Below are 57,671 nucleotides of genomic sequence, written 5' to 3'. Positions count from 1 at the left end.
TCCCGGAACGCGCGTGCGGGCTGGCATCCTGGGCGACGTCTCCGCCATCCGCACCCGCCCCCCTCTTCCAGGAGCTCCGGCCCGTGAGCAGCATCCCGGTTCCCGCCCCGCCGTACGGGCGACCGCCGTTGCGCACCGTCCAGGTGCTCGGCGGCGCCGGCGCGGGCAGCAGCGCGCATGTCCGGTCGCTGGCCGGCGGGCTGGCGGCCCGCGGGGTACGGGTGACGGTGTGCGCGCCCGTCGCGGCCGAAGGGGAGTACGACTTCACCGGCGCGGGCGCCCAATTCGAGCCCTCGGCGGTGAACGCCCTGCGGGTGGCCTGCGCCGGAGCCGACATCGTGCACGCGCACGGCCTGCAGGCCGGCATGCGGGCCGCGCTCGCACTGCGCGGGCGGCGGGTACCGCTGGTGGTGACCTGGCACGCCGGGCCGGTGCCCGACCCCGGCCCGCTGGGCGGGCTGACCCGGCTGCTGGAACGGCGGGTGGCGCGCGCGGCGGCAGTGGTGCTGGGCGCCTCCTCCGACCAGGTGGACCTGGCCCGGCTGCGGGGCGCCCGGGACGCCCGGCTGGCGCCGGTGACCGTGCCCCTGCCCGGCGCCCGGTCCACGGCAGGCGACCCGGGCAAGGTGCGGGCGGAATTGGGGGCGGTGGAGCGCCCCTTGGTGATCGCCGTGGGCAGCCTGGTGCCGCACCGCGGCTATTCGGTGCTGCTGGACGCGGCCCGGGCCTGGCTGGAGCTGGACCCCGTACCGCTGGTGGTGATCGCGGGGGAGGGGCGGCTGCGGGCCGAACTCACCCGGCGGATCGAGCTGGAAGGCCTGCCCGTACGGCTGCTGGGGCGGCGCCCGGACGTGCCGGAGCTGCTGGCGGCGGCCGACGTGGCGGTGCTGCCCAGCCGTTGGGAGGCGCGGTCCCTGCTGGCGCAGGAGGCGCTGCGGGCCGGGGTCGCGCTGGTGGCGACGGCGGTGGGCGGTGTGCCGGAACTGGTCGGGGACGCGGGCGTGCTGGTGCCGTACGGGGATGCGGCCGGCCTGTCCGAGGCGGTCGCGGCGCTCCTCGCCGATCCGGCGCGGCGCACCGCCTTGGCCCAGGCGGGCCCGGTCCAGGCGGCGACCTGGCCGACGGAGGACGACACGGTCGCCCAGGTCCTGGCCGTCTACGACGAACTGATGGAACGCGCCCGCTCCTAGCGCCGCGCCCGTCAGGGGCGCGGGGAACTGCGCGGCCAGCCACAGCCGGCCCGCAGGCCCGGGCACGACGGGGCAGCCCCGAACCGGGGGCGGGGAGCCCGGCCCCGGTTACGGGGTGTGGCGGCGGGCCCGTAGGGCGAGGCTGAGGGAGAGGACCGTCTCCGGGTCGTCCAGGTCGGTGCCCAGCAGCTCCGAGATCCGGGCCAGCCGGTTGTACAGGGTCTGGCGGTTCAGGTGGAGTTCGCGGGCCGTCTCCGCCTTGCGGCCGGCGTGCGCCAGGTACGTCTCCAGGGTCGGCAGCAGCGGCGGGCGCGAGGCGGTGTCGTGCAGCCGGAGCGGGCCGATCGCCCGGTCCACGAAGGCCGCCAGGTCCGGGTGTTCGCGCAGCCGCCACAGCAGCAGGTCGATGTCGAGGCGGCGGGCGTCGTACCAGGGCCGGGCCGGGAGGCCCTGCGCGGCGGTGGCCGTCTCCGCGGCATGGCGCAGGCCCGAGGAGGCCGCCGCCCAGCCGCCCGCGACCCCGACCACCACGGCTGGCGGGGCACCGGCCCGGTCCAGCCCGGCCCGTTCGACACCGGCCCGCAGCGCCGCCGCGACCCGGTCGGCCACCGCCGTGCGCTCGCCCTCCGTACGCAGGCCGACCAGCAGCGGAACCCGGCCCTCGACCGGCCGGACGCCGAGCAGCACCGGCACGCCTACCGAGGCCAGTTCCTCCAGGACGGCCCGGGCGAGGACGGCCCAGTTCCCGGCCGGGCCCAGGTCGGAGGAGAGCCGCATGACCACCGGCAGCAGCGGGCCGGAGCCCGGCTTGAAGCCGAGCACCCGGGCCTGCGCGGGCGCGTCCTCGGCCGAGATCCGGCCCTCCGCCAGGTCGGTCAGGAAGTCGCCGCGCCCGCGCGCCGCGAGCTCCTCCTCCTGGCGGGCCTGCATCAGGACCACCGCCAGCACGCCCGCCGTGCGTTCCGCCGCCATCCGGTGGACCGGCAGCAGCGGCCCGGCCACGCCGACCAGCACCAGCCGGGCCCGCACCGCCGCGGTGCCGGGCCCGCCGCCCGGTACGTCGATCGGTACGGAGTTCCCGGACGGTTCCGCCTCGCGGCCCCGCAGCCCCTCCCACACCTGGAGGGGGTCCGCCGCCGCATCCCCGGACGCGCTGCCCGCCGCGTACAGGAGCTGGCCGTCGGGGGTCTCCAGGAAGACCGGGTTGCCGGTGAAGTCCGCGAGGATGCCCAGGACCTGGGGGATCCCGCCGCCGCCCAGCAGGGCCTGGGTGCAGCGCCGGTGGACCTCCTCGGCGCGCTGCAGCAGCGCGTAGTGCCCGTTGACGATCTCGGTGTGGACCTCTTCCGTCACGGTGACGAAGGCGACCTCGCGGTGCAGCTGGACCAGGGGGAGGCCGGCCGCCCGGGCCGTCTCCACGATCGTCGCCGGGAGGCGGGTGAAGCGGGGGCCGAGCTCGACCACCAGCGCGGCGATGCCCCGGTCGGCGAGCCGGCGGACGAAGGCGCGCTGCTCGGCCGGGCGGGTGCCGAGCCCCAGGCCGGTGGTGAGCAGCAGTTCGCCGCCCTTGAGCAGGGAGGCGATGTTCGGGACCTCGCCGGCGTGCACCCAGCGCACGGTCCGGCCGAGCCGGTCGGCGCAGGCCACGACCTCGGGGAGGCCGCCGCGCAGTCCCGGCAGTTCCAGTGCCCGCTGAACGGTGATCCCGCCCTGGTTGTCCATATCGCGGACCGTACCGGGCGGTGTCTCGGCGGACATCATCTTGTGGCGTGCGTCACGTCGCGTCACGTCGTTGCGTGCCGCGCGCTACAGCGGTCTGATGTTGTGGTTGAAGCGGAAGACGTTGTCCGGGTCGTACGCGCCCTTCACCGAGGCCAGCCGCCGGATGTTCTCCGAGCCCAGGCCCGCCACCACCCGGTCCCGGCCCTCGTCGCCGGTGAAGTTGAGGTAGACCGCGCCGGTGGACCAGGGCTGGGAGTCGGAGCGGACCTCCTTGACCCAGCTCCGGCACCGCTCGTCGTCCGCCGGGTCCTCCCAGATCGCGAACGGGTGCACGGTCCAGGCCGCGTCCCGGTACGGCACCGGGTAGTCGGCCGGGCCCTCGGCGATCGCCCCGCCCTGCGCCCAGACCAGGTGCTGGGTGTTTGTCGGCACCGGCATCAGGTCGCCGCGCGCGCAGAAGAGGTCCACGAACGCGTCCGGCAGCCCGGTCAGGTACTCCGCCGACCAGTAGTTCCGCATCCCCGGCGGGTCGTCGATCATGCACTGCAGATCGGCGTACGGGATGGCGGTGACGATCTCCGACTCGTGCGGCAGGGCCAGCAGCGGCCGGGCCAGCCGGCGCATCTCCTCCTCGGGGCCCGCGTAGGTCAGCAGCACCGCGCACATCCGGGTGCCCACCAGCTGCGGCGGCAGGAACTCCTCGGGCGGCCCGGTCAGGTAGAGCATGGCGCCGCTCGCCTCCCGCGGCCCGCCCTCGATGACATCGCGGTAGGTGCGGAGCACCTGCGGCCCGTATTCCGGCAGGTACAGCAGGAACGCGATGGACATGTCCGGCAGGTCGTGCAGGCGCAGGGTGATCGAGGTGGCCACGCCGAAGTTCCCGCCGCCCCCGTGCAGGGCCCAGAACAGCTCGGGATGGTCCTCGGCCGTCGCCGTCACGCAGGCGCCTTCGGCGGTGACCAGGTCCACCCCCAGCAGGTTGTCCACCGCCAGCCCGAACTTCCGGTCCAGCCAGCCCGAGCCGCCGCCCAGGACGAACCCGCCCACCCCGGTGGTGGAGGCCCGGCCGCCGGTGGTCGCCAGCGCGTACGGCTGGCAGGCCCGGTCCAGATGGCTCATCGTGGCCCCGCCGCCGACCCGGACCGCCTTCGCCGCCGGATGCACCGTCACCTCGTGCATCCGCCGCAGATCCACCACCACCGCCCCGTCGGCCACCGCGGAGCCCGCCACGCTGTGTCCGCCGCCGCGCACGGCGACCGGCAGGTCCAGCTCCCGGGCGAACCGCACCGCCGTGACCACGTCCGCCTCGCTCTCGCACTGGGCGATCACGGCCGGCCGCCGGTCGATCATGGCGTTGAACACCGTCCGGGCCTCGTCGTACCCCGGATCCCCGGGGGCGAAGACGTCACCCGACAGATCCTCGCGGAGCGCGGTCAGGGCCGTGCCCGCCTTGCCGGAGGCAGCCATGACGTGCCCCCTTCCCGGACGAGGGTGCGGAACCCTTCCAGGCTAGGCGGGCACGTCCCGGCGCGCGCTCCGTACGGGCGGGGACGGACCAGGCCGGACGAGGCCCCGCGGGTCAGCCCCCGTACGCGCCGCTGGCCGTCAGCCGCAGCGCGGTGTCGATCAGCGGAACGTGGCTGAAGGCCTGCGGGAAGTTCCCCACCTGGCGCTGGAGCCGCGGATCCCACTCCTCCGCCAGCAGCCCGAGGTCGTTGCGGAGCGACAGCAGCTTCTCGAAGAGCCGGCGGGCCTCGTCGACCCGGCCGATCATCGCGAGGTCGTCCGCCATCCAGAACGAGCACGCGAGAAAGGCCCCCTCGTCGCCCTCGAGGCCGTCCACGCCGGCCTCCTCGCCCGCCGTCGGATAGCGCAGGATGAAGCCGTCCGGGGTGGACAGCTCCCGCTGGATCGCCTCGATGGTGCCGATGACCCGCTTGTCGTCCGGCGGCAGGAAGCCCATCTGCGGAATGAGCAGCAGCGAGGCGTCCAGCTCCTTCGAGCCGTAGGACTGCGTGAAGGTGTTCCGCTCCTTGTCGTAGCCCTTTTCACAGACGTCCCGGTGGATTTCGTCGCGCAGCTCCCGCCAGCGCTCCAGCGGCCCGTCCGCGTCCCCGCTCTCGATCAGCTTGATCGTCCGGTCCACCGCGACCCAGGCCATCACCTTGGAGTGCACGAAGTGCCGGCGCGGGCCGCGCACCTCCCAGATGCCCTCGTCCGGCTGGTCCCAGTGGGTCTCCAGGTAGCGGATCAGCTTCAGCTGGAGCAGCGAGGCGTAGTCGCTGCGGGCCAGCCCGGTCATATGGCCCAGGTGCAGGGCCTCGGTGACCTCGCCGTACACGTCCAGCTGGAGCTGGTGGGCCGCGCCGTTGCCGACCCGGACCGGCTGGGAGTTCTCGTACCCCGGGAGCCAGTCCAGCTCCGTCTCGCCGAGTTCCCGCTCGCCCGCGATCCCGTACATGATCTGGAGGTTCTCCGGGTCGCCGGCGACCGCGCGGAGCAGCCACTCGCGCCAGGCGCGGGCCTCCTCCCGGTAGCCGGTGCGCAGCAGCGAGGACAGGGTGATCGCGGCGTCCCGCAGCCAGGTGTAGCGGTAGTCCCAGTTCCGTACGCCGCCGATCTCCTCCGGCAGCGAGGTGGTCGGCGCGGCGACGATGCCGCCCGTGGGCCCGTACGTCAGGGCCTTGAGTGTGATCAGGGAGCGGACCACCGCCTCCCGGTAGGGCCCGTGATACGTGCAGTGCTCGACCCAGTCGCGCCAGAAGTCGGTGGTGGCGGTGAGGGCCGCCTCGGCGTCCGGGGTTTCCGGCGGCTCCTTGTGGGAGGGCTGCCAGCTGATGCAGAAGGCGATCCGGTCGCCCGGCCCCACGGTGAAGTCGGAGTAGGTGGTCAGGTCCTTGCCGTAGGTCTGCGCGTCGGTGTCCAGCCAGACCGAGTCGGGTCCGGCGACGGCGACGATGCGGCCGTCCACCTTGTGCACCCAGGGCGTGATCCGGCCGTAGCTGAACCGCATGCGCAGGGCGGACCGCATCGGCACCCGGCCGCTGACCCCCTCCACGATCCGGATCAGCTGCGGGGCGTGGTCCTCACGCGGTGGCATGAAGTCGATGACCCGGACCGTGCCGCGTGGTGTGTCCCATTCGGACTCCAGCACCAGCGAGTCGCCGCGATAGCGGCGGCGGTCGGCGTGCGGAGCCTCGGCACCGGCGGAAACGGCCGGCCCGATGCGCCAGAAGCCGTGATCCTCGGTCCCCAGGATTCCCGCGAAAACGGCATGGGAGTCGAAACGGGGCAGACACAGCCAGTCCGCCGAGCCGTCCCGGCAGACCAGTGCGGCGGTCTGCATGTCCCCGATCAGTGCGTAATCCTCGATGCGCCCGGACACGTTGCATCTCCAGTCGAACGGCCACGTCCGCCCCGAAGGGCGCTTGCATTTCTGGGTCCCGCCGGCGGGCTGGGGTCGTGCCGTGAGCCGGCCTGCTCGGCGGCGATGTGAGCGTTATCCGAGCAGGATATGACGGCACCCTAGTGATCTCCTTAAGTCCTGGAAGAATAAGGCTCGTCCGATCGGGTGAGGGCCCACGGGCACGGCCCGCGACGCCGCCCGGCGACCGTCCCGGCACCCCTCCCGGGGCGTGGCTCGGAGGCGGAGGGTCCAGGTCGCTGATAGGCTGGTACCCCGTGGACCGGTGGTCTGCCTGTGTGAATCAGGGGCCCCGCAACCGCAGTCAGTCGGCAGGTTCGGCGCCCCCGGAAACGGGAGAAGTCGCCGGACGCACCTCACCTCGCGACCACGGGAGCCCCCTCTTGGCGACGCCGCCCGCTGCTTTTCGAAACAGCACAGCCATGACGACCAAGCACATCTTCGTCACCGGGGGTGTCGCATCGTCCCTCGGCAAGGGCCTCACGGCCTCCAGCCTGGGTGCGCTGCTGAAGGCGCGCGGTCTTCGGGTCACGATGCAGAAGCTCGACCCGTACCTGAACGTCGACCCGGGCACGATGAACCCCTTCCAGCACGGCGAGGTGTTCGTCACCAACGACGGCGCCGAGACCGACCTGGACATCGGCCACTACGAGCGCTTCCTCGACGTCGACCTCGACGGTTCGGCCAATGTCACCACCGGCCAGGTGTACTCCACCGTCATCGCCAAGGAGCGGCGCGGCGAGTACCTCGGTGACACCGTGCAGGTCATCCCGCACATCACCAACGAGATCAAGCACCGGATCCGGCGCATGGCGACCGAGGACGTCGACGTCGTCATCACCGAAGTCGGCGGCACGGTCGGCGATATCGAATCGTTGCCTTTCCTGGAGACGGTCCGTCAGGTCCGCCACGAGGTCGGCCGCGACAACGTCTTCGTCGTGCACATCTCGCTGCTGCCCTACATCGGCCCGTCCGGCGAGCTGAAGACCAAGCCGACCCAGCACTCCGTCGCCGCGCTGCGCAACATCGGCATCCAGCCCGACGCGATCGTGCTGCGCGCCGACCGGGACGTCCCCACCTCCATCAAGCGCAAGATTTCGCTGATGTGCGACGTGGACGAGGCGGCCGTGGTCGCGGCCATCGACGCCAAGTCGATCTACGACATCCCGAAGGTGCTGCACACCGAGGGCCTGGACGCGTATGTCGTGCGCAAGCTCGACCTGCCGTTCCGCGATGTGGACTGGACGGTCTGGGAGGACCTGCTGGACCGGGTCCACAACCCCGACCACGAGGTCACCGTCGCCCTCGTCGGCAAGTACATCGACCTGCCCGACGCCTATCTGTCGGTGACCGAGGCGCTGCGCGCCGGCGGTTTCGCCAACAAGGCCCGCGTCAAGATCAAGTGGGTCACCTCCGACGACTGCAAGACCCCGGCGGGCGCTGCCGCGCAGCTGGGCGATGTGGACGCGGTCTGCGTCCCCGGCGGGTTCGGCGACCGCGGTGTGAACGGCAAGGTCGGCGCGATCACCTTCGCCCGCGAGAACAAGATCCCGCTGCTCGGCCTCTGCCTGGGCCTGCAGTGCGTGGTCATCGAGGCCGCGCGCAACCTGGCGGGCATCGAGGACGCGAACTCCACCGAGTTCGACGCCTCCACCCCGCACCCGGTGATCTCCACGATGGAGGAGCAGCTGGCCTTCGTCGAGGGCGCGGGCGACCTGGGCGGCACCATGCGTCTGGGCATGTACCCGGCGAAGCTCGCCGAGGGCTCCATCGTGCGCGAGGTCTACGGCGACCAGGCGTACGTGGACGAGCGCCACCGGCACCGCTACGAGGTCAACAACTCCTACCGCGGCGAGCTGGAGAAGAAGGCCGGCATCGTCTTCTCCGGCACCTCCCCGGACAACAAGCTGGTCGAGTACGTCGAGTACCCGCGCGAGGTGCACCCCTACCTGGTGGCCACCCAGGCCCACCCGGAGCTCCGCTCCCGCCCGACCCGGCCGCACCCGCTCTTCGCGGGCCTGGTGAAGGCCGCGGTGGCGCGCCAGCAGCAGGGCTGACCGGCCTGGAGCTCGGTACCGTAGGCGGCCGGGGTGCGGATCATCCGTACCCCGGCTGTCGCGTTTCAACGGGAGGGTTCGGCCATGCAGATCAAGGACGCCGCGGAGAACTGGGAGGTCGTCTCGGCCGAGCGGCCCTTCCAGGGGCGCAAGACCGCGGTCGCCTCGGACGAGGTGCGCATGCCGGACGGGTCGGCGGCCCGCCGGGACTACCAGGTGCACCCCGGTTCGGTGTGCGTGCTCGCCCTGGACGAGCAGGACCGGGTCCTGGTGCTGCGCCAGTACCGGCACCCGGTGCGGCACCGGCTGTGGGAGCTGCCGGCCGGGCTGCTCGACGTACCGGGGGAGAACCCGCTGCACGCGGCCCAGCGCGAGCTCTATGAAGAGGCGCACATCAAGGCCGAGGACTGGCGGGTGCTCGTCGACTTCTTCCCCTCGCCCGGCGGCTCGGACGAGGCGGTGCGCGTCTTCCTGGCGCGGGACCTCGCCGAGGCGGAGGGGGAGCGGTACGAGGTCTCCGAGGAGGAGGCCGATATGGAGCTGGCCCGGCTGCCGCTGCCGGAGCTGGTGCGGGGGGTGCTGGCCGGGGAGCTCGGCAACGCCGCGCTGGTGACCGGGGTGCTGGCGCTGTCCGCCGCGCTGTCCGACGCGCCGTCTGTCGGGGGACTGGACGCGCTCCGGCCGGCCCAGGCCCCTTGGCCGGCCCGGCCCTACCCGGCGTAACGGCCGGCCGGCCGGACGGCGATTCACAGGGCGAAGCTCCGGTATGAAAATCTGCTGATCCGATCAGGTGACTGCACGCCACGCTCTACACAGACCGTCGCTCTCCGTGAACTACGCTCGGGATCTCCGCAGGGTCGGGCACGGAAAGGAGCGGGCTGTGACGGAATTCGTCGGGCGGCGACGCGAGCTCAAGGAGCTGCGCGAGGACATCGCCCGGACCGGGCTCGACACCCTCTCCGGCCGCAAGGACAAGTCCCCCCGCGCCCGGGTGCTGCTGATCGCCGGACGGCCCGGATCCGGACGGACCGCGCTCGCCGAGCAGTTCGTACGGGAGGTCGCCGGCCAGTACCCCGACGGGGTGCTCCGGGCCCGCCTCACCGCGCCCGGCGGCACGGCGGTGAGCACCGAGCGCACCGTACGGGACCTGCTGGAGGGGCTCGGGCGGCGCACCCCGCCGGGCGCCGGGGCCGATGAGCTCGGGGCCGCCCTGAACGAGGCCCTCGCCGGGCGGAAGGCGATCGTCCTGCTCGACGACGCCCGGGACGCCCTCCAGGTGGACCCGCTCCTTCCCGACGTCCGCGAATGCCTGGTCGTGGTCACCTCCGAAGGGCCGCTGACCGGCATTCCGGATGTCCGCCCCTGCACCCTCGGCGGGCTGGACACCCCCGCCGCCATCGCCCTGCTCAGCCGGCGGATCGGGGACATCCGGGTCACCGTCGACCCGCGTGCCGCCGAGACGCTCGCCGAGGTGTGCGGCGGCCAGCCCGCCGCGCTGGTGCTGGTCGGCGGCTGGCTCGCCGCCCGCCCCAAGGCCTCGGTCTCCGACCTCGCCAAACAGCTCCACGACACCCCCGTCGGCTCCGGCGGGCCGCTGGCCCGCGCATTCCGCTTGGTCTACGGGTCACTGCCGCAGCCGGCCCAGCGCACCCTGCGGCTGCTGCCGCTCGCCCCCGCCGGCCTGGTGGACTCGCACACCGCCTCCGCCCTGGCCGGCTGCTCGGTCGCCGCGGCCCAGGCCACGCTGGAGGACTTCGCCGGGCTGGGCCTGGTCCGGCCGGACACCGACGGCCTGTTCCTGCTGCCCGGCTGCCTCAGCCCCCTGCTGCGCCCGCTGCTGGAGACCAAGGAGCGCGCGGCCGAGGTGCAGCTGGCCCGGGCCCGGATGCTGGAGCGGACCGTACGGCTGCTGCACTCCTGCCTGGCCATGGCCGAGACCGACGAGGAACAGGTCCGGGAGCTGCTGGACGGGCTGCCCCGCGCCCTCCGCTTCCCCGACGTCCGGGCGTCCGCCCGCTGGCTGGACTCCCGGCTGCCGGCCCTGACCGCCTCCGCCCAGCTGGCCGTCGCGGACGGCGAGCTGGACACCCTGGCACGCCGGCTGATCGCCGCGCTGGTCCGGGCACTGGCCGCACACCGCGGCACCGATGCCGCCGCCCCGGAGCTGTACGGGCTGCACCGGCTGGTCCTGGACGTGGCCGAGCGGCGCCGGCTGCACCGCGAGAAGGCCGCGGCCCTGCTGAACCTGGCCGACCTGGACGCCGAGACCGGCCGGACCACCGAGGCGCTGGAGCGGTACCGGGCCGCACTGGACGCGGGCCGGGCCGCGAATGACCCGTACGCGACCGGCCGGGCGATGGAATCCGTAGGCGGTGCGCACCTGGAGCTGGGGGACTGGCACCGGGCCGCCGACTGGTTCGGCCGGGCCCTGTCCCAGTCGCTCGCCCGGGGGGAGCGGTCCGACGAGGCGCGGCTGTACGGCCGGCTCGGCAATGTGCACACCCTGGCGGGGCGGTACGGGGACGCGCTGCGCAGCTGGCGGGCGGCGGCGGCCGGGTACCGGAAACTCGCCGATGTGCCGGGACAGGCAAAGGCGTTGAGCGAGATGGCCCGGGTCCAGGAGTACGCCGGGCGGCCCGAGGAATCGCTGCACACCTGCCGGGAGGCGGTGGAGCTGGCCCGCCGGGCCGGGGACCTGCGGTTGCAGGCGGCTCTGCAGGTCCGGCTGGCCGACACCCTGGACCGGCTGGGAGACCCGGCAGCGGCCCGGCTGCACCGCGGCGCAGCAGATCGTTTGCTGGCAGAGGAGCCCAGCCAGGCCGTTACCTACGAAATCCGCAGCAGTTCTGGCGAAGATTAATAGTTTGCAAGGCTAGACACGCGTTAATCCTTCATTAAACTGGGTTCACCACGTCATCCCGTGGTGCATCCCGTTGCGCTCTCTTGTGAACGGGTATGTATGGCATTGCCCCGTTATCCCCTGAGCCAAGGACGCGTGATCGACGTGAAGGTCGGTATCCCCCGCGAGGTCAAGAACAACGAGTTCCGGGTGGCCATCACCCCCGCCGGCGTGCACGAGCTCGTCCGCAACGGCCACCAGGTCTTCATCGAGCAGAACGCCGGTGTGGGTTCCTCGATCACCGATGCCGAGTACGTCTCCGCCGGCGCCGAGATCCTCGGTACCGCGGACGAGGTCTGGGCCACCGCCGACCTGCTGCTCAAGGTCAAGGAGCCCATCGCCGAGGAGTACCACCGCCTCCGCAAGGACCAGACCCTCTTCACCTACCTGCACCTGGCGGCCTCCCGCGAGTGCACGGACGCCCTGCTGGAGTCCGGCACCACCGCCATCGCGTACGAGACGGTCGAGCTCGCCAACCGCGCGCTCCCGCTGCTCGCCCCGATGTCCGAGGTCGCGGGCCGGCTGGCCCCGCAGGTCGGCGCCTACCACCTGATGCGCTCGGCCGGCGGCCGTGGCGTGCTCCCGGGCGGTGTCCCCGGCACCCACGCCGGCGAGTGCGTGGTCATCGGCGGCGGCGTCTCCGGCTGGAACGCGGCGCAGATCGCCATCGGCATGGGCTTCCACGTGACCCTGCTCGACCGCGACATCAACAAGCTCCGCGAGGCCGACAAGATCTTCGGCACGAAGATCAAGACGATCGTTTCCAACGCCTTCGAGCTGGAGAAGGCCGTCGTCGAGGCCGACCTCGTCATCGGCGCGGTGCTGATCCCGGGTGCGAAGGCCCCGAAGCTGGTCACCAACGAGCTCGTCGCCAAGATGAAGCCCGGAAGTGTCCTTGTCGACATTGCGATCGACCAGGGCGGCTGCTTCGAGGACTCCCGCGCGACCACCCACGCCGAGCCGACCTTCCAGGTCCACAACTCGGTCTTCTACTGCGTCGCCAACATGCCGGGTGCGGTGCCGAACACCTCCACCTACGCGCTGACCAACGCGACCCTGCCCTACATCGTGCAGCTCGCGAACCTGGGCTGGGTCGAGGCGCTGCGCCGTGACCCCGCGCTGGGGCTGGGCCTCAACACCCATGACGGCCAGGTCGTTTACGGCCCGGTCGCCGAGGCCCACGGCCTCGAGACGGTCGAGCTGCACACGCTGCTCGGCTGATCGGACGGCATTCCGTCAACGACTGACGTCAATCTCACGTATCCGGCCGGACCTTGCCCGCAAGGTCCGGCCGGACGCGCGTGGTGGCGGCCCGAACGGGCCGCTCAACTCGCCTCGAACGTAACCCTTTAACCGTTTCGCGCACCCGCGAAACTTCGCAGCGACGGCTCGTACGCTCTTGACAGAGCGGTGTTCGGTTGCCGACACATCGTGCCGGGTCCGGCGGATTGTGTTGCTGCGGAGCGCTGACACGCCATAGAGTCCACAACCGTCGGCATGGTGCCACGCTGACCTATCGATAAGTGTCCTGGTCACGTCCAAGGAGGTAAGACGACTTGTGAATGAGTCGACATTTGCTCCCGGGGGTGGTCATGCAGGGTCATCGGTGCCGGCTCAGAGCCCGGCCGGGCTCGAAGCTGTCGGCTCCGTCGCAGTCCGCACCTTCGCAAACCACCAGCACATGACGACGCCCCCGAAGAGCATGGACGGCCTAGACGTGAACTCCATGGCCGGCGACCTGAGCGGCCGAGGGCCCACCGGTTTCGCCGACTACAACAACGAGGTGCCCGACGGGCACTTCTACGACCCCGACGCCGAGTACGAGCCGGACCCCGAGTACGCGGCCACGCTCGCCCCCGACGCTGCCCGGCAGCGCCGCGAGCGGATCGGCCCGACCGGACGGCCGCTGCCGTACTTCCCGATCCCGGGTCCGCTGACCGACCACGGTCCGGCGAAGATCATCGCGATGTGCAACCAGAAGGGCGGCGTCGGCAAGACCACGTCGACCATCAACCTGGGTGCGGCGCTTGCCGAGTACGGCCGCCGGGTGCTGCTCGTCGACTTCGATCCGCAGGGCGCGCTGTCGGTCGGCCTCGGCGTGAACCCGATGGAACTCGACCTGACGGTCTACAACCTGCTCATGGAGCGGGGCATGTCGGCCGACGAGGTGCTGCTCAAGACGGCGGTCCCGAACATGGACCTGCTGCCGAGCAACATCGACCTCTCCGCTGCGGAAGTGCAGTTGGTGAGCGAGGTCGCGCGCGAGTCCACGTTGCAGCGGGCGCTGAAGCCGCTGCTGGCCGACTACGACTACATCGTGATCGACTGTCAGCCCTCGCTGGGCCTGCTGACCGTGAACGCCCTGACGGCGGCTCACAAGGTCATCGTGCCGCTGGAATGCGAGTTCTTCGCGCTGCGCGGTGTCGCGCTGTTGACGGAGACCATCGAGAAGGTCCAGGAACGCCTCAACCCGGAGCTGGAGCTCGACGGCATCCTGGCGACGATGTACGACTCCCGCACGGTGCACAGCCGTGAGGTGCTGGCGCGAGTCGTCGAGGCTTTCGACGACCACGTCTACCACACGGTCATCGGCCGGACGGTGCGGTTCCCGGAGACCACGGTCGCGGGCGAGCCGATCACGACGTACGCGTCCAACTCCGTCGGCGCCGCCGCCTACCGCCAGCTGGCCAGGGAGGTGCTCGCCCGGTGTCACGCCGAGTGAGTCTGCCCGGAGCCGACGAACTGTTCCGTACGACCGGGGGGATGGCGCTCCAGTCGTCCTCACCGCGCCGAGGCGCGGAGGACGCGCCGGAGCAACCCCCGACTTCGCCGGCGGCAGCGGACCCGGTGGCGCCGGCTGCTCCTCCGCCACCGGCGGCTGCGGTGCCGGTGGACCCGGTGGTGGGTGCTCAGCGCCGGCCGCAGGAAGGTTCCGGCCCGGCGGCGGGGGGCGCGCCCCGGCGCGGCAAGGGGCGCGGAGCCAACCGCCGCCCCAGCGGCCGTGAGCGTCACGACGAGAAGATCACGGTGTACGTCTCCGCCGAGGAGCTGATGGACCTGGAGCACGCGCGCCTGGTGCTCCGCGGCGAGCACGGCCTGGCAGTGGACCGCGGCCGAATCGTCCGCGAGGCGGTCGCGGTCGTCCTCGCGGACCTGGAATCCCGCGGCGACGCCAGCATCCTGGTCCGCCGCCTCCGAGGCCGCTAACCCCCACCCCCGCCGGCCCTACCGCGCCCCGTCCCCGGCGCCCCGCCCGGTTCGCCGCGCAGCCGCCCAGGCCGCCTGCCGAGCCCTCGGTCCCGGACGCCCCGCTCCCGGCCCGACTGCCTGCCGGTTTTCTGGGCCCCACCCGGCCCGCTGGCGCTGGCCGCCTGCCGAGCCGCCCCGCTCCCGGCTACCGGACCCGACTGCCCAGTCGGCCCCGGCGGCCTGCCGGCCTTCCGGCACCGGAGCCCCGCCCGGCTGCCTGCAGGGTTCCTGGGCCCACCCGGCCCGCTGGCGCTGGCCCGCCTGCCGGCCCCCGACTGCCCAGTCGGCCCTGGCCGTCTGCTGGATTCCAGGCCCTGGAGCTCCGCCCGACGCGCTGCCCCGGCAACCTGCTGGGTTCCCGGCACCGGCCGCCCCGCTACCGTCCCGTCGGCCCCGACTGCCCAGCCGGCCCTGGCGGCCTGCCTGTCTTCAGGTCCCGGAGCCGCGGTCGGTTCGCCGCCCGGCCGCCTGCCGGGTTCCCGACGGCGGAGCCCTTCCTGGCCCGCTGGCGCTGGCCGCCTGCCATCCCCGACTGCCCAACCGGCCCTGGCCGCCTGCCGGGGGCCCGGCCCAGGAGCAACGGGCCGGGGCCCACACGGCCCGCCGCCCCGGCAGCCTGCGGGGTTCCCGGTCGGCCGCGTAGCTGCCCCGCTGGGCTCGCCTGGTCTGCGCCGCGCCATATGGGGCGGAGCCCCCGGTCGGTCCCGCGGTCTTATGCGGACCCCTGCCGGGCCCGCCTGCGGGCGGCAGCCCGCCCTGCCTGCTCGGGCAGCGGCCTGCCGGCCCCCCCGCCGGGCCTGCCCGGTCTGCGGCCACTGCCGTTGCGCCCGGGCCGCTCCTCGGCTCCGTCCAGCCCCGCCGGGGGCCGTAGGCCGCCTGGGTTCGCCCCGCCGGTCGGTGTGTCCGGTTGGGTGGGGTTGGGCCGGTAGTCTGCCCGGGTGTATGGCGCCTGGTCGGGCGCCGCTCGCCGTTTCGCCCGCTCCCGCACTCTGGACCCGTGATGCCCCCGAAGGACCCCGTAAGCCCCGCCGCCCGGCGCCGCCTGGGCCGCGGCCCGGGGGTGCCGGAGGCTGCGCCGGACCGGCTGGAGGATCTCCCCGACCCCGCCCCTTCCCGAAACCGGGGGGAGTCCCCCGGACCCCCCGCTGCCGGGGGCGAGGCCCCCGAACATCCCGACGCTGCCCGGAGCGAAGGCGCCGCCGTGCCGGCGCCGGACGCTGCCCGGGGCGAGAGTGCCGCTGTGCCCCCGGCCCCTGCCGTGCAGGGCGAGGGCGGCGTGCCGGCTCCGCCCGTCGGGCCGGGCGCAGCCCGCGGCGAGGGCGCTGCTGCGCCCACTGGCGCGGGCGCCGCAACCGCCGGGCCTGGCGCGGCCCGCGGCGAGGGTGCCGCTGAGCCCCCGGCCCCTGCCGTACAGGGCGAGGGTGCCGGTACGGCTACCGCGCCTGCCGCGCCTGCCGCGCCTGCTGGGCCTGCTGGGCCCGGTGCGCCCGCCGAGCCTGGCGCAGCCCGTGGCGAGGGCGCTGGGGCGGCTGCCGCAACCGCCGGGCCGGCTGCGCCCGCCGGGCCCGGTGAGGTCGGGGATGGGCGGTTTACGGTTAGGTTGGTCAACTTTGAGGGGCCGTTCGATCTGTTGCTGCAGCTCATCTCGCGGCACAAGCTCGATGTCACCGAGGTCGCCCTCTCCAAGGTCACCGACGAGTTCATGGCGCACATCCGCGCCATGGGCCCCGACTGGGACCTCGACCAGACCACCGAGTTCCTCGTCGTCGCCGCCACCCTGCTCGACCTGAAGGCCGCCCGGCTGCTCCCCGCCGCCGAGGTCGAGGACGAGGCCGACCTCGCCCTCCTCGAGGCCCGGGACTTGCTCTTCGCCCGGCTGCTCCAGTACCGCGCGTACAAACGGATCGCCGAGATCTTCGAGGAGCGGGCCGAGGCCGAGGGCCGGCGGTACCCCCGGACCGTGGGGCTGGAGCCCCACCACGCCGACCTGCTGCCCGAGGTCGTCATCAGCATCGGCGCCGAGGGGTTCGCGCGGCTCGCCGTCAAGGCCATGCAGCCCAAGGCCAAGCCCCAGGTGTACGTGGACCACATCCACGCCCCCCTGGTCAGCGTCCGCGAGCAGGCCGAGGTGGTCGTACGGATGCTCCGCGCCCGCGGCGAGGCGACCTTCGCCGAGCTGACCGAGGACGCGCCGGACACCCTCACCGTGGTGGCGCGGTTCCTCGCCCTGCTGGAGCTCTACCGGGAGAAGGCCGTGGTCCTCGACCAGGAGGAGGCCCTGCAGGCGCTCACGGTGCGCTGGAGCGGCATGGACGGCGCCGCAGCTGCGGACGCGGTGACCGGCGAGTTCGACGAGTTCGATGTGGAGGTGGCTCTGTGACGGCGGACGGGTTGAAACCGGCCCTCGAGGCCGTTCTGATGGTGGTGGACGAGCCCGCCACCGAGGCGCACCTCGCCAAGGTGCTCGACCGGAGCCCCCGCGAGGTCGCGGCGGCGCTCCGCGAGCTCGCGGACGAGTACGACGTCCAGCGCCGGGGCTTCGAGCTGCGGCTTGTCGCCGGCGGCTGGCGGTACTACACGCGCGCGGAGTACGCCCCGGCGGTGGAGGCCTTCGTCCTGGACGGGCAGCAGGCCCGGCTCACCCAGGCCGCACTGGAGACCCTCGCGGTGGTGGCGTACCGCCAGCCGGTGAGCCGCAGCCGGGTCTCCGCGGTGCGCGGAGTGAACTGCGACGGCGTGATGCGGACCCTCCTCCAGCGCGGTCTGGTGGAGGAGGCGGGGACGGAACCCGAAACAGGTGCGATCCTGTACAGGACGACGAACTACTTTCTGGAGCGGATGGGCCTGCGAGGCCTGGACGAGCTCCCGGAGCTCGCGCCCTTCCTCCCCGAGGCGGACGCGATCGAAGCCGAGACGCAAGAAGGTGTGCCGTCGTTCGATCCGGACGCACCGGACACTGATGTAGACGACGACAAGACGACGGACATTTGATGCGAAGCAACGGCAACGGCGGCGGCAACAGGAACAGCGGCGGCGGCGGTGGTGGCGGACGCGGTGGCTCCCGCGGCGCCGGCTCCGGCTCCGGCGGTGGTGGCTACCGCGGCGGGAACTCCTCCGGTGGAGGCGGCTACCGCGGTGGCGGCAGCTCCGGCGGCGGCGGTGGCTACCGCGGCGGCTCCTCCTCCGGCGGCGGCTACCAGGGCGGCGGCTCCGGCTCGCGCGACCGGGACCGCGACCGCGACCAGGCGCCCCAGCGCCCCCGCAACCCCCGTCCCGAGGAGCGTCGCTACGACGTGGGCCCCGAGGGCGAGCGCAGTGGCCGCTCCGGCCCCAAGGCCGGCGGCGGCGGTGCCCGTGGGGCAGCCGCGCGCGGCGGCGCCAAGGGCGGTCCGAAGACCTCCAAGACCCCCGGCATCGGCGGGGCCGGCGGCCCGCGCCGCGGCCCGGGCAGCCGCAGCGGCCAGTCCCGTCCCCGCGAGCTGGACGCGCGGATCGAGGAGCGGGTGCGCGACCGGTACGCCGACAAGCCCGTGATCAAGACCCCGAAGACCTTCCCGGGCGCCGAGCAGGAGGGTGAGCGCCTGCAGAAGGTGCTCGCCCGGGCCGGCATGGGCTCGCGCCGCGCGTGCGAGGAGCTCATCGAGCAGGCCCGCGTCGAGGTCAACGGCGAGATCGTGCTGGAGCAGGGCAAGCGCGTCCAGCCGAAGGACGAGATCAAGGTGGACGGCCTGACCGTCGCCACCCAGTCGTACCTGTTCTTCGCGCTGAACAAGCCGGCCGGCGTGGTCTCCACCATGGAGGACCCGGACGGCCGCCAGTGCCTGGGCGACTACGTCACCAACCGCGAGACGCGGCTCTTCCACGTCGGCCGGCTCGACACCGAGACCGAGGGCATCATCCTCCTCACCAACCACGGTGAGCTGGCCCACCGCCTCACGCACCCGAAGTACGGCGTGAAGAAGACCTACGTCGCCGCGATCACCGGCCCGCTGCCGCGGGACATCGGCAAGCGCCTCAAGGACGGCATCGAGCTGGAGGACGGCTACGCCCGTGCCGACCACTTCCGCGTCGTCGACCAGGTCGGCAAGAACTACCTGGTCGAGGTGACCCTCCACGAGGGCCGCAAGCACATCGTGCGCCGGATGCTGGCCGAGGCCGGCTTCCCGGTCGAGAAGCTGGTCCGGACCTCCTTCGGCCCGATCGAGCTCGGCGACCAGAAGTCGGGCTGGCTGCGCCGCCTGACCAACACCGAGGTCGGCATGCTGATGGGCGAGGTCGGCCTGTAGTGCCGTAGCTCTTCCCCTGCCGGATCCCGCGAAGCCCGCGGCGCCCTCGAGGCGCCGCGGGCTTCTGCCTTGTCCGGGGCTGCGTTCTCTGTTTATAGTCTTCCTGACCATAAAGGGGGTGCCGGCTAGGGCTGGTGGACCTGGGCCCACGGGGGTGGACCAGGAACCGCCAACGCCCTGCCGGTGCGCCGAGCTGCTTCCGGAGTGCCGATGAACCCCGTGCCCGCGTACGACCCCGCCGCCTTCGAGCCGTTCGCGGTGACCGTCGACCTGGCCGTGTTCACCGTGCGCGGCGGCGCCCTGCACGTGCTGCTGATCCGGCGCGGGCAGCAGCCGTACGAAGGAGCCTGGGCGCTGCCCGGCGGCTTCGTGCTGCCCCGGGAGTCCGCCGAGGCCGCGGCCCGGCGGGAGCTCGCCGAGGAGACCGGGCTGGCGGACGCCGTGGTGGCCGGGCTGCACCTGGAGCAGCTGCGCACCTACAGCGAGCCGGACCGGGACCCGAGGATGCGGGTGGTCTCGGTGGCCTTCACCGCGCTGGTGCCGGACATGCCGGAGCCGGCCGCGGAGGGCGGCGGGGACGCGGCACAGGCCCGCTGGGTGCCGGTGGGCGAGGCCGCGGACCTGGCCTTCGACCACGCCGTGATCCTGGCGGATGCCCGCTCCCGGATCGGCGCCAAGCTCGAGTACACCTGCCTGGCCACCGCCTTCTGCCCGCCCGAGTTCACCCTGGGCGAGCTCCAGGCCGTCTACGAGACCGTCTGGTCCACCCCGCTCGACCGGCCGAACTTCCGCCGCAAGGTGCTCGCCACGCCGGGCTTCGTCGAGCCCGTGCCGGGCGCGGCCCGGCTGACCGGCGGCCGGGGCAAGCCCGCCGCGCTCTACAAGGCCGGCTCTGCCACCGCCCTCCACCCACCGCTGCTCCGCCCGGAAGGAAACCCGAGATGACCACCCCGACCAAGCGCGCCGCGACCGGCGCCCTCATCGGCCTGGCGCTGGGCGACGCGCTCGGCTTCCCGACCGAGTTCCACGACGTCCCGTCGATCCTGGCCAAGTGCGGCCCCTGGCGGGAGATGCGGCTGCCGCGCCCGGCGATCGTCACCGACGACACGCAGATGACCCTGGCCCTGGCACGGGGCATCCGGACGGCTCTGGACCACGGCCGGATCGCTCCGCTCCGGCTGGCCGGGCCGGTTCGGGAGGAGTTCGTCGACTGGTACCACTCCCCGGAGAACAACCGGGCGCCCGGCAACACCTGCCTGCGGGCGTGCAGTCTGCTGAACGACCCGGAGCGGGACTGGCGGGACGCCAGCCAGACCGGCTCCAAGGGGTGCGGGGCGAACATGCGGGTGGTGCCGGTGGGCCTGGTGCCGGGCTGGACCGAGGACGAGCGGGCGGGCGCGGCCCAGCTCCAGTCGGCGCTGACCCACGGTCACCCGACGGCGCTGGCGGCCTCCGACCTCACGGCGCACGCCGTGTTCCTGCTCGCGCAGGGCGTGGAGGTGACCGGCCTGGTCGGCCGGCTGCGCTCGTACGCCCTGCGGCAGCGCACCCGCTACCACGAGCTGTGGCTGGGCGACCTGTGGATGCACACCGCCTCCGACGCCTCCCCGGAGTCCTTTATCGCCCGCGGCTGGGACGACTGCCTGGCCGTCCTGGACCGGCTGGCGGCGGCCCTGCGCGCCCCGGCCCCGGAACTGGACCCCTGCCTGGCCACGGGCGAGGGCTGGATCGCCGAGGAAGCCCTGGCCACCGCCCTGCACTGCTTCCTGCTCTTCCCGCAGGACCCGCTGACGGCACTGCGCCGGGCCGCCTGCACGGCGGGCGACTCGGACTCGATCGCCTGCCTGACCGGCGCCTTCGCCGGAGCCCACCTGGGCGCGGACATCTGGCCCCGCGACTGGGAGGGCCGCATCGAGTACCGGGACGAACTCCTGGCGTTCGGCGCGCTCTGGGACGCCTGAGCCCGGCCGGTCAGAGCGCCGAGCTGCGGCGGGTGCGGAGGAGGAAGTCCGCCACGCGGGCGTGGTCCGGGGTTTCGGGGAGGGGGGTGAGGGTGAGGGCCGCTTCGGTTTCGGTGGTCAGGCGGGTCATCCAGGCGTCGACCTCCTGCCAGCTGCGTTCGCCGCGCCGGACGGCCAGCAGGGCCTCGCGGTGCGGGCCCGCGTCGATCGTCAGACGGCCGGTGCGGAGCAGGTCGCGGCAGGAGATCAGCAGGCGGAGCAGGTGCATCGCGTGCTTCCAGCGCGGGGCGCCGTGGATGCGGACGTCGGCTTCCAGCTTGCCGCGCTGAGCGAGGGCGTAGCGGGTGAAGGAGATGTGGGCGCGGCGGGAGAGGAACGCCTCGCGGAGGGAGAGGAGTTCCTCGCCCACCGGGGTCAGCCGGTCCACCAGCGGGGAGTGCAGGCACTCCAGGATGTTCGGGTTGGCCTTCAGGGCCAGCTCGAGGAAGCGTTCCAGCTCCCAGGAGAACTGTTCCGGCAGGGGGCCCTCGACATGGGTGGGGGGCTTCTCGAAGCTCCAGAACAGCGGCGTCGGGGCGAGGTAGACACCGCGCCGGTCGGTGTCGCTCGCCTCCGTCGCCAGTCCGAACGCCCGCGAACCCATCACGCATGCGTAGACCGTGTGGTCCGTTATGAGCGTCTGATCGTTCATCGGGGGAGCGTAGGCCGAGGGGCGCGGGCTACGCGAGCGTGATTTTGTCGCCCGAGACCGTGATCTTGCGCGCCGGCAGCGGCCGGGTGGCCGGGCCGTGCGCCACGGCGCCGTCCGTCACCTTGAACTTGCTGCCGTGGCAGGGGCAGTCGATGGTGCCGTTCGCGACCTTGGCGACCGTGCAGCCCTGGTGCGTGCAGATCGCCGAGAAGGCCTTGAAGGTGCCCGCCTCGGGCTGGGTGACGACCACCTTCTCCTCCTTGAAGATGGTGCCGCCGCCCACCGGGACATCCGCCGTCGTGGTCAGCGGCATCCCGCCGGACGGGGGCGCCGCGGGCTCGGTGCCGAGTGCGGGCTGCTTCGCCTCGCCGCAGGCGGTGAGCGCACCGCCCGCCAGGGCGGCGGCGCCCGCCGCGAGAACCGTGCGGCGGGCCGTGCGCGTGGGGTCGCTCATCGGGATCTCCTCGGTCGTGTCCGAAGTGGCGTGTCCGGAGGTGGCGTGTCCGGAAGTGGCGAGGAGCATCCTGGCCTGGGGCGGGCCGCGGGGGACTCCGGCGCGCCGGGGCGGCCGGCCGCCGGCTCAGTCGCCCGGGTTCCAGGGGGCCAGCACCGCCGGGCTGCCCGGCGTACGGACGACCTCCCAGATCCGGGCCACGGCCGCCCGGTCGACCGGGCCGTGCAGGTGCGGGTAGCGGGCGCCGGATTCACCCTCCCGGCTGACCTCCGAGGTCAGGGCCCGCTCGTCGAGCTCCACGGCGAGCAGGGTGCCCGGCGTGTCGCGGTAGTGGGCGTCCGCGATCGCGAGGACGGTCGGGCGGTCCGCCGAACAGTGCACGAATCCCTCGGAGTCGAGGGAGGGCGGAGCGTAGGGCAGGTCCGGTTCCGCGGACCAGTCGGCGAGGGAAACGACATGGAAGATCATGCCGCTTGTTGTAGCGCACCCTGCCCCGGCGATCTCCGCCAAGTAGCGACATGAGGCGGTTTGGGGGAAATTGTCCGTGTCTCGAGCCGGGCAGGCCCCGGTGCCGCCCGGCCCCTCTTCGAAAGGCATGACCATGGCGGGAAATGACCTCGGCTCCCTTCTCGGAGGCCTCCTCGGCGGCGGCCAGAGCGGCGGAGGCGGCGGGGGCAACATCCTCGGTGCGCTGCTCGGCCAGCTGATGGGCGGCGCAGGCGGAGGAGCCGGCGGCGCCGCCGGTGCGCAGGCGGCGGCCGGGAACGGGAACCCGCTCGGCGGACTGCTGGACATGCTGAACAGGTCCGGCCTCGTCGACCAGGCCCAGTCCTGGGTCGGCACCGGCGAGAACCAGCCGGTCAGCGGCGCGCAGATCAAGGAGGCGCTGCCCGGCGACACCCTGCAGAAGGTCGCCGAAGAGGCCGGCGTCAGCCCCGACCAGGCCGCCGACCAGATCGCCCAGACCCTGCCGCAGGCCGTGGACAAGCTGACCCCCGACGGCCAGGTGCCCAGCGGTTCGCTCGAGGACATCATCCGGCAGCAGAAGCTCTGAGCCCCCGGACACCCCCCAGTCACCGGTGCCGATGACGTCACCGGGAACCGAGGACCCGGCCTCCGTCCCGAAGGGCGGGCGCCGGGTCCTTCCGGTCGTACGGGATGACTACCCTGAGTGGCATCCAGAGCACCGCCGCCCGGCGTGTGCCACCACCACCGAGGAGCGCCCCGAGTGAGAACCGCCGTCGTCATCGGAACCGGCCTGATCGGTACCTCCGCGGCGCTCGCCCTGGCCGGCCGGGGGATCACCGTCCACCTGGAGGACCACGACCCGTCCCAGGCCCGCACCGCCGCCGCACTCGGCGCCGGCACCGACGCACCGCCCGCCGGCCCGGTCGACCTCGCCGTCATCGCCGTGCCCCCGGCCCATGTGGCCGCCACCCTGGCCGAGGCCATCGGCCGCGGCCTGGCCCGCGCCTACGTGGACGTGGCCAGCGTCAAGGGCGGACCGCGGCGGGAGCTCGAAGCGCAGGGCGTGGACGTCTCCGCCTACATCGGTACACATCCGATGGCCGGCAAGGAGCAGTCCGGCCCGCTGGCCGCGACGGCCGACCTCTTCGAGGGCCGGCCCTGGGTGCTCACCCCCACCCGCGACACCGGCCACGAGGTGCTCAACCTCGCCCTGGAACTGGTCGCGCTGTGCCGGGCGGTCCCGGTGGTGATGGACGCCGACGCGCACGACAAGGCCGTCGCGCTGGTCTCGCACACCCCGCAGCTGGTGTCCTCCATGGTCGCGGCCCGGCTGGAGGAGGCCGACGAAACCGCCGTCCGGCTCTGCGGGCAGGGCATCAGGGACGTCACCCGGATCGCCGCCTCCGACCCCCGGATGTGGGTGGAGATCCTCTCCGCCAACCCGGGCCCGGTCGCCGACGTGCTGTCCGGCATCGCCGCCGACCTGGAGGAGACCGTGCAGGCGCTGCGCGGCCTGCAGTCGGCGGACGAGGCCAAGCGGCAGGACGGCGCGGCCGGCATCGAGGACGTGCTGCGCCGCGGCAACGCCGGCCGCGACCGGGTCCCCGGCAAGCACGGTGCCGCGCCCGCCGTGTACGAGACGGTGGCCGTGTTCATCAGCGACAAGCCGGGCGAGCTGGCCCGGATCTTCGCGGACGCCGGCCGGGCCGGGGTCAATGTCGAGGACGTCCGGATCGAGCACGCCACCGGCCAGCAGGCCGGCCTGGTGCAGCTGATGGTCGAGCCCCGGGCGGTGCCCGTGCTCACCGCCGAGCTGCGCGAACGGGGCTGGGCGCTGCGGCAGCAGTAGGGCCGCAGGAGCCGCCGCAGCGGGGCGGTCGCGGAGGCGGGGCCGACCACCGCTGCCGCCCGGTAACCTTGGAGAGGGGCGCTTTGGCGCGCCCGGACAACGTACGCGCAATCAGGAAGGTGCCCGCCCCGTGGAAACCGCCGCTCCGTCTGCTGTGATCGTCGCCATCGACGGTCCGTCCGGCACGGGCAAGTCCAGCACCTCCAAGGCCGTGGCCGCCAAGCTCGGGCTGCGCTACCTGGACACCGGGGCCCAGTACCGGGCGATCACCTGGTGGATGATCGGCAACGGGGTGGACGTCGACGACCCGCACGCCGTGGCGGTCGCCGCGGGCAAGCCGACCATCGTGTCCGGCACCGACCCGGCCGCGCCCACCATCACCGTGGACGGCCTCGACGCCTCCGGCCCCATCCGCACCCAGGAGGTCACCTCCAAGGTGAGCGCCGTGAGTGCCGTACCCGAAGTCCGCACCCTCATCACCGAGCTCCAGCGCACCATCGCCGCCGGGACGGACGGCGGGATCGTGGTCGAGGGCCGGGACATCGGCACCACCGTGCTGCCCGACGCCGACCTGAAGATCTTCCTGACCGCCTCCCCGGAGGCCCGCGCGGCCCGCCGCAGCGGCGAGCTCAAGGGCAAGGAGGCCGCCGACCTGGCGGCCACTCGGGAAGCCCTCGTCAAGCGGGACGCCGCCGACTCCGGCCGGAAGACCTCCCCGCTGGCCAAGGCCGGGGACGCCGTCGAGGTCGACACCACCGAGCTCACCCTGGACCAGGTCATCGAGTGCGTGGTGACCCTCGTCGAGGAGAAGCGGGCGGAGAAGCAGGCGGCGGCCGGATGACCGAAACGCCCTCCCTCAAGGGTGCGGCGATCGGGCGGCGGATCGGCATCGGGCTCATGTACGGGCTGTGGAAGCCCCGCGTGCTCGGCGCCTGGAAGGTGCCGGCCGCCGGGCCGGTCATACTTGCGGTGAACCACTCCCACAACATCGACGGCCCCATGCTCATGGGGACCGCGCCCCGGCCCGTGCACTTCCTGATCAAAAAGGAAGCGTTCGTGGGACCGCTCGGCCCCTTCCTCGAAGGGATCGGGCAGGTCAAGGTCGACCGGACCGGCACCGACCGGACCGCCGTCACCCGCGCCCTCGGCGTGCTGGCGGACGGCGGGGTCCTCGGGATATTTCCCGAGGGCACCCGGGGCGAGGGCGACTTCGCCTCGCTGCGGGCCGGCCTCGCCTACTTCGCCGTACGCTCCGGGGCCGCCATCGTCCCGGTCGCCGTACTGGGCAGCAGCGAACGCCCCGGCCGGCTGGTCAGGGCGCTGCCGCCGCTCAAGAGCCGTATGGACATCGTCTTCGGCGATGCCTTCCAGGCCGGGGACGGCAGCGGGCGACGGACCCGCACCGCCCTGGACGAGGCCACCGTACGGATCCAGGACCGTCTGACCGCCCACCTGGCGGACGCCAGGCGCCTCACCGGGCGCTAGGCCAGACTTGAACCAGTAGTGGACCGGCGCAGCCGCGCGGGTGCCACCGATCACCACGAACGACGAGGAACGGACTTCATGAACGACCAGCACGACCACGGAGCGCTTGGCGACGCCGAGTACGCGGAGTTCATGGAGCTCGCGGCGGAAGAGGGCTTCGACATCGAGGACGTCGAGGGCGCCATCGAGGAGGCGGGCCACGGCCCGCTCCCCGTCCTCGCCGTCGTCGGCCGGCCGAACGTCGGCAAGTCGACCCTGGTGAACCGGATCATCGGCCGTCGTGAGGCGGTCGTCGAGGACAAGCCCGGCGTCACCCGGGACCGCGTGACCTACGAGGCCGAATGGGCCGGCCGCCGCTTCAAGGTGGTCGACACCGGCGGCTGGGAGCAGGACGTCCTCGGGATCGACGCCTCCGTCGCCGCCCAGGCCGAGTTCGCCATCGAGGCCGCCGACGCCGTGGTCTTCGTGGTGGACGCCAAGGTCGGCGCCACCGACACCGACGAGGCCGTCGTCCGGCTGCTGCGCCGGGCCGGCAAGCCGGTCGTGCTGTGCGCCAACAAGGTCGACGGCCAGTCCGGCGAGTCCGACGCCTCCATGCTGTGGTCTCTGGGCCTCGGCGAGCCCTTCCCGGTCTCGGCGCTGCACGGCCGCGGCACCGGCGACCTGCTGGACCAGGTCCTCACCTCGCTGCCCGAGGCCCCCGCGCAGACCTTCGGCGGGACCGCGCTCGGCGGCCCGCGCCGGATCGCCCTCATCGGCCGTCCGAACGTCGGCAAGTCCTCGCTGCTCAACAAGGTCGCGAAGGAGGAGCGGGTCGTCGTCAACGAGCTGGCCGGCACCACCCGCGACCCGGTCGACGAGCTGATCGAGCTGGGCGGGGTCACCTGGAAGTTCGTGGACACCGCGGGCATCCGCAAGAAGGTCCACCTCCAGCAGGGCGCCGACTACTACGCCTCGCTGCGCACGGCCGCCGCCGTGGAGAAGGCGGAGGTCGCGGTCATCCTGATCGACACCACCGAGAGCATCAGTGTCCAGGACCAGCGCATCATCACCATGGCGGTCGAGGCCGGCCGCGCGATCGTGATCGCCTACAACAAGTGGGACGAGCTCGACGAGGAGCGCCGCTACTACCTCGAGCGCGAGATCGAGACCGAGATGCAGCAGGTGGCCTGGGCGCCCCGGGTGAACGTCTCGGCGCTCACCGGCCGCCACATGGAGAAGCTGGTCCCGGCCATCGAGACGGCGCTGGCGGGGTGGGAGACCCGCGTCCCGACCGGCCGGCTGAACGCCTTCCTCGGTGAGATCGTCGCCGCCCACCCGCACCCGATCCGCGGCGGCAAGCAGCCGCGCATCCTGTTCGGCACCCAGGCGGGCACCAAGCCGCCGCGGTTCGTGCTGTTCGCCTCCGGCTTCCTGGAGCACGGCTACCGCCGCTTCGTGGAGCGCCGCCTGCGCGAGGAGTTCGGTTTTGAAGGCACCCCGATCCATATGTCGGTGCGGGTGCGCGAGAAGCGCGGCGCCAAGAAGAAGTAGCTGCGCGGGGGTTCAGTAGCCCCGGCGCGGAGCGGGCGGCAGGGCCGCCGGGATGTGGTGCATCCCGGTCTGGTGCTGCCGCCCGTTGCCGTATCCGGTGGTGCCGGCTGTGCCGGCGTAGGTCGGCTGGGGGGTGTAGGAGGCGGGCCAGGGCTCGGTCTGCCATGCGGAACCGTTCCAGCCGCCGACTCCGCTGTGGCCGCTGCCGTACGGGCTCTGCTGGCCGGCGGAGGAGCCGTACCCGAACGCCGTGAACCCGATGTCCTCCTCGCCCGTCCGGTCGTACGGCAGGGTCCGGAAGGCCAGCAGGTACTCCGAATACAGCGCGTCGTAGATCGGGGTCTGCGAGGCGCTGTGCGTCCGCATCGGGGGGATGTGGGGGTCGTATGAATGCACGTATCTGCCAACGAACCCGAGGCGCTGCGGATGCGGGCGGGCGGCAGAAACAGGCCAAGAAAACGCCCAAAAACACAGATCGCCGGGGGTGTGTGGACGAAACCACACACCCCCGGCGCACGCCGTGCCCCGAACCGTCAGGTGCCGGCGAGGGGCATGGAGGCGGACACCAGCTTCCCGGCGGCTGCGGCCTTGTCCAGCGCGTCGCGGAGCAGGTCTTCGCGGGGCTGCTGGCCGATGGAGCCGACCGGGGCAGCGTAGATCAGGACGCGCTGGGTGCGGTTGACGGCGGCCCGCCAGCCGTCGGTGACGGACAGCGCCTGGTGGGCCTGCCACCAGGCGACCTGGCCGCTGCCCGGGCTACCCGGCTGCAGTACGGCGTGCAGCTGGCCGGCCGCCAGCAGGACCGACCAGCCCGCCAGCGGGGAGGGCAGGTCGGCGGTGTTGGTGACCGGGATGAAGCCCTGCTCGATCAGCAGCGGCAGGAAGTCGTCTCCGGGGCCGGTGGTGCCGGGACGGGCGATGGGGGCGGTCGGCTCCACCACCAGGGCGGGGTGCAGCTCACCGCCGATCAGCACCAGCCCGCTGGTGATGCCGAGGACGGCCTGGCCGCCCGGCACCGCCGGCGGGGTGCCGTTGGCGGCGGCGGACGTGCCGGGCGAGTCACCGGTGATGGAGGCGACCGCTCCCTGGAGCTGCTCCTCGGACACGGTCACGACCTGGGAGGGGATGCAGGTCGCGTGGGCGAAGGCGAGGACGGCGGTCTCCTCGCCCACGAACAGCACGGTGCTGGTGCGTTCGCGCTCGGAGTTGCCCGGGGTGCGGCAGGAGGTGCAGTCGTAACTGCCCGGCGCGTTGTCGCCGGCGAGCAGCAGGTCGGCTTCTTCGTCGCCGATCTCGGCGCGTACGTCATCACTGACGTCGAGCATGCGCGGCACGGAGTGACTCCTCGGATAGGCGTGCGCGGCCGGGTGGTTCCCGGCCCGCCGGGCTCAACGGGGGATCGGTGGCCGGGGTAACGCCGGATGAGGGAACGGAATCGAACCGGGCCCCCGAAGGGATGAATGCGCCATGGCGTGTTTTCGTTAAGGTCAACTCCTGGCTGCTTGTGGCGGGTTGATGGCCTTACCTGCCCGTTTCGGTGGGCGCCCGGACGGGTGGAGTACGGTCGGAGCCGGCGGTGGGCCGCGCGGCGGGCCGACGGCCCGCGGCGCGCTGCGTAGCGTGACCCGATGCCCCACCTCCGGATCCGGCGGGCCGTGCAGGCGACCCTCGCCGCGCTGGTGCTCGCCCTGGCGCCCCTGCCGTACTCCCCGGCGGGGTCTCCGGCGGGGGCGGCACCGCCACCGCCGCCGGCGCCCGGTCCGGCCGGATCGGCGGCGGTGGGCTCGCCCGGGGTGATCGGCACCGGGCCGGGGGACTGCGGGCCGGGCCGGCTGTGGCCGTGGGACTGCGTGGCGGACTGCGAGTCCGGCGGCCGGTGGAACATCAACACCGGCAACGGCTTCTACGGCGGACTGCAGTTCCTGCAGCCCACCTGGGAGGACCACGGCGGCCTGCAGTTCGCTGCGCGGGCCGACCTGGCGACCCGGCCGCAGCAGATCCGGGTGGCGGAGGAACTCCTCGGCACGCAGGGGTGGGAGGCCTGGCCGGAATGCTCGAGGCGGTACGGACTGGCCGGCCGGGTGCACGTGGTGCGGCCGGGGGACACCCTGGTGTCGGTCGCCCGCAAGCACCGGGTCAGCGGCGGCTGGCAGGCGCTGTACGCGGCGAACCGACCGGGTATCGGCCCCCGCCCGGATTCCCTCGAGGTGGGCACCTACCTGGCACTACCCCCGTCGGCCCCGGCCGTTCCGCCATCGGATCCGGTGCCACAGCCGCCCCCGCGGCCGGAGCCGTCGCCGGCTGAGGCCATTCAGCCCGTAGCGGCGGCACCTCCGGGGCAACGCGGGGCGACGCGCGCGGTGGATTCTTGAAACCGGGGGACACCGGTGCACACCCTGGCCGCATCGGGCCGGACGGCCCGGTCCGACACCGGTGGTGAGCCACATGCACCTGGGCAGACCCGCGCGTACGGCAGCCTGGGCGGCGGCCGGGCTGCTGCTCCTCCTCGTACCCGCCGCGGCGGGCTGTTCCTCCGACGGGGGCGGGGGCGGGGACGGTGGCGGGCGTACCGCGGCGAGCAGCCCGGCCGCCACCGCCGCCGGGCCCGCCGACCCCGCCCGGGCCCGGGCCGAGATCGAGAAGAACTGGGAGACCTTCTTCGCCGCCGAGACCCCGGCCGCGAAGCGGGCCGAGGTGCTGGAGAACGGCGACGCGATGGCTCCGTTGCTGTCCGGGCTCAGCGCCGACTCCCTCCCCGCCAAGCCCTCCGCCCGGGTGACCGAGGTGGCCTTCACCTCGCCCACCGAAGCCCGGGTGACGTACGACCTGCTCGTCGGCAGCACCCCGGTGCTGCCCGGCATCAAGGGCACGGCCATCCTGCAGGACGGGGTCTGGAAGGTGTCGACCAGGACCGTCTGCGAGCTGGTCGCCCTCAGCGGCAATTCCGCACCGGGCTGCTGACACGGCCGGCCTGCTCACCCGGGCGTGTGTCGAACGCGTTCCGCAGTGTGCCGGGCCGCCTGCCCCTCCGTCCCGCGCCGGCGGGACGGGCCGCGGAGCAGTCGGACCGCGCTGGCAGACTCTGGGCATGCTGGAGACCTCCGCACGACTGCTGCGCCTGCTGTCCCTGTTGCAGGCCCACCGCGAATGGACCGGGGCCGATCTCGCGCAGCGCCTCGGCGTGACCCCGCGTACGGTCCGCCGGGATGTGGACCGGCTGCGCGAGCTCGGCTATCCCGTCAACGCCAGCCCGGGCACCGGCGGCGGCTACTCGCTGGGCGCGGGCGCCGAGCTGCCCCCGCTGCTGCTCGACGACGACGAGGCGGTGGCCGTCGCGGTGGGGCTGCGCACCGCAGCCGGCAACGGGGTGGAGGGGATCGGCGAGGCGTCCGTACGGGCGCTGGCCAAGCTGGAACAGGTACTGCCGGGGCGGCTGCGGCGGCGGGTGTCCACCCTCAACGAGTTCACCGTGCCCATGCTGCGCGGGCCGCAGCGCTCCACGGTCGACGCCTCCGTCCTCACCGAGCTGGCCGCCGTCTGCCGGGACAGCGAGCGGCTCCGGTTCGGATACCGGGACCACGAGGGCGCGGTCACCCGGCGGACCGTGGAGCCGCACCGGCTGGTGTGCAGCGAGCGCCGCTGGTATCTGGTCGGCTGGGATGTGGACCGGGCCGACTGGCGGACCTTCCGGGCCGACCGGATCGAGCCGAGACCGCCGCACGGCCCGCGCTTCACCCCGCGTACCCCGCCGGCCGAGGACCTGGCCGCCTATGTGTCGAAGGGGGTCTCGCAGCGGGCGTACGCCGCCCGGGCGGTGATCCGGCTGCATGTGTCGGCCGAGGAGGCGGGGCAGGAGATCTCCCCGTCGGCCGGGTCGCTGGAGCCGGTGGACGCGCACACCTGCCTGCTGCACACCGGGGCGGCGAGCCTGGACGTGCTGGTCATCCATGTGCTGCTGATGGGCTTCGAGTTCGAGGTGGTGGAGCCGCCGGAACTGGCCGAGCGGATCAGGGACGCCCGGGATCTGCTGATCCGGGCAGCTCACCGGTCTGCGGAGGCTGCGGATGTTGCGGATGCTGCGGAGGCCGGATCAGGAGCTGCTGCTCCGCGTACTGCGGGTGGTGCAGGTCGAAGGCCGGGGACTCGGAGCGGATCCGGGGCAGCGAGGTGAAGTTGTGGCGGGGCGGCGGGCAGCTTGTCGCCCACTCCAGGGAGCGCCCGTAGCCCCACGGGTCGTCCACTTCCACCTTCACGCCGTACCGGTGGGTCTTCCAGACGTTGTAGAGGAACGGCAGCGTGGACAGGCCGAGGAGGAAGGCGCCGATGGTGGAGATCGTGTTGAGCAGGGTGAAGCCGTCGGCCGCCAGGTAGTCGGCATACCGGCGCGGCATGCCCTCGGCGCCCAGCCAGTGCTGCACCAGGAAGGTGGTGTGGAAGCCGATGAAGAGGGTCCAGAAATGGATCTTGCCGAGCCGTTCGTCGAGCAGCTTGCCGGTGAACTTGGGCCACCAGAAGGAGAAGCCGGCGAAGGTCGCGAAGACCACCGTGCCGAACACCGTGTAGTGGAAGTGCGCGACCACGAAGTACGAGTCGGTGACCTGGAAGTCCATCGGCGGGGAGGCCAGGATCACCCCGGTGAGCCCGCCGAGCAGGAAGCTGACCAGGAAGCCGACGGACCACAGCATCGGGGTCTCGAAGGACAGTGATCCCTTCAGCATGGTGCCGGTCCAGTTGAAGAACTTCACCCCGGTCGGCACCGCGATCAGGAAGGACAGCAGGGAGAAGAAGGGCAGCAGCACCGCGCCGGTGGCGAACATGTGGTGCGCCCACACCACCACCGACAGCCCGGTGATCGCCATGGTCGCGGCGACCAGGGTCACGTACCCGAAGATCGGCTTGCGCGAGAAGACCGGCAGGATCTCGGTGATGATCCCGAAGAACGGCAGCGCGATGATGTAGACCTCGGGGTGCCCGAAGAACCAGAACAGGTGCTGCCACAGCAGGGCTCCGCCCCATTGGGGCTGGAAGACCACCGAACCGAACCGGCGGTCGGCCTCCAGGACGAGCAGCGAGGCGGCGAGCACCGGGAACGCGAACAGCACCAGGACCGAGGTGAGGAGCACGTTCCAGGTGAAGATCGGCATCCGGAACATGGTCATGCCGGGCGCCCGCATGCCGATGATCGTGGTGACGAAGTTGACCGCGCCGAGGATGGTGCCGAAGCCGGACAGTGCCAGGCCCATGATCCACATGTCGGCGCCGATGCCGGGGGACCGTTGCAGGCTGTTGAGCGGGGCGTAGGCGGTCCAGCCGAAGCTCGCCGGGCCGGTGGGGGTGAGGAGCGACCCCAGCACGATCAGCCCGCCGAACAGGAACAGCCAGTACGACAGCATGTTCAGCCGGGGGAAGGCCACGTCCGGGGAGCCGATCTGGAGCGGCATGATCTCGTTGGCGAAGCCGGCGAAGGTGGGGGTGGCGAAGAGCAGCAGCATGATCGTGCCGTGCAGGGTGAAGGCCTGGTTGAACTGGTCGTTGGAGATCAGCTGCTGCCCGGGCCGGGCCAGCTCGGCGCGCATCAGCAGGGCCATCAGACCGGCCGCGAGGAAGAATCCGAACGAGGTGACCAGGTAGAGGTGGCCGATCTTCTTGTGATCGGTGGTGGTCAGCCAGTCGACCAGCAGTCGGCCCCGATGCCGGACCGGGGGAGTGGCCGTCTCTGTCGCCGTTGCCATCGCACGATGCTCGCAGTCAGCTCCGGGCAACGGGGCGGGGACGCGCCAGTGAAGAACAAGTGAGGGTTCGGAGTGGGTTGCGGAGGCGGGGTCCTAAGGCGGCTGTAAGGGCGGCTCGAAGGAGGCCCGAAGGAGGCCTGACGGGAATCCCGTGACGGGAATTCAGGCGACCCGGGAAGGAATGCAAAAAAGTGTCTGCGTCGGGCGTGTCGCGCGCTGGAAAACAATTCGAGGGGCGCTCGAATCCGTTGTCACCGCTGCCGCAGCTCGGTCAAAGAGTTGTCGACATTCCGTGACCTAAGCGTGACCCGATTCGGCTGAAAGTATGGGCGTGACGCTGACGCGGGGCCGGACGCGCCGGGGTGGGGTGTGCGTACCGGCCCCGGCGCGGGGTGTCTCGATGTTGTCGGGGGCCGTCAGCCGCCGGCCACCGGCCGGGCCGCGGAATTGCGGGCGGCCCGCTCGGCGTGGGCGGGGCGGCGGCTGCCGGCCGGGGTGAGCGGGGTGCGCTCGGACCGGATGATGTGCGGCCGGACCGTGAGGTGCGCGGTGGGCCGGGGCGCGGGGGAGTGGGCGGCCGTCCGGGCGCCGACCGGGACGGGGGCCGTCGCCGGAGCCGGGGTCTGCCCTGCCGACCGGCCGCGGAGCAGCGTCCGCAGCTCGAAGACCAGGGCCTCCATACGGGCGATGAGCGGCTCGAACCAGGGCAGGGCGAGCAGGATCAGCAGGCCCGCGGCCCAGCCGAGCAGCACGTCGCTGACCCAGTGGGTGCCCAGGTAGACCGTGGTGGCACCGACGCTCAGCGCGACCACGGCGGACAGCACCGACAGGTTCCGCCGGGTGCGCACCGTGGACGCCAGGTAGGCGAGGATGCCCCAGGTCACCACGGCGTTGGCGGTGTGACCGGAAGGGAATATATCGCCGCCGGCGAAGAGTTCGGCGGATCCGATCTGGGTGGCGTAGTGCGGACCGAGCCGGCCCAGACCGAGCTTCACGGCGCCCACGGTGACGTTGAGCAGCAGCACCGCGACGCCGAGGGTGAGCAGCGGGCGCAGGGTGTGCTGCCGCCAGGAGCGCCAGCCGAGCCAGGCGGCGACCATGACCGCGGTGGGTCCGCGCTGGCCGAGCACGACCAGGTAGTCGAGGAAGGCGTGCAGCTCCGGCCACTGCTCGTAGGGCCGCCAGAACATGACCTGCCAGTCCAGCCGGACCAGCCAGGAAGTGGTCAGGACGGCCACCACGATGGCCAGATAGAACACGAGGGTCGAAGCGAAGAGCACCACACGGTGCCGGCTCATCTGCGGCGTCTGCAGATGAGCCGGTCGTTCGGGTTCACGGTCCAGGCGGGCGAACAGCCGCTCCAGACGGGTGAATGATGGGTCGGTACGCACTCAATCGACGTTACCGCGCGCGCGTGGGCCACCCGGTCGAATCACGGGGTTTGTGATGACCATGTGATGTGGAGTAGGTCTCAGTCGGAGCTTTATTCCGGGTAATCCGGCATTGCCTTCGGTGAAGTCGTCCCACCACGTTCGGCAATTGCTCCGAATCCTTACCCGCGCTTTATGGCGATGTGTCAATTCGCCGCCGGAATTCGGAATTCCGCTATGGTGGCCCGGACCCGTTCAGCCAGAACGCCCCGTACACCGCCGCCCCCACGGCCGCCGCGCCCAGCACCGCCGCCGCCCGGCCGGTCCTCCACCGGCTCAGCGCCACGGCCACGGGCAGCAGCAGCGGGAACGCCGGCAGCAGCAGCCGCGGCTTCGACCCGAAGTACCCCGAGGCGCACAGCGCCAGCGCCACCACGATCCCGCAGTACACCAGCAGTGCCACCGGCTGCCGCTGCCGTACGCACAGCCCGTACAACCACAGCACCAGCAGCACCCCCGCGATCAGGCCCACCCCGGCCGGCCAGGCCGAGGACCCGAGCCGGCCGCCGATGAACCGGGCGAAGGCGAGCCCGCCGTCGAAGCCGTTGCCCCAGCCGCCTTGCACCCGCAGATAGCCGAACAGTCCCTCGCCGGTGCGCGCCCCCACCCACAGCACGTACGCCGCCGCGCCCGCCGGAGCCAGCAGTGCGCCCACCGCCGTACGCCAGGACGCCTCCCCGCGCCGCCGGGCGAGGACCGCCGCCACCCACAGCGCGGCCACCACCGCGGCCCCCACCGGCCGGGTCAGCCCGGCGCCCGCCGCGAGCAGGCCCGCCGTGATCCAGTGCCCGCGCAGCACCCCGTACAGCGACCAGGCCGCCAGCGCAGTGAACAGCGCCTCGCTGTAGGCCATCGACTGCACGATGCCCACTGGCAGCGCCGCCCAGGCCGCCGCCGCGCACACCCCGGCCCGCCGGCCGTACAGCAGATCGGCCACGGCGAAGATGCCCCAGGCCGCGGCGAGCCCCGCCAGCGCCGACACCACCAGTCCGGCCGACCCGTAACCGAGCCCGGTCACGGCCGCGATCAGCCGCTCCAGCCAGGGCAGCAGCGGGAAGAAGGCCAGGTTCGAGTGGACGTCCCCGTTCGGGAGCGCGATCTCGTACCCGTATCCCTCGGCGGCGATCCGTGCGTACCAGAGCGAGTCCCAGCGGGCCGAGAGCAGGGTGTGCGGACTGCTGTCCGCCACCGCCCCCCATCCGGCGAGCACGGCGAGTCCGAGCAGCCGGACCGCCGCGAAGGCGAGGAGTGCGGGGGCGGCGCGGCGCAGGGCAAGATCTTTCACGGGCATGATTATCGGTGGCGGCGGCCCGCGGACGCGGACGCGGCTGGTCACGGCCCGTGGTTCTGCCCGGCCGTGACCCCCGGTCGGGCAGAACCACGGGCCGTGATCGGGCGTGTACACGGGGGGAGGCGAGTGGCGTACGCCACACCCCGGCGGCCGTCGGGGTGAGAGCTTGACCACGTGCTGCATGTCCGAACTCGCGTACGCTGGCGGTTCACTCGCGTGTCGATGCCGGGCCCCGCCAAGTCAAGCCGCTCACCCGCGGCACATCAACGCTGGTCCGCCGAGTGCGAGGGATCACCTGGGAGGTACATGCATGTCGGGGACGAACACGGCCGGCCGCAACCGGACCCCTTCCCCCTGGCAATCGTGGCAGTGGCTCTGCGCTGCCCGGGGCGGCGCCAATCGCTGGGTCGTCCTGGCCGTGCTGTGCGTCAGCCTGGTCCTCGTCGCGCTCGACGCGACGATCCTGCACGTCGCCGTCCCCTCCGTCACCGAGGACCTGCGCCCCGGCTCCATCGAGCTGCTGTGGATCGTCGACGCGTACCCCCTGGTGTGCGCCTCGCTGCTGATCCTCTTCGGCACCCTCGGCGACCGCGTCGGGCGACGCCGGATCCTGCTGCTCGGCTACGGGCTGTTCGGCATGGCCTCCGCGATCGCGGCGCTGGCCGACAACGCGCAGGTACTGATCGCTGCCCGGGCGCTGCTCGGCATCGGCGGTGCCATGATCATGCCAGCCACCCTGTCGATCCTGCGCCAGGTTTTTCCCGACCGGCGTGAGCGGGCCCTGGCCATCGGCATCTGGACGGCCGTCGCCGCGGTCGGCGCGGCCAGCGGACCCGTCCTCGGCGGCTTCCTGGTGCAGCACTTCTGGTGGGGTTCCGTCTTCCTCATCAACATCCCGCTGATGATCCTGATCCTGCCGCTCGGCCGCCTGCTGCTGCCGGAATCGCGGGGCGCGGCGGACGGCCCGTGGGACGTGGTCGGCGCGCTGATGGCGGCGGCCGGTGTGCTGGCCGTGGTGCTCGGCGTCAAGCGGGCCGGCGCCGACCAGAGCTTCCTCGACGCCATGGCCTTCGGGCCGCTGCTGCTGGGGGCGGTGCTGCTGGTGCTGTTCGTACGGCGGCAGAAACGGCGCGCGCACCCGCTGATCGACATGCGGCTGTTCTCCCGGGCCGCCTTCACCACCTCGGTGGGCTGCATCGTGCTGGCCATGCTGGCGCTGGTCGGCCTGGAACTGATCGCCGTCCAGTACCTGCAACTGGTGCTGAACCTGTCCCCGCTGGAGACCGGCCTGCGGCTGCTGCCGCTCACCTTCGCCGCGATGGCGGCGGGCGGCACCGGCTCCTACACCCTGAACCGCATCGGCCCGCGGGCCATGGTCTCGCTGGGCTTCGTGCTGACCGCGCTGGCCGTGCTGCTGCTGACCCTGATGGGACAGCACGACCGGCCGCTGCTGCTGACCGCGGGGTTCGTGCTGCTCGGCTTCGGACTGCAGACCACCCTGTTCGCGGCGTACGAGTCGATGCTCAGCGAGGCCCCGGCGGAGGCGGCGGGCGGCGCGGCGGCCATCGGCGAGACCTCGTACCAGCTGGGCGCGGGCATGGGCATCGCGCTGCTCGGCAGCGTCATGAACGCCGCCTATGCGCCAGGCCTGGCGGATGTGCCGGGGGTCTCGGCGGCCGATTCGGCGGGGGCGGTGAACTCGCTGGGCGAGGCGTACCAGATCGCGGCGGGGCTGGGCGGTCCGGCGGGCGAGGCGCTGTACGCGGCGGCCCGGAACTCGTTCGTGACCGGGCTGCATGTCACGCTGCTGGTGAGCGCGGCGCTGCTGGCGGCGGGAGCGGTGATGGCGCTGAAGCTGCCGAAGACCATGGAGTGCCAGGAGGCCACCGAAGCCGACCTGGACCCGGCGACCCAGGCCCTGGCCCCGGCCCAGCCGGTGCCGGCCGGCCTCATCCCGTCCCCGGCAAAGCCGGACCGCGCCCTCGACGGCCGCCCGGCCTGACGGCCGCCCGGGGCTGGAGTTGCCTGCGGCACGGCTGGAAATGCCGGGCTGGACGGGGTGATCGCAGGGGGTTAGCGTCGGCGGCGCGGGGAAGCCCGCGCTGCTGGATTCCCGACTCCGCCGGAGGCAACCCGTGTTCGTGCCCACCGACCCCCTCGGACTCGACGAGCTGCTCGGCCCCGAGGACCTCGCCATCCGCGACACCGTGCGCGGCTGGGCCGCCGACCGGGTACTGCCGCACATCGCCGAGTGGTACGAGAACGGGGAACTGCCCATCCGGGAACTCGCCCGGGAACTGGGTTCGCTCGGTGCGCTCGGCATGTCCCTGGAGGGGTACGGCTGCGCGGGCGCGAGCGCCGTGCAGTACGGGCTGGCCTGCCTGGAGCTGGAGGCCGCGGACTCCGGGATCCGCTCGCTGGTCTCCGTACAGGGCTCGCTCGCCATGTACGCGATCCACCGCTTCGGCTCCGAGGAGCAGAAGCAGCGCTGGCTGCCCGGCATGGCCGCCGGCGAGCTCATCGGCTGCTTCGGACTGACCGAGCCGGACGTCGGCTCCGACCCCGCCGCCATGCGCACCCACGCCAAGCGCGACGGCACCGACTGGGTGCTGACCGGCCGCAAGATGTGGATCACCAACGGGTCGGTGGCCTCGGTCGCGGTGGTCTGGGCGCAGACCGACGAGGGCATCCGCGGGTTCGCCGTCCCCACCGACACCGCAGGCTTCTCGGCCCCCGAGATCAAGCACAAGTGGTCCCTGCGGGCCAGCGTCACCAGCGAGCTCGTCCTGGACGAGGTGCGACTGCCGGCCGATGCCGTCCTGCCGGGGGTCACCGGCCTCAAGGGCCCGCTCGGCTGTCTCAGCCACGCCCGGTACGGGATCGTCTGGGGTTCCATGGGCGCGGCGCGCGCCAGTTTCGAGGCCGCGCTCGACTACGCGCGGACGCGGGAGCAGTTCGGGAGGCCCATCGGTGGCTTCCAGCTCACCCAGGCCAAGCTCGCCGACATGGCGCTGGAACTGCACAAGGGGATCCTGCTCGCCCACCACCTGGGGCGCCGGATGGACGCCGGGAGCCTGCGGCCGGAGCAGATCAGCTTCGGCAAGCTCAACAACGTCCGCGAGGCCATCGAGATCTGCCGCACCGCGCGCACGATCCTCGGTGCCAACGGGATCAGCCTCGAATACCCCGTCATGCGGCACGCGACCAACCTCGAATCGGTCCTCACCTACGAGGGCACCGTCGAGATGCACCAGTTGGTGCTGGGCAAGGCGCTCACCGGGCTCGACGCCTTCCGGTAGACCGGTGGAACCGGTGAGTGCCCTGCTCAGCTCTGGTTGAAGAAGCCGTCGGCGGCGCGGGTGCCCGCCTCGCCGTTGACGATCTGGGTGTCGGCCGGGGTCAGCAGGAAGACCCTGGTCGCCACCCGCTCGATCGAGCCGCGCAAGCCGAAGGTCAGGCCGGCCGCGAAGTCGACCACGCGCTTCGCGTCGGCCGGGTCCATCGAGGACAGGTTCACGATGACCGGAACGCCCTCGCGGAACAGCTCGCCGATGCCCCGAGCGTCACGGAACCCGTCCGGGGTGACCGTGGCGATCCGCCGGCCGTGCTCGACGGCGGACTCCGACGCCACCTTCACCCGGGGGTCGGTGACCCACTGGTCGCCGGCGTGCGGGCCCTGCGGTGCCTCCGCGTACTCGTCGTCGTAGTAACGCTCGTCGTCGCTGTCCTCTACGAGACCCAGCCAGGCACTCGCCTTGCGCACCGAACCCATGGACGCCTCCTTTCACCGCGGCTGTCGTCTGTCTTCATCTCCGCAATCCCTATGGTCGTCCATGATGCTGACAACGCGCCAAGTGGATAGCCGCCGCGCAGGGGTTTCGTGACGGTACTGGTGCAGAACATCCGGTGCACGCTCAAGGTTCTCGGGAGCTACCACTGCTGACTGAGTGAAAATACGACCACTGCCTCTGTCCGGGTGACCTCAGGGGACGTACGGGTGAAGGCCGTGGCTGGGTACGATGCCCCGCACGCAAGCAGATGACACACGGGGGATCCACTTTTGTTCGGCATCGTCAGACCATGCACGCACCGGCTCGGCGAGCGGTTCACGGCGGAGTGGACGGCCCATCTCTGCGGACTCTGCCTGGCACTTCGAGGGGAGCACGGGCAGGCCTCCAGGATCGTCACCAATTACGACGGGCTGCTGGTCTCGGTCTTGACGGAGGCTCAGTCCGGACCGGTGGCGGGCACCCGGCGCACCGCGGGCCCCTGCCCGCTGCGCGGCATGCGCACCGCACCCGTGGCCAACGGCGAGGGCGCCCGGCTCGCGGCGGCCGTCTCGCTGGTGCTGGCCTCGGCGAAGATACGTGACCACGTGGCGGACCGGGACGGCCTGTTGGCGCGGGCACCGATCGCGGCTGCCGCGCGCCGGGTGGCCCGCGGCTGGGACCGGGCCGGTGCCCGGACCGGGGCCGCGCTCGGCTTCGACACCGCCGTGCTCGTCGACGCGGTGGACCGGCAGGCGGGCATCGAGGCGCTGGCCGGCCCCGGCACACCCCTGCTGGCGGTGACGGAGCCGACCGAGACCGCGACGGCCGCCGCCTTCGCCCATACCGCGACCCTGGCCGGACGGCCGGACAACGCCCCCGCACTCGCCGAGGCGGGCCGCTACTTCGGGCGGCTCGCGCACCTGCTGGACGCCGTGGAGGACCGGGAGGCGGACGCGGCGGCCGGCGCCTGGAACCCGCTGACCGCGACCGGGACCTCGCTCACCGAGGCCCGGCGGCTGTGCGAGGACGCGCTGCACGGGATCCGGCTGGCGCTGCACGACGCCGAGTTCGCGGACGGCAGGCTGGCGCACCGGCTGCTCGTGCACGAACTGCGCTCCTCGGTGGACCGGGCGTTCGGGACGAGCAGCTGCGGGCACGCGGGGACCGCCTCGGCGGCCGGAGCGGGCCCGGGCCAGGGGCCGTACGGGGGCGGCCCGTACGGGAACCCGAATCCGTACGGCGGTGTGCCGTACGGCCAGAACCCCCACGGCGGCGGCGCCCCCGGCGGACCCGGCGGTCCGGGCCTGCCCCCGCCGCCCGGACCCGGTGGCTTCGGCGCGCCGCAGCCACCGCCGAAGCGCCGTGGCTTCTGGGCAGGCTGCGCGGTCGCCATCGGGCTCTTCTGCACCTGCCAGATCTGCTGCGCCAAGGAGTACGAAGGGCCCTGGTCCCGGAAGAAGCGCAAGGGCGTTTGCGACGCCTGTGACTGCGGCTGCGAAGCCTGCGAGTGCTGCTGCTGTCCCTGCGACGGCTGCTGACCGACCTTCAGCTCCGTCCGGCCTATCGCGCCCGCGCCCCGGGTGCGGGTGTGGAAGCCTTGAGCGGCATGAGCGATGACGAGGCCGCCGCCTGGCAGCAGTGGCACGAACGCCGGGTGGACACGGTGTCCGCCCCTTATGGCCCACTGGCCCTGACGGGCAACCACTGGCTCGCCGACTACCCGGAAGGTCGAATTCCGGCCGTTCCGGGGCAGTGGCGCGAGAGCGGCGGCTCCGCGGCCCGGCAGGCCTTCGCCGGCATCGAGGCCACCCCGTACGACCCGGCGTCTGTCCGTTTCCGCCGCCCGGAAACACCCTGCCGTTCGCCGTCGCGGCGGGGGAACGGCGGCTGAATCCCGCCCTTGCCGACCGGTAACCGCCCACAGCACACTCCCGAGCAGCGCTTGTCAGGACACGGCCAAGACTCGCAACCCACGGGCCTCTGCCGTATCGCTGACTGCGCCTCACCGAACCCCCACACCCCCCACGGGAGGACGAGAAGTGAGGATCAAGCGCATCACCCCCACCCGGGCAGCCGCGATCGCGGCCGGCCTGGCCGCCGTCGCCGCGCTCGCCGTACCCGCCACGGCAGCAACCGCCGACGACCAGCCCGCCGGCGGCTACAGCGCCGACCGGCTCGCCTCGGCCGACGCGTCACTGCTGCGCGCCGACGTCGCGGGAACCGCCTGGCACACCGACGCGGCCACCGGCACCGTGGTGGTCACCGCCGACTCCACCGTCTCCGGCGCCGACATCGCCCGGATCAAGCGGGAAGCCGGCCGGGACGCCGGCGCCCTGCGCATCGAGCGCACCCCGGGCAAGCTCACCAAACTGCTCTCCGGCGGCGACGCCATCTACGCCTCCAGCTGGCGCTGCTCGGCAGGCTTCAACGTCCGCAGCGGCAGTACGTACTACGTGCTGACGGCCGGCCACTGCACCGACGGCGCGGGCACCTGGTACACCAACTCGGCCCGCACCACGGCCATCGGGCCGACGGTCGGCTCCAGCTTCCCCAACAACGACTACGGCCTGGTCCGCTACGACAACGCCTCGCTCGCCCACCCGGGCACGGTCGGCAGCCAGGACATCACCACCGCCATCGACGCCACCGTGGGCCTGTCGGTGACCCGGCGCGGCTCCACCACCGGCATCCACAGCGGCCAGGTCACCGGACTCAACGCCACGGTCAACTACGGCGGCGGCGACATCGTCTACGGCATGATCCGCACCAATGTGTGCGCGGAACCCGGGGACAGCGGCGGCCCGCTCTACTCCGGCACCCGTGCGGTCGGCCTGACCTCGGGCGGCAGCGGCAACTGCTCCTCCGGCGGCACGACCTTCTTCCAGCCGGTCCGCGAAGCGCTGAGCGCCTACGGCGTGAGCGTGTACTGACCGTCCGCCCTGCGGCACAATCATGAACCCCTGTCCCCAACGCGGGGGCGGGGGTTCGTGGTTGAGGGAACGAGGCGGCGGTTGGACAGCACATTCCCGGGGAGCCTCCCCGATGCGCAGCGCCGCATCCGGCGCAATCCCTGGCTGTTCACCGCCCCGCTGATCCTGCTGTGCGCGTTGACCGTGGTCCTGGTCTGGGAGGTCGTACGCGGGAACATGGGCGAGGCCGGCCGCTCCCAGTGGCCCTGGCGGCTCCAGCTGATGAGCGAGGAGCCGCTGGCCAGCCTGTTGGCGGTGGCGGCCGGTGTGGTCCTGGCGCGGGCTCAGTACGCGCGTACGGTCCGGCCGGTGCTGGGCTGGCGCTCCGAGTACGCCATGGGGCTGCTGCCGGGCGAGGCGAAGCACTGGAGCGTCGGCGTCCTCAACGGCGGGCAGCACAACGTGGCAGTGGTGTCCGTCGACTATCACGTGATCCTGGCCTGCGATTCGGGTGACACCGGCGGCGAGGTGGAATGGCTGACGGCCGGTGCCATCGGGGAGCGGCTGGCCACCGCCGGGCTGCGGCCCGCGGTCGACTTCCGGCTCGTCCTGATGGGTCCCGGATTCCCGCTGGTGGCCACCGGTACGTACGAGACCGTCCCGGTGGGGGTTTTCGCGCGGCGATTCATCGACGAGGTGGCGGAATTCTTCATCCGCATTCAGGTGACGGACAGTGTCGGCGACACCCACGAGCGCATCGTCCGCTGCCTCAGGGGTGCCCGGGAGGAGGTCACCGCGCCCGTCGAACGAGGCTCAGGGGAGCCAGTCCAGGGCCTCCGACAGTGCGTACTGCGCGGCGAAGTGGCCGGCCCCGGGGCGGAGTGCGGCCGTGCTGCGAGGGATGCGGCCGGCCAGCCAGTGGAAGTGGCCCAGGGGCGAGAAGGCGTCCTCGGCGCCCCGCCAGAGCAGGACCGGGCAGCCGATGTTTCCGGGATCGAAGCCCCAGGGGCTGCGGAAGGCCAGTGAGTCGTCCAGCCAGCCGTGTGCGGAGACCCGCAGTGCCTCCGCGTGGTTGGCGAGAAGCAGCCTGCGGACCCGCTCGTCGGCGAGTACCGGGAGGTCCGGGCCCGACAGGTCCGCGCGCAGGTCTTCGATCAGCTGTCCCGGGTCGCGGCGGATCACCTCGGCGCGGGCGGTGAGTTCCCGTTCGTAGGCGGCCGGGTCTGTGGTGGCCAGGGTGTAGTGCGCGACGTTGTACGGCGTCATGCCCGCGAACCAGTCGAGTCCGGGGCCGTCCGGGGGTGCGAGGCTGACCAGGGCGGCCACCGCGGTCACCCGGGCCGGGAGCAGGGCGGCGCAGGCGAGGGCGTGCGGGCCGCCGCCGGATCGGCCGACCACGGCGAAGCGGTCCACGGCCAGGGCGTCCGCGACGGCGGCGGTATCGGCGGCGGCATCGGCCACTGCTCGGCCCGGGGCGCGCGCGGAGTCGCCGTAGCCGGGCCGGTCGTAGGCGAAGAAGCGCAGGTCAGGGTACCGGTCGGTGAGGTCCCGCAGGGCTGTGCCGAGTCGGCTGCCGGGGGTGCCGTGGTGGAGGAACACGGGCTTTCCGGCCGGATCCCCCCAGGTCTCGACCACCAGGGTGCGTCCGTCCGCAGCCGCCACGTCGACACGCATCTTCCCCTCCGATCCGTTGGGGCATCCCTCGGGTCGATGGAAGCACAGAAGTTCAGCGCGGGGCTGCTGTGTGCGGGATCAGCAGGGCCGCCGCCGAGCGGGCCCGTTCCAGGGCCTGGGTGCGGTCCGCGTCGCGCTGGCCCAGTACCACCCGGGTGCTCAGGCCGTCCAGCAGGGCGAGCAGTTCCGAGGCGCGGGCGGGCAGGTCCGTCTCCGCGAACCGGCCCTGCTCCACGCCCTTGGCGAGCAGCGCCCGGAGGTCCCGGTGCCAGCCCTCGTCGATCTCTTCCTGGGCGGCGCGCAGGGCCTCGTTGGACGGCGTACGGGCCCACAGCTCGATCCACAGGGTCCAGCGCGGGTCGCGCGGGCCGCGGGGCAGATACAGCTCCAGGAAGAGTTCCAGCTTGCGGGCGGCCGTGACCCGGCGGTGCAGCAGCGCCGTGCGCTCGGCGGCCAGCTGGTCCTCGCTCCAGCGCAGCGCCTCCAGCAGCAGCCGGTCCTTGCTGCCGAAGTAGTACAGGATGTGGCCGCCGCTGGTGCCGAGCCGGTCCGCGAGCTTGGACATGGTCAGCGCCGCGAGACCGTCCTCGGCGATCGCCGCCATGGCCTCTTCCAGCATCCGCTCCTGGGCGATCCGCCCGTCGCGCCGCCGTGCCGCTCCTGCCACCGCTGCCGCCTTCCGATCTTCCCTGGGCTGGTCAGGCCGGTCAGGCCGTCCGGGCAGACCTTATCCCGGACAGGGTCTTGACGGGGCTCCGCTCCACCCTTCATCTTGAATGTCATTCAAGAACTTAGAACGCCATTCAAGATCAAGGGTGCGTGCAGCGATGAGTGACGAGATCTTCAGAGTCGAGACGCGCGGCATCGATCCGATCCCGGACAGCGAGCGGCACGGCAGTGCACGCGACCTCTTCTGGCTCTGGTTCGGCTCCAATCTGACCTTCACCTACGTGATCAACGGAGCCCTGGCCGTCGCCTTCGGCCTGACCTTCTGGCAGGCCACCGCCGTGGTCGTGATCAGCGGACTGGCCTTCTTCGCCATCAGCGCCGCCGGACTGTCCGGCATCCGCACCGGCACCGCCACCCTGGTCATCTCCCGCGCCGCCTTCGGCGTCCGCGGCAACCTCCCCGCCGGCGTCCTCAACTGGCTGGTCGGCATCGGATACACCATCCTCAACACCGTCGTCGGCACCCTCGCCCTGGAGGTCTTCCTCGAGGAGCTGGGCCTGCTGCACGGCACCCCCGGCCGGGCCGTCGCCCTCTTCATCACCCTCGCCCTGACCTTTGTCATCGCCATGTGGGGCCACGCCACCGTCCAGTTCGCCGAACGCTGGATGGCCTACCTGCTCGCCGCCGGCTTCGCCGCCCTGCTCGCCTTCCTGCTGCCCGGCGCCGACACCGCCGCCCCCGCGGACACCGTGCCCGGCCTGTCCGGCTGGAGCCTCGCCTTCGTGATCATGCTGGCGGCCCCCTTCTCGTACCTGCCGATGCCTGCCGACTACACCCGCTACCTGCCCCGCACCACCTCGCTGAAGGCCATCACCTGGTACGGCGCCCTCGGCGGCTTCCTCTCCTCCGTCGCCCTGGGCATCGCGGGCGTGGCCGCCGCCACCCGGACCGATATGACCGACGCCGTCGCCGGCACCGAAAGCCTGCTGCCCGGCTGGTTCCAGCCCGTCTTCCTGGCCCTGGTCCTCGGCGGCTCCGTCACCAACTCGATCATCACCCTCTATTCGTCCAGCCTGAACCTCCAGGTGCTCGGCATCCCGTGGAGCCGCGCCCGGGCCATCGTGGTCAGCGCCGGCATCACCGGGCTCGGCTCGCTCGCCGCGCTCTTCCTCACCGACTTCGCCAGCGCGCTGACCTCCTTCCTCTCCCTCCTGATCATCGTGTTCGCGCCCTGGGGCGGGGTCTTCCTCGCCGACATGCTGCTGCGCCGCTGCCGGTACGACGGCCACGCCCTGCACGCCGACGGCCCCGAAGGCGCCTACTGGTACCGCTCCGGCTACCACCCGGCCGGCCTGGCCGCGCTGCTCACCGGCATCACCTTCGCCGCCCTGACCTGCGACTCCGAGCTGTGGACCGGGCCGCTGGTGGCCCCGCTCGGCGGCGCCGACCTCACCCTCCTCGGCTCGGTCGTCTCCGGCCTCACCTACTGGGCGCTGTACCGCAAGACACCCGCCGACGCCCGCGTCCCGGCAGCCACGGCCTGACCCCCTCCGCCTCTCCCTCCCACCACTGCAACAGGAGCACCTCCCATGAACCACCCCGCCGACCTGCTGCTCACCGGAGCCCGGATCCACACCGTCGACCCGGACCTCCCCGAGGCCGAGGCCCTCGCCGTGCGCGACGGCCGCATCGTGTGGCTCGGCCCGGACACCGAGGCCGAGCGCTGGGCCGGTCCGGACACCGAGCGCATCGACGCCGGCGGGCGGCTGGTCCTGCCCGGCTTCGTCGACGCGCACAACCACGTCCGGCTCGGCTCCGACGACGACTGCGTGCAGCTGGCCGGGGCCCGCACTCTGGAGGAGATCCACGAGCGCATCCGGGTCTGGCGCACGGAGCACCCGGAGGCCGAGTGGATCGAGGCCGAGGCCTTCGACTACTCCGCCATCCCCGGCGGGCGGATGCCGTGCGCCGCCGACCTCGACCCGGTCACCGGGGACACCCCGGCGATCGTGCTCTCGTACGACGTGCACACGGCCTGGCTGAACACCGCCGCGCTGCGCCGGCTCGGCGTCACCAAGGACCGTACGGAGCTGCCCTTCGGCACCGCGCAGACCGATCCGGAGACCGGTGAACCCACCGGGTTCGTCACGGACTTCGCGGTCAAGGGACTCTCCCGGGAGGGGCACCGGGCGCTGCGTGAGCTGGGCGTGCCGTGGGCCGCGCCGGACCGGCAGTACGGGCGGCTGGCCAAGTCCCTGGACGACGCGATCGGCTACGGCATCACCACGGTGGTCGAGCCGCAGAACTCCCTGGACGACCTGGAGCTCTTCGAGCGGGCCCGGGCCGAGGGGCGGCTGCGCTCCCGGATCGTCGCCGCCCTGTTCCACCCGCGCGGTACCGGTGACGCCGACCTCGACGAGTTCGCGGCGGCGGCCGACCGGTTCGCCGACGACCGGCTGCGGGTCGGCCCGCTGAAGCTCTACATCGACGATGTGGTGGAGCCGCGCACGGCCGCGCTGCTGGAACCGTACGCGGGCTGTGGCCACCACCGGGGCGAGACCTTCTACCCGCCGGAGGAGTTCGCGGAGCTGCTCGCGAAGCTGGACGCACGCGGCTTCCAGTGCTTCGTACACGCCACCGGGGACCGGGGCATCCGTACGGTGCTGGACGCGGTGGAGCACGCGCGGGCCGTGAACGGCCCGCGGGACGCCCGCCACCAGGTGGTGCACGTGGAGTGCCTGGACCCGGCCGATGTGCCGCGGTTCGCGGAGCTCGGCGTGGTCGCTTGCATGCAGCCGAGGCACTGCGCTCCGGAGATCGCCGGGCCGGGGCAGGACTGGGCTTCGAACGTGGGGGAGGAGCGGTGGCACAAGGCGTGGCCGATGCGGAGCCTGGCGGAGGCGGGGGCGGTGCTGGCCTTCTCCAGTGACTGGAACGTGGCCGAGATGGACCCAATGATCGGCATCTACACGGCGGTCACGCGCCGTCCGCTGGGTGGGGGAGAGCCTTGGCAGCCGGGCGAGACGGTGGACGTGGCGACGGCGGTGCACGGCTACACGATGGGCTCGGCGTACGCGAACTTCCTGGAGGGGGAGCGGGGGTCGCTGACGGTGGGGAAGCTGGCGGACTTCGTGGTGCTGTCGCGGGACATCTTTGCGGTGGAGCCGGGGGAGATTCCGGGGGCGGTGGCGGAGACGGTGGTAGTAGGCGGCAAGATCGCCCACCGGGCCACCCCCACAACCTGACCCGAGTCCCCCCAGGCCCCGCCTCCGCCACCCGCGCCGTGCCATGCCGGCCGCCCGGATGCCGCTGCGCGGGGCTTCCCCCACCCCGCCCCTCCCCGAAACCGGGGCTCCGCCCCGGACCCCGCCCCTCCGCGCAGCGGGGCCGACGGATGATACCGGTATCGAACAAACGTTTCGTACGGACATTCGAATTGGTCTATGGTGGAGACGGGGGTGGTGTTCACCGAGGGAAGGCAGGAGGCGCGGGTGCCCGGTTTTACGCATCTGCACACCGTTTCCGGGTTCTCCATGCGCTACGGAGGCTCACACCCGGAGCGGCTGGCGGAGCGTGCCGCCGAGCGTGGCATGGACGCCCTCGCGCTCACCGACCGCGACACCCTCGCGGGCGCGGTGCGGTTCGCCAAGGCCTGCGCGAAGGCCGGCATCCGGCCCCTGTTCGGAGTGGACCTCGCGGTGCCGTCCGCCGCCGGAGCGGACGGCACCCCGAGCACAGGCACCGGCTCCGCCCGCCGGCGGACCCCGGTCAAAGGCGGCGCCTTCATCGACGAGTCCGCCCCCCGGGCGGTCTTCCTGGCCCGCGACGGCGCCGCCGGCTGGGCCGAACTGTGCCGGCTGGTCACCGCGGCCCACGCGGGCGCCCCGGAGGTGCCCCTGCTGCCCCGGGAGGCCCTGCGCGGCGAGGCCGGCCTCCACGTACTGCTCGGCCCTGGATCCGAAGTGGGCCGGGCCCTGGCCGCCGGCCGCCCGGACCGGGCCGCCCGGCTGCTCGCCCCCTGGCGGGAGCTCTACGGCGATGCCCTGCGCCTGGAGGCCGTCCATCACGGCCGCACCGGAACCGGCCCCGGCTCGCTGCGGCTGGCCGCCCGGACCGTCGGCTTCGCCGCCGAGCAGGGCGTCACCGCCGTGCTGACCAACGCCGTCCGGTACGCCGACCCCGGCCAGGGCCCGGTCGCCGATGTGCTCGACGCCGCCCGCCGGCTCGTCCCCATCGACCCCCGCAAGCCGCTGGACAGCGGCGAACGCTGGCTCAAGCCCCCCGAGGCCATGGCCGAGGCCGCCGACCGGATCGCCCGGGCCGCCGGCCTGCGCCCCGCCGACGCCCGCCGGCTGCTGGAGAACACCCGGCGCACCGCCGAGGCCTGCGCGGTCGACCCCGAGGACGACCTGGGCATCGGCTCGGTGCACTTCCCCGAACCCTGGCTGGTCGGCGCCGCCCACCGCACCGCCCAGCGGGTGCTGGAGTCCCGCGCCGCCGCCGGCCTGGTGCTGCGCGGCTATGCGGGCAAGCGCGCCTACTGGGACCGGATGCACCACGAGCTCGACATCATCGCCCACCACGGCTACGCCTCCTATTTCCTGACGGTCGCCCAAGTCGTGGACGACGTACGGAGGATGGGCATCCGGGTCGCCGCCCGCGGGTCCGGCGCCGGCTCTCTGGTCAACCACCTGCTCGGCATCGCCCACGCCGACCCGGTCGAACAGGGCCTGCTGATGGAGCGCTTCCTCTCCAAGCGGCGACCGGTGCTGCCCGATATCGACATCGACGTGGAATCCGCCCGCCGGCTGGAGGTCTACCGGGAGATCATCGGCCGGTTCGGCGCCGAGCGCGTCGCGACCGTCGCCATGCCCGAGACCTACCGGGTCCGGCACGCGATCCGCGACGTCGGAGCCGCCCTCTCCATGGACCCGGCCGTCACCGACCGGCTCGCCAAGGCCTTCCCGCACATCCGGGCCCGGGACGCCCGCGCCGCCCTGGCCGAACTGCCCGAACTGCGCGAGGTGCACGCCGAGCAGGAGAAGTACGGACGGCTGTGGGAGCTGGTCGAGGCGCTGGACGCGCTGCCGCGCGGGATCGCCATGCACCCGTGCGGAGTGCTGCTCTCCGATGCCTCGCTGCTCACCCGTACCCCCGTCGTGCCCACCAGCGGCGAGGGGTTCCCGATGTCCCAGTTCGACAAGGACGACGTGGAGGATCTCGGACTGCTCAAGCTGGACGTGCTGGGAGTGCGGATGCAGTCGGCGATGGCGCACGCCGTCGCCGAGATCCGGCGGGCCACCGGGCGGCGGCTGGACCTGGACGACCCGGCGCAGGTGCCGCCGGGCGACCCGGCGACGTACGAGCTGATCCGCTCGGCCGAGACGCTGGGCTGCTTCCAGATCGAATCACCGGGCCAGCGCGACCTGGTCGGCCGGCTCCAGCCGTCCACCTTCCACGACCTGGTGGTCGACATCTCGCTGTTCCGGCCCGGCCCGGTGGCCGCCGACATGGTCCGGCCGTTCATCGAGGCCCGGCACGGCCGCGCGCCGGTCCGCTACCCGCACAAGGACCTGGCGGACGCGCTGCGCGAGACCTACGGGGTGGTGGTCTTCCACGAGCAGATCATCGAGATCGTGCACGTGATGACCCGGTGCGGCCGGGACGAGGCCGACCGGGTCCGGCGCGGGCTCTCCGACCCGGAGTCCCAGGGCCGGATCAAGGCGTGGTTCGAGCTGAAGGCCCGGGAGCACGGCTACGACGGCGCGGTGATCGCCCGCACCTGGGAGATCGTCGAGGCCTTCGGCTCGTACGGCTTCTGCAAGGCGCACGCGGTGGCCTTCGCCGTGCCGACCTACCAGTCGGCCTGGCTCAAGGCGCACCACCCGGCGGCCTTCTACGCCGGGTGGTGCGCCCACGACCCGGGCATGTACCCCAAGAGGCTGCTGCTGGCGGACGCGCGGCGGCGCGGGGTGCCGGTGCTGCCGCTGGACGTGAACCGCTCGGCGGTCGCCCACCGTATCGAACTGGTGTCCGATCGACCTCCGGTGTGGGGGCTGCGGCTCGCCCTGGCCGATGTCCACGGCATCAGCGAGGCGGAAGCGGGCCGGATCGAGGCCGGACAGCCGTACGCCTCCCTGCGCGACTTCTGGGACCGGGCACACCCGGGCCGCCCGGTCGCCGAACGCCTCGCCCAGGTCGGCGCGCTGGACGCGTTCGGCGCCAACCGCCGGGACCTGCTGCTGCACCTGGCCGAACTCCACGGAACCCAGCGGACGGTGGGCGTACGGGGTGTACAGGGCGTCCGGGGCGGCCAACTCCCGTTGGACGGCGGCCGGTCCACGGCCGGGATCGGCCTGCCCGACCTCAACGAGGCCGAGCGGCTCAGCGCCGAGCTCGGCGTCCTCGGCATGGACGCCTCCCGGCACCTGATGAGCGACCACCACGCCTTCCTCGCCGAACTGGGCGTGGTTCCGGCACGGTTGCTGCGCACCACGGAACACGGGCAGACCGTGCTGGTCGCGGGCGCCAAGGTGGCCACCCAGACCCCGCCGATCCGGTCCGGGCGGCGGGTCATCTTCACCACCCTGGACGACGGGACCGGCCTGGTCGACCTGGCCTTCTTCGACGACAGCCACGCGGCCTGCGCCCACACGGTGTTCCACTCCTTCCTGCTGCTGGTGCGCGGGGTCGTGCAGCGGCGCGGCCCGCAGAGCCTGAGCGTGGTGGGCGGGGCCGCGTGGAACCTGGCGGAGCTGGTGGAACTGCGGCAGCAGGGCGGCCTGGACGCAGTCGCGGCACGGCTGGCGGAACCGCTGCCGACCGGGCCCGCCGACCCCGGCCGCCGCATCCACCTGCCGACGGGCTACGAGCTGAACCCCTGGGCCGACCTCCAGCCGGCCGGCCCCGGCACGGCAACCGGCCGTAAGCTCTGGCACTCCAGCCCGGGGAGCGCAGGATGAGCCCGCATGCCATCCCGGCTCCTGCTCCGGCTGCCGCCCCCGCTCCGGCCCCCGCCGCCACCGTGCTGTGCCTGCGGTTCCGGCCGCCGGCCGGCGGGCCGCTCGGCGCGGACGCGTACGCCGGGCTGCTCGATCTGCTCGGCGGGCTGACCTCGGTGGTGCAGGCCCTGCCCCCCGACGGAGCCCTCGCCGATGTCCGCGGAGCCCTGCGCTACTTCGGCTGGGACCCGGCCGGCCTGGCCGCCCTGATCCGGGTGCGGGCCCTCGCCCTCTACGGCGCGGACTGCGTGATCGGCGCCGCGGCCAACCCCATGCTGGCCCGGATGGCCGCCCGCGAGGCGACCCCCGGCCGCACCCTGACGGTGCCGGGCAGCCCCGACGCCGTACGGGAGTTCCTGGCCCGCAAGCCCGCCGGTGCCCTGGACGGCATCGGCCCGAAGACGGCCCGCACCCTGTGCTCGTACGGCCTGGACTCGGTCGACCGGATCGCCGCCGCCCCGCTCGCCACCCTCCAGCGCATCCTCGGCGCCCGGGCCGGCCGCGAGACCCACGAGCGGGCCCACGGGATCGACCGGACCCCGGTGGTGCCCGGCGCGACGGCCCGCTCGCTGGGCGCCGAGCGCGGATTCGACCGCGACGAACTGGACCCCGTACACCAGCGCCGGGCGCTGCTCTCCCTGACCGAGGAACTCGGCGCCCGGCTGCGCGCCCAGGGGCAGGTCTGCCGCTCCCTCTCCCTGACCGTCCGCTGTGCCGACCGCACCCAGCTCACCCGGGCCCGGGTCCTGCCCGAACCCACCGCCCACTCCGCCGCGCTGACCGCCACCGCGTACGGCATCCATGCCGCGCTGGGTCTGCAGCGCGCCCGGGTGCGCGCGCTCGCCCTGCGCGCCGAGGGCCTGACCCCGGCCGAACGTGCCGCGCACCAGCTGAGTTTCGACCCCGAGGACGACAAGGCGCGCCGGATCGAGGCGGTGGCGGACCGGCTCCGGGCGCGGTTCGGGCCGTCGGCCGTGACCCGGGGGACCCTGGCTGCGTAGCACATACACAAAGAGTGCTCCCGGCCGGCGAACGGTCAGGAGCACTCTTCGGGCAAGGCGGTACGGCCGTGGCCGTCCTACTAGTCGATGCGGACCCACATACCGCCGGAGCGCACGCCGGTGAAGTCCGGCGAGTTGAAGAACAGCGGCGGGATGTCGGTGTCGACGCGCAGCTTCGGGAAGCGGTTGAAGAGGACCTCGAACACGATGCGGGTCTCCACCCGGACCATCTGTCCGCCCACGCAGTAGTGGGCGCCGCGGCCGAACCCGAGGTGCGGGTTGGGGGCGCGGGTGACGTCGAAGTCGTCCGGGTTCGTGAACTGGCGCGGGTCGCGGTTGGCCGCACCCAGGAACACACGGAGCAGCTGGTCTTTGGCGATCTTCTTGCCGCCGAGCTCCACGTCCTGGATGGTCGCGCGGTAGGAGGCGGCACCCGGGGTCAGGAACCGCATCGACTCCTCGAGCATGCCGGGGATGAGCGAGTGGTCGGCCTTGACCAGTTCGTACTGCTCCGGGAAGGACTCCAGGCACAGCATGGTGTTGGCACACAGCAGCGGGGTGGCCAGGTGTCCGGCGCCCAGGATGCCGATGATGAAGTTGATGATCTGGTCCCGAGTCATCAGGCTGCCATCAAGCTTCTTGACCTGCGAGAGCAGGCTGATCAGGTCGTCCTTCGGCTCCTTCGTCTTGGCGTCCACGTGCGCGCCGAGCATCTCGCGCAGCGGCTCCAGCGGCTTGGTCAGCTTCTCGAAGTAGCCGTCCTCGCTGCCCTGGTCGACGAGGGTCATCTGGGCCTGCTGGTCCATGTTCTGGTCCACGACCTTGAACATGGTGCGGTCGTGCGCCGGGATGCCCAGGAGCTCGCTGAAGACGATGCCGGCCACCTCGTCGACGAAGTCGCTCAGCAGGTTGAAGCGGCCCATGTTGGCCACTTTGTCGGCGTGGAGGTTGGACAGCTCCAGCACACGGGACTCGAGGTGCTCGATGAACCGCGGGCTGAACGCGTGGCTGACCTGCTTGCGGATGTTCGCGTGCTCCGGCCCCGTCATCTGGGCCAGGTCGCCGTCGAAGTACTTCAGGGTCTCCTCGTCGAGGCCGAACAGCTTCCCGGAGTCGGCCGAGTAGGCGTCGTTGTTGCTCAGCGCCTCGTTGACCTCCGCGTAGCCGAACACCTCCCAGCGCAGGAGCTCCTCGTTCCACTCGACAGTCTCCGCCGGGCGCTCACCGCGCAGCCAAAACTTGTCCTGCGCAAAGCCCCAGCGGTCAGCGAAATCTGCCACGGTCTTCCTTCCATTGATGGAAACTACAGCAACGGTCTCATGGATCCGGCCAATTCGTGACAGTAGCGACTGAATGGCCGTGTGGCCACATTGTGGTGGCCGAGAACGCCTCTGTACGGGGCTCCCCCATATCCGTGCGGGCCAAGGTAGCACCTGGCGGCGCCCTTTCGGCCGGTCGTCCTGTCAACAGGACACCGTTGCGCGATGCCCGGTGCTGCAAGGGGAAATGGCGGCCATGAGGCAATGGGGGGAAGGCCTGGCGGGCGCGGCCCGGCGGGTGCCCGGCGCCGGGCCGTGGCGCTTTGACTTTGTCTTGACTTCGATCCAGCGCGGCTATCACCATGTGGAAGCAATTCGAATGGCGCCGATCCGGAATGCGGGCATTCCGTTATCCCCACGTGGTCTGCCGGCCCCCCTTGGCCGTACCCGGCCTGGCAGACCGGCCCGCGTTCCGAATGAAATACGCATTCGCAAAGCAGCTGCGATAAACCCTAATGAGGAGCGTTCGACAGTGACGGCTGAAGTGACTGAGTCCGAGTCCGTGCAGGAGACTCCGGCGTGGCTGAGCGCGCTGCGCGAGGCGCTGGACCCGCACAGCATGCGCCGCCTGGAGGCGCTCGACCCCAAGCCGGACTGGAACTGCCTGGAGATCGGCGCCGGTTCGGGTTCCACCTCGCGCTGGCTGGCCGAGCGCTGCACCGCAGGCAAGGTGACCGCCACCGACATCGAGCTCGGCGCGCTGAGCGACTCGGGCTACTCCAACCTGGAGATCATCCGCCACGACGTCACCACCGAGGACTTCCCCGAGGCCTCCTTCGACCTCATCTACGCCCGCTACGTCTTCAGCCACCTGCGCAGCCGCGACGCCGACCTCGCCAAGGTCGTCTCCTGGCTGAAGCCGGGCGGCTGGCTGCTGCTGGAGGAGCCCGCGCAGTTCCCCGTCGAGTCCGCGCAGGACGAGGACTACCGCGAGGTCAGCCTGGCCACGCTCAAGCAGTACAAGGAGCAGGTGGGCACCGACCTCACCTGGCCGCGCACCTTCCCCGCCCCGCTGGTCGAGCTGGGTCTCGAGGAGATCGGCCTCGACGGCGACCTGTCGCTGGTCGGCGCCGGCCGGCCGATGAGCCTCTTCTGGGGCGAGGCCATCAAGGGCTGGGGCCCGATCGTGGTCGCCGCCGGCGGTGCCACGGAGGAGCAGGTCGAGAAGGCGGCGGGCCGCATGTACCAGAAGGACTTCTGGGACCTGGGTCTGGCCACCATGGCGGTCTGGGGCCGTCGCCCCGCCTGACCCCTGTCCGACCCTGTCTGACTTTCAACAGCCTGGCCGGCTTTGCCGGCCAGGCTGTCGGCGTTGATCTCGCCTCCTACTGGTGCGGGACTCGACGCGTGGAGTTTTTACTGACGCGTAACTTCCCTGTCTTGCTACTCGCCCGTAATTTGGCGGTCAGCAGCACCCCTTGTGATCCGGATCACGGGAGTTCCCCCACATCCCCATCCCCTTGACCCGCAAGGAGATCACTCGATGCTGCCCTGGAGACGCCTGCTCCGCCCGCTGGCGGCCCTCGCACTCGCGGTCGCCGCACTCGCCCCCACCACCACCGCGGCCACCGCCGCTGCCGCCCCCAGCAGTGGCTGGAACAACTGGTCCTGCAAGCCCTCCGCCGCCCATCCGCGCCCCGTGGTCCTCGTCCACGGCACCTTCGGGAACTCGGTCGACAACTGGCTCGGCCTGGCCCCGTACCTGGTGCACCGCGGGTACTGCGTCTACTCCCTCGACTACGGCCAACTGCCCAACGTGCCCTTCTTCCACGGCCTCGGTCCCATCGACCGGTCGGCCGGACAGCTCGACGTGTTCGTCGACAAGGTGCTCGCCGCCACCGGGGCCGCCGAGACCGACATCATCGGCCACTCCCAGGGCGGCATGATGCCGCGTCACTACCTGAAGTTCCTGGGCGGCGCCGCCAAGGTCAACGCGCTCATCGGGCTCGCTCCCGACAACCACGGGACGACCCTGCTGGGGTTCACCAAGCTCCTGCCGTTCTTCCCCGGGGCCGAGGACCTGATCACCACCGCCACCCCGGGACTCGCCGACCAGATCGCCGGGTCCGCCTTCCTGAACAACCTCAACGCGGGCGGTGACACCGTGCCCGGTGTCACCTACACGGTCATCGCCACCCAGTACGACGAGGTGGTCACCCCGTACCGCAGTCAGTTCCTGAACGGGCCGAACGTACGCAATGTGGTCCTCCAGGACCTCTGCCCGGTGGACTTCTCCGAGCACGTGGCGATCGGCCTCATCGACCGGATCGCCTGGCACGAGGCGGTCAACGCACTCGATCCCGCCCATGCCGAACGGACCACCTGCGGCTCGGTCTTCGACTGAGCAGCAGGCGGTCCGTCCACCGGGGGTCAGCGGCCGTGCCGGCCCCCGGTGGCGCGGCGGCGGGCCACGCCGAACATCGCGGCGGCACCGATCGCCAGGACGCCGGCCCCGGCGATCGCGATCATCGGCGTGGAGCTGTTGCCGCCGGTCTCGGCCAGATTGACCTTGTCGCCGCCGTCGGCCGCGGCCGGGACGGCCGAGCCCGACGCCGCCGTCGGCACCGTCGGAACCGGGGAGGACGGGGACCCGCCGTTGGTCTTCGGGTCGTTGTCCCCGTGCCCGTGGTGCTCGACCGAGGACTTGTCCCGGCCCTGGTTGATCTGCTCGTCCGTCGGGGCGGAGGGCCGGCCGGAGGGCTGCGCCGAAGGCTGCTGGGAGGTCTGCCCGGACGGGGTGGTGCCGGGCTGCGTGCCCGGCTTGGTGCCGGGCGTGCCCGGCTTCCCGCCCGGCTTGCCGTTGTCCTTGCCGAATACGACGTCCGAGCAGGTGTAGAAGGCCTCCGGGCTGTCCGAGCGCTGCCAGACGCTGTAGATCAGGTGGCGGCCGGACTTCTTCGGGACGGTGCCGGTGAAGACGTAGTCCCCGCCCTGCATCTTCGGGTCGGTGACCGTGGCGAACGGCTTCGCCTCCAGGTCGGACCACTTCAGCGGCCGGGACGGGTCGTAGCCGTCCTTCGTCATGTACAGGGCGAAGGAGCCCCGGTGCGGAGCGGTCCCCTTGTAGCGGAAGGTGTGCCCGCCGGCCGACATCGGACTGGCCGGCCAGTCGCCGCGGGCCAGATCGAGGCCCCGGTACTTGTCGTTGCCCGCCGAGCACAGCTTGCCGTCCGGGATCAGCGCCTTGTGCTGGCCGGCCGCGTTGGCAATGTTCACCGCGTTCCAGTCGTAGAACGCCTGGGTCCCGCTCGCCGCGACCGCCGCCTTGCAGGCCGCCGAGCGGGGTGACTCCGGCCCTTCCGCGTAGCAGGCTGCCACCCGGCTCACCGGGTCGGTCATCGAGCCGTGCGCGGCAGCAGGCGTGGTCGCGTACGCTGCCACGGCGAGCGGGGCGAGGCCGAGGGCGGCGATGCGGGTGGCCGTACGGCGAGCGGGCATGGGTTGGTCTCCTTCGGGCGGCACATGGTTCGGTGGGCCGGAGCAGCGGGGCTGTGCGGCGCCGCGACCCATGGGTCGCGGCGCCCCCCCGCGCCTGCCCCGCCCCGCCCACACCACCCAGACCCCCCCCCGGGTGGCCCCCAGAGCGGGCCCCGCTGCGCGAGGAGAG

The 57,671-nt window shown here is 72.6% G+C and carries 45 protein-coding genes and 2 pseudogenes; 31 read left to right on the top strand and 16 right to left on the bottom strand.

Going from position 1 to position 57,671, the window contains the following annotated elements:
- The first annotated feature begins 83 nt into the window (after nucleotides 1-83).
- Complete coding sequence (locus ABT123_RS31035) at nucleotides 84-1,190, top strand: glycosyltransferase family 4 protein (protein WP_351320715.1); 1,107 nt, start codon at nucleotides 84-86, stop codon at nucleotides 1,188-1,190.
- Between the two features lie 108 nt (nucleotides 1,191-1,298).
- On the opposite strand, the gene ABT123_RS31030 is transcribed toward ABT123_RS31035, so the two are convergent.
- The 3 genes from ABT123_RS31030 to ABT123_RS31020 all read right to left on the bottom strand — a co-directional run bounded on the left by ABT123_RS31030 (nucleotide 1,299) and on the right by ABT123_RS31020 (nucleotide 6,297).
- Nucleotides 1,299-2,912 (bottom strand): PucR family transcriptional regulator, encoded by a 1,614-nt coding sequence (locus ABT123_RS31030; protein ID WP_351320713.1) that lies wholly within the window; start codon nucleotides 2,910-2,912, stop codon nucleotides 1,299-1,301.
- Nucleotides 2,913-2,996: 84 nt separating this feature from the next.
- Entirely contained in the window at nucleotides 2,997-4,379 is a 1,383-nt protein-coding gene (locus ABT123_RS31025; RefSeq protein ID WP_351320711.1) for an FAD-binding oxidoreductase, read from the bottom strand.
- 112 nt (nucleotides 4,380-4,491) lie between these two features.
- Nucleotides 4,492-6,297, bottom strand: coding sequence for a glycoside hydrolase family 15 protein (locus ABT123_RS31020; protein WP_351320709.1), 1,806 nt, complete (start codon nucleotides 6,295-6,297; stop codon nucleotides 4,492-4,494).
- 461 nt (nucleotides 6,298-6,758) lie between these two features.
- On the opposite strand from ABT123_RS31020, the gene pyrG reads away from it, so the two are divergent.
- The 11 genes from pyrG to ABT123_RS30965 all read left to right on the top strand — a co-directional run bounded on the left by pyrG (nucleotide 6,759) and on the right by ABT123_RS30965 (nucleotide 20,788).
- The gene (pyrG, locus tag ABT123_RS31015) at nucleotides 6,759-8,393 is read left to right on the top strand and encodes a CTP synthase (RefSeq protein ID WP_351320707.1); all 1,635 of its coding nucleotides are present in this window, start codon (nucleotides 6,759-6,761) and stop codon (nucleotides 8,391-8,393) included.
- An 84-nt stretch (nucleotides 8,394-8,477) separates the two neighbouring features.
- Nucleotides 8,478-9,116 (top strand): NUDIX domain-containing protein, encoded by a 639-nt coding sequence (locus ABT123_RS31010; protein ID WP_351320705.1) that lies wholly within the window; start codon nucleotides 8,478-8,480, stop codon nucleotides 9,114-9,116.
- A gap of 157 nt (nucleotides 9,117-9,273) precedes the next feature.
- The gene (locus ABT123_RS31005; protein WP_351320703.1) at nucleotides 9,274-11,253 is read left to right on the top strand and encodes a tetratricopeptide repeat protein; all 1,980 of its coding nucleotides are present in this window, start codon (nucleotides 9,274-9,276) and stop codon (nucleotides 11,251-11,253) included.
- 144 nt (nucleotides 11,254-11,397) lie between these two features.
- Nucleotides 11,398-12,513 (top strand): alanine dehydrogenase, encoded by a 1,116-nt coding sequence (gene ald, locus ABT123_RS31000; protein WP_351320737.1) that lies wholly within the window; start codon nucleotides 11,398-11,400, stop codon nucleotides 12,511-12,513.
- Between the two features lie 385 nt (nucleotides 12,514-12,898).
- Entirely contained in the window at nucleotides 12,899-14,014 is a 1,116-nt protein-coding gene (locus ABT123_RS30995) for a ParA family protein (protein ID WP_351320701.1), read from the top strand.
- Nucleotides 13,999-14,499: a hypothetical protein gene (locus ABT123_RS30990; RefSeq protein ID WP_351320699.1), complete on the top strand. Its 501-nt coding sequence runs from the start codon at nucleotides 13,999-14,001 to the stop codon at nucleotides 14,497-14,499. Before ABT123_RS30995 ends, ABT123_RS30990 begins: the two co-directional genes overlap by 16 nt.
- Nucleotides 14,500-15,541: 1,042 nt before the next feature.
- The gene (locus ABT123_RS30985; RefSeq protein WP_351320735.1) at nucleotides 15,542-16,921 is read left to right on the top strand and encodes a segregation and condensation protein A; all 1,380 of its coding nucleotides are present in this window, start codon (nucleotides 15,542-15,544) and stop codon (nucleotides 16,919-16,921) included.
- Nucleotides 16,918-17,532 (top strand): SMC-Scp complex subunit ScpB, encoded by a 615-nt coding sequence (scpB, locus tag ABT123_RS30980; RefSeq protein WP_351320697.1) that lies wholly within the window; start codon nucleotides 16,918-16,920, stop codon nucleotides 17,530-17,532. Before ABT123_RS30985 ends, scpB begins: the two co-directional genes overlap by 4 nt.
- Nucleotides 17,532-18,827 (top strand): pseudouridine synthase, encoded by a 1,296-nt coding sequence (locus ABT123_RS30975; RefSeq protein ID WP_351320695.1) that lies wholly within the window; start codon nucleotides 17,532-17,534, stop codon nucleotides 18,825-18,827. The genes scpB and ABT123_RS30975 overlap by 1 nt, the downstream gene beginning before the upstream one ends.
- Before the next feature lie 210 nt (nucleotides 18,828-19,037).
- Nucleotides 19,038-19,772 (top strand): NUDIX hydrolase, encoded by a 735-nt coding sequence (locus ABT123_RS30970; protein WP_351320693.1) that lies wholly within the window; start codon nucleotides 19,038-19,040, stop codon nucleotides 19,770-19,772.
- Nucleotides 19,769-20,788, top strand: a complete 1,020-nt coding sequence (locus ABT123_RS30965) for an ADP-ribosylglycohydrolase family protein (RefSeq protein ID WP_351320691.1) — start codon at nucleotides 19,769-19,771, stop codon at nucleotides 20,786-20,788. Before ABT123_RS30970 ends, ABT123_RS30965 begins: the two co-directional genes overlap by 4 nt.
- A gap of 10 nt (nucleotides 20,789-20,798) precedes the next feature.
- Here ABT123_RS30965 and ABT123_RS30960 read toward each other — a convergent pair whose 3' ends face one another.
- From ABT123_RS30960 to ABT123_RS30950, 3 genes are all read right to left on the bottom strand, one after another.
- Nucleotides 20,799-21,479, bottom strand: coding sequence for a nucleotidyltransferase domain-containing protein (locus ABT123_RS30960; protein ID WP_351320689.1), 681 nt, complete (start codon nucleotides 21,477-21,479; stop codon nucleotides 20,799-20,801).
- 28 nt (nucleotides 21,480-21,507) lie between these two features.
- On the bottom strand, nucleotides 21,508-21,933 hold the full coding sequence (locus tag ABT123_RS30955; protein ID WP_351320687.1) for a Rieske (2Fe-2S) protein: 426 nt from the start codon (nucleotides 21,931-21,933) through the stop codon (nucleotides 21,508-21,510).
- A 126-nt stretch (nucleotides 21,934-22,059) separates the two neighbouring features.
- Nucleotides 22,060-22,401, bottom strand: coding sequence for a DUF952 domain-containing protein (locus ABT123_RS30950; protein WP_351320685.1), 342 nt, complete (start codon nucleotides 22,399-22,401; stop codon nucleotides 22,060-22,062).
- A 76-nt stretch (nucleotides 22,402-22,477) separates the two neighbouring features.
- Here ABT123_RS30950 and ABT123_RS30945 point away from each other — a divergent pair, with 76 nt between their 5' ends.
- The 5 genes from ABT123_RS30945 to der all read left to right on the top strand — a co-directional run bounded on the left by ABT123_RS30945 (nucleotide 22,478) and on the right by der (nucleotide 27,268).
- Nucleotides 22,478-22,987, top strand: a complete 510-nt coding sequence (locus ABT123_RS30945; protein ID WP_502971102.1) for a YidB family protein — start codon at nucleotides 22,478-22,480, stop codon at nucleotides 22,985-22,987.
- Nucleotides 22,988-23,161: 174 nt separating this feature from the next.
- The gene (locus ABT123_RS30940; protein WP_351320681.1) at nucleotides 23,162-24,250 is read left to right on the top strand and encodes a prephenate dehydrogenase; all 1,089 of its coding nucleotides are present in this window, start codon (nucleotides 23,162-23,164) and stop codon (nucleotides 24,248-24,250) included.
- Between the two features lie 130 nt (nucleotides 24,251-24,380).
- Nucleotides 24,381-25,091, top strand: a complete 711-nt coding sequence (gene cmk, locus ABT123_RS30935; protein WP_351320679.1) for a (d)CMP kinase — start codon at nucleotides 24,381-24,383, stop codon at nucleotides 25,089-25,091.
- Nucleotides 25,088-25,735, top strand: coding sequence for a lysophospholipid acyltransferase family protein (locus ABT123_RS30930; RefSeq protein WP_351320677.1), 648 nt, complete (start codon nucleotides 25,088-25,090; stop codon nucleotides 25,733-25,735). The genes cmk and ABT123_RS30930 overlap by 4 nt, the downstream gene beginning before the upstream one ends.
- Before the next feature lie 78 nt (nucleotides 25,736-25,813).
- Nucleotides 25,814-27,268 (top strand): ribosome biogenesis GTPase Der, encoded by a 1,455-nt coding sequence (gene der / locus ABT123_RS30925; RefSeq protein ID WP_351320675.1) that lies wholly within the window; start codon nucleotides 25,814-25,816, stop codon nucleotides 27,266-27,268.
- A gap of 12 nt (nucleotides 27,269-27,280) precedes the next feature.
- On the opposite strand, the gene ABT123_RS30920 is transcribed toward der, so the two are convergent.
- Nucleotides 27,281-27,634, bottom strand: coding sequence for a hypothetical protein (locus tag ABT123_RS30920; RefSeq protein ID WP_351320673.1), 354 nt, complete (start codon nucleotides 27,632-27,634; stop codon nucleotides 27,281-27,283).
- Nucleotides 27,635-27,801: 167 nt separating this feature from the next.
- Nucleotides 27,802-28,602, bottom strand: coding sequence for a DUF8842 C-terminal domain-containing protein (locus tag ABT123_RS30915; protein WP_502971101.1), 801 nt, complete (start codon nucleotides 28,600-28,602; stop codon nucleotides 27,802-27,804).
- A gap of 294 nt (nucleotides 28,603-28,896) precedes the next feature.
- On the opposite strand from ABT123_RS30915, the gene ABT123_RS30910 reads away from it, so the two are divergent.
- From ABT123_RS30910 to ABT123_RS30900, 3 genes are all read left to right on the top strand, one after another.
- Nucleotides 28,897-29,640: a LysM peptidoglycan-binding domain-containing protein gene (locus ABT123_RS30910; protein ID WP_351320671.1), complete on the top strand. Its 744-nt coding sequence runs from the start codon at nucleotides 28,897-28,899 to the stop codon at nucleotides 29,638-29,640.
- Nucleotides 29,641-29,713: 73 nt separating this feature from the next.
- Complete coding sequence (locus tag ABT123_RS30905) at nucleotides 29,714-30,229, top strand: MTB12 C-terminal domain-containing protein (protein WP_351320669.1); 516 nt, start codon at nucleotides 29,714-29,716, stop codon at nucleotides 30,227-30,229.
- A 127-nt stretch (nucleotides 30,230-30,356) separates the two neighbouring features.
- Entirely contained in the window at nucleotides 30,357-31,439 is a 1,083-nt protein-coding gene (locus tag ABT123_RS30900; protein ID WP_351320667.1) for a helix-turn-helix transcriptional regulator, read from the top strand.
- Here ABT123_RS30900 and ctaD read toward each other — a convergent pair.
- The 3 genes and pseudogenes from ctaD to ABT123_RS30885 form a co-directional block, all read right to left on the bottom strand.
- Nucleotides 31,438-33,000: pseudogene (gene ctaD / locus ABT123_RS30895) on the bottom strand (aa3-type cytochrome oxidase subunit I); the annotation flags it as partial. The gene ABT123_RS30900 and the pseudogene ctaD sit on opposite strands and share 2 nt — an antisense overlap.
- Before the next feature lie 416 nt (nucleotides 33,001-33,416).
- Nucleotides 33,417-34,391, bottom strand: coding sequence for a phosphatase PAP2 family protein (locus tag ABT123_RS30890; protein WP_351320665.1), 975 nt, complete (start codon nucleotides 34,389-34,391; stop codon nucleotides 33,417-33,419).
- A 214-nt stretch (nucleotides 34,392-34,605) separates the two neighbouring features.
- Nucleotides 34,606-35,721 (bottom strand): glycosyltransferase family 39 protein, encoded by a 1,116-nt coding sequence (locus ABT123_RS30885; RefSeq protein ID WP_351320663.1) that lies wholly within the window; start codon nucleotides 35,719-35,721, stop codon nucleotides 34,606-34,608.
- Between the two features lie 310 nt (nucleotides 35,722-36,031).
- Between ABT123_RS30885 and ABT123_RS30880 the strand changes: the two genes are divergently transcribed.
- Together ABT123_RS30880 and ABT123_RS30875 are read left to right on the top strand one after the other, a co-directional pair.
- On the top strand, nucleotides 36,032-37,723 hold the full coding sequence (locus tag ABT123_RS30880) for an MFS transporter (RefSeq protein ID WP_351320661.1): 1,692 nt from the start codon (nucleotides 36,032-36,034) through the stop codon (nucleotides 37,721-37,723).
- A 103-nt stretch (nucleotides 37,724-37,826) separates the two neighbouring features.
- Nucleotides 37,827-39,020, top strand: a complete 1,194-nt coding sequence (locus ABT123_RS30875) for an acyl-CoA dehydrogenase family protein (protein ID WP_502971105.1) — start codon at nucleotides 37,827-37,829, stop codon at nucleotides 39,018-39,020.
- 26 nt (nucleotides 39,021-39,046) lie between these two features.
- On the opposite strand, the gene ABT123_RS30870 is transcribed toward ABT123_RS30875, so the two are convergent.
- Nucleotides 39,047-39,493: a cell division protein SepF gene (locus tag ABT123_RS30870; RefSeq protein ID WP_351320657.1), complete on the bottom strand. Its 447-nt coding sequence runs from the start codon at nucleotides 39,491-39,493 to the stop codon at nucleotides 39,047-39,049.
- A gap of 288 nt (nucleotides 39,494-39,781) precedes the next feature.
- Here ABT123_RS30870 and ABT123_RS30865 point away from each other — a divergent pair, with 288 nt between their 5' ends.
- The 3 genes and pseudogenes from ABT123_RS30865 (at nucleotide 39,782) to ABT123_RS30855 (ending at nucleotide 42,421) form a co-directional block, all read left to right on the top strand.
- Complete coding sequence (locus ABT123_RS30865; RefSeq protein ID WP_351320655.1) at nucleotides 39,782-41,029, top strand: DUF5685 family protein; 1,248 nt, start codon at nucleotides 39,782-39,784, stop codon at nucleotides 41,027-41,029.
- A gap of 68 nt (nucleotides 41,030-41,097) precedes the next feature.
- Nucleotides 41,098-41,286 (top strand): annotated as a pseudogene (locus ABT123_RS30860) (DUF1684 domain-containing protein); the annotation flags it as partial.
- Between the two features lie 244 nt (nucleotides 41,287-41,530).
- On the top strand, nucleotides 41,531-42,421 hold the full coding sequence (locus ABT123_RS30855) for a S1 family peptidase (RefSeq protein ID WP_351320653.1): 891 nt from the start codon (nucleotides 41,531-41,533) through the stop codon (nucleotides 42,419-42,421).
- Between the two features lie 792 nt (nucleotides 42,422-43,213).
- On the opposite strand, the gene ABT123_RS30850 is transcribed toward ABT123_RS30855, so the two are convergent.
- Nucleotides 43,214-44,074, bottom strand: coding sequence for an alpha/beta fold hydrolase (locus ABT123_RS30850; RefSeq protein WP_351320651.1), 861 nt, complete (start codon nucleotides 44,072-44,074; stop codon nucleotides 43,214-43,216).
- A gap of 52 nt (nucleotides 44,075-44,126) precedes the next feature.
- The gene (locus tag ABT123_RS30845; protein WP_351320649.1) at nucleotides 44,127-44,741 is read right to left on the bottom strand and encodes a TetR/AcrR family transcriptional regulator; all 615 of its coding nucleotides are present in this window, start codon (nucleotides 44,739-44,741) and stop codon (nucleotides 44,127-44,129) included.
- 160 nt (nucleotides 44,742-44,901) lie between these two features.
- Here ABT123_RS30845 and ABT123_RS30840 point away from each other — a divergent pair, with 160 nt between their 5' ends.
- From ABT123_RS30840 to ABT123_RS30825, 4 genes are all read left to right on the top strand, one after another.
- Complete coding sequence (locus ABT123_RS30840) at nucleotides 44,902-46,287, top strand: purine-cytosine permease family protein (RefSeq protein WP_351320647.1); 1,386 nt, start codon at nucleotides 44,902-44,904, stop codon at nucleotides 46,285-46,287.
- A 45-nt stretch (nucleotides 46,288-46,332) separates the two neighbouring features.
- Complete coding sequence (locus tag ABT123_RS30835; protein WP_351320645.1) at nucleotides 46,333-47,988, top strand: amidohydrolase; 1,656 nt, start codon at nucleotides 46,333-46,335, stop codon at nucleotides 47,986-47,988.
- Between the two features lie 198 nt (nucleotides 47,989-48,186).
- Nucleotides 48,187-51,705 carry a DNA polymerase III subunit alpha gene (locus ABT123_RS30830; RefSeq protein WP_351320643.1) on the top strand — a complete coding sequence of 1,173 codons (3,519 nt, stop codon included), beginning with the start codon at nucleotides 48,187-48,189 and terminating at the stop codon, nucleotides 51,703-51,705.
- Nucleotides 51,702-52,745, top strand: a complete 1,044-nt coding sequence (locus ABT123_RS30825) for a DNA polymerase Y family protein (protein WP_351320641.1) — start codon at nucleotides 51,702-51,704, stop codon at nucleotides 52,743-52,745. Before ABT123_RS30830 ends, ABT123_RS30825 begins: the two co-directional genes overlap by 4 nt.
- 80 nt (nucleotides 52,746-52,825) lie before the next feature.
- On the opposite strand, the gene ABT123_RS30820 is transcribed toward ABT123_RS30825, so the two are convergent.
- Nucleotides 52,826-54,025 carry a cytochrome P450 gene (locus tag ABT123_RS30820; RefSeq protein WP_351320639.1) on the bottom strand — a complete coding sequence of 400 codons (1,200 nt, stop codon included), beginning with the start codon at nucleotides 54,023-54,025 and terminating at the stop codon, nucleotides 52,826-52,828.
- Nucleotides 54,026-54,536: 511 nt separating this feature from the next.
- On the opposite strand from ABT123_RS30820, the gene ABT123_RS30815 reads away from it, so the two are divergent.
- Both ABT123_RS30815 and ABT123_RS30810 read left to right on the top strand, forming a co-directional pair.
- Nucleotides 54,537-55,313 carry a class I SAM-dependent methyltransferase gene (locus tag ABT123_RS30815; RefSeq protein WP_351320637.1) on the top strand — a complete coding sequence of 259 codons (777 nt, stop codon included), beginning with the start codon at nucleotides 54,537-54,539 and terminating at the stop codon, nucleotides 55,311-55,313.
- Between the two features lie 234 nt (nucleotides 55,314-55,547).
- On the top strand, nucleotides 55,548-56,408 hold the full coding sequence (locus ABT123_RS30810) for an esterase/lipase family protein (protein WP_351320635.1): 861 nt from the start codon (nucleotides 55,548-55,550) through the stop codon (nucleotides 56,406-56,408).
- 26 nt (nucleotides 56,409-56,434) lie between these two features.
- Here ABT123_RS30810 and ABT123_RS30805 read toward each other — a convergent pair whose 3' ends face one another.
- Nucleotides 56,435-57,502 (bottom strand): lytic polysaccharide monooxygenase, encoded by a 1,068-nt coding sequence (locus tag ABT123_RS30805; RefSeq protein ID WP_351320633.1) that lies wholly within the window; start codon nucleotides 57,500-57,502, stop codon nucleotides 56,435-56,437.
- Nucleotides 57,503-57,671 lie beyond the last annotated feature (169 nt).

The sequence above is a fragment of the Streptomyces sp. NPDC002054 genome (genome assembly GCF_040296685.1).
Taxonomy (GTDB): Bacteria; Actinomycetota; Actinomycetes; order Streptomycetales; family Streptomycetaceae; genus Streptomyces.
This window is presented reverse-complemented; position numbering and strand designations above follow the sequence as displayed.

Coding starts and splice junctions, on each gene's coding strand:
- ABT123_RS31030 (WP_351320713.1), bottom strand. CDS start 2,912: ATGGACAACCAGGGCGGGATCACCGTTCAGCGGGCACTGGAACTGCCG.
- ABT123_RS31025 (WP_351320711.1), bottom strand. CDS start 4,379: ATGGCTGCCTCCGGCAAGGCGGGCACGGCCCTGACCGCGCTCCGCGAG.
- pyrG (WP_351320707.1), top strand. CDS start 6,759: ATGACGACCAAGCACATCTTCGTCACCGGGGGTGTCGCATCGTCCCTC.
- ABT123_RS31010 (WP_351320705.1), top strand. CDS start 8,478: ATGCAGATCAAGGACGCCGCGGAGAACTGGGAGGTCGTCTCGGCCGAG.
- ABT123_RS30985 (WP_351320735.1), top strand. CDS start 15,542: ATGCCCCCGAAGGACCCCGTAAGCCCCGCCGCCCGGCGCCGCCTGGGC.
- ABT123_RS30975 (WP_351320695.1), top strand. CDS start 17,532: ATGCGAAGCAACGGCAACGGCGGCGGCAACAGGAACAGCGGCGGCGGC.
- ABT123_RS30970 (WP_351320693.1), top strand. CDS start 19,038: ATGAACCCCGTGCCCGCGTACGACCCCGCCGCCTTCGAGCCGTTCGCG.
- ABT123_RS30965 (WP_351320691.1), top strand. CDS start 19,769: ATGACCACCCCGACCAAGCGCGCCGCGACCGGCGCCCTCATCGGCCTG.
- ABT123_RS30960 (WP_351320689.1), bottom strand. CDS start 21,479: ATGAACGATCAGACGCTCATAACGGACCACACGGTCTACGCATGCGTG.
- ABT123_RS30955 (WP_351320687.1), bottom strand. CDS start 21,933: ATGAGCGACCCCACGCGCACGGCCCGCCGCACGGTTCTCGCGGCGGGC.
- ABT123_RS30950 (WP_351320685.1), bottom strand. CDS start 22,401: ATGATCTTCCATGTCGTTTCCCTCGCCGACTGGTCCGCGGAACCGGAC.
- ABT123_RS30930 (WP_351320677.1), top strand. CDS start 25,088: ATGACCGAAACGCCCTCCCTCAAGGGTGCGGCGATCGGGCGGCGGATC.
- der (WP_351320675.1), top strand. CDS start 25,814: ATGAACGACCAGCACGACCACGGAGCGCTTGGCGACGCCGAGTACGCG.
- ABT123_RS30920 (WP_351320673.1), bottom strand. CDS start 27,634: ATGCGGACGCACAGCGCCTCGCAGACCCCGATCTACGACGCGCTGTAT.
- ABT123_RS30910 (WP_351320671.1), top strand. CDS start 28,897: ATGCCCCACCTCCGGATCCGGCGGGCCGTGCAGGCGACCCTCGCCGCG.
- ABT123_RS30905 (WP_351320669.1), top strand. CDS start 29,714: ATGCACCTGGGCAGACCCGCGCGTACGGCAGCCTGGGCGGCGGCCGGG.
- ABT123_RS30900 (WP_351320667.1), top strand. CDS start 30,357: ATGCTGGAGACCTCCGCACGACTGCTGCGCCTGCTGTCCCTGTTGCAG.
- ABT123_RS30885 (WP_351320663.1), bottom strand. CDS start 35,721: ATGCCCGTGAAAGATCTTGCCCTGCGCCGCGCCGCCCCCGCACTCCTC.
- ABT123_RS30880 (WP_351320661.1), top strand. CDS start 36,032: ATGTCGGGGACGAACACGGCCGGCCGCAACCGGACCCCTTCCCCCTGG.
- ABT123_RS30870 (WP_351320657.1), bottom strand. CDS start 39,493: ATGGGTTCGGTGCGCAAGGCGAGTGCCTGGCTGGGTCTCGTAGAGGAC.
- ABT123_RS30850 (WP_351320651.1), bottom strand. CDS start 44,074: ATGCGTGTCGACGTGGCGGCTGCGGACGGACGCACCCTGGTGGTCGAG.
- ABT123_RS30840 (WP_351320647.1), top strand. CDS start 44,902: ATGAGTGACGAGATCTTCAGAGTCGAGACGCGCGGCATCGATCCGATC.
- ABT123_RS30835 (WP_351320645.1), top strand. CDS start 46,333: ATGAACCACCCCGCCGACCTGCTGCTCACCGGAGCCCGGATCCACACC.
- ABT123_RS30830 (WP_351320643.1), top strand. CDS start 48,187: ATGGTGGAGACGGGGGTGGTGTTCACCGAGGGAAGGCAGGAGGCGCGG.
- ABT123_RS30825 (WP_351320641.1), top strand. CDS start 51,702: ATGAGCCCGCATGCCATCCCGGCTCCTGCTCCGGCTGCCGCCCCCGCT.
- ABT123_RS30810 (WP_351320635.1), top strand. CDS start 55,548: ATGCTGCCCTGGAGACGCCTGCTCCGCCCGCTGGCGGCCCTCGCACTC.
- ABT123_RS30805 (WP_351320633.1), bottom strand. CDS start 57,502: ATGCCCGCTCGCCGTACGGCCACCCGCATCGCCGCCCTCGGCCTCGCC.